The 41,521-nt window shown below is 58.8% G+C and carries 32 protein-coding genes; 4 read left to right on the forward strand and 28 right to left on the reverse strand.

Annotated elements, in window-relative coordinates; genetic code table 11:
• Positions 1–118 precede the first annotated feature (118 nt).
• The 25 genes from DWY51_RS08050 to uvrA form a co-directional block, all read right to left on the reverse strand.
• Positions 119–1,147, reverse strand: a complete 1,029-nt coding sequence (locus DWY51_RS08050; RefSeq protein ID WP_022094888.1) for an ABC transporter ATP-binding protein — start codon at positions 1,145–1,147, stop codon at positions 119–121.
• Positions 1,147–2,238, reverse strand: coding sequence for an ABC transporter ATP-binding protein (locus DWY51_RS08055; protein ID WP_022094887.1), 1,092 nt, complete (start codon positions 2,236–2,238; stop codon positions 1,147–1,149). Before DWY51_RS08055 ends, DWY51_RS08050 begins: the two co-directional genes overlap by 1 nt.
• Before the next feature lie 2 nt (positions 2,239–2,240).
• The gene (locus DWY51_RS08060) at positions 2,241–3,176 is read right to left on the reverse strand and encodes an ABC transporter permease (protein WP_117770484.1); all 936 of its coding nucleotides are present in this window, start codon (positions 3,174–3,176) and stop codon (positions 2,241–2,243) included.
• Positions 3,177–3,190: 14 nt separating this feature from the next.
• Complete coding sequence (locus DWY51_RS08065) at positions 3,191–4,228, reverse strand: ABC transporter permease (RefSeq protein ID WP_022094885.1); 1,038 nt, start codon at positions 4,226–4,228, stop codon at positions 3,191–3,193.
• A gap of 156 nt (positions 4,229–4,384) precedes the next feature.
• Positions 4,385–6,061: an ABC transporter substrate-binding protein gene (locus tag DWY51_RS08070; RefSeq protein ID WP_117770485.1), complete on the reverse strand. Its 1,677-nt coding sequence runs from the start codon at positions 6,059–6,061 to the stop codon at positions 4,385–4,387.
• A 291-nt stretch (positions 6,062–6,352) separates the two neighbouring features.
• Positions 6,353–6,607, reverse strand: coding sequence for a preprotein translocase subunit SecG (gene secG / locus DWY51_RS08075; RefSeq protein ID WP_006236144.1), 255 nt, complete (start codon positions 6,605–6,607; stop codon positions 6,353–6,355).
• A 164-nt stretch (positions 6,608–6,771) separates the two neighbouring features.
• Positions 6,772–8,325: a 2,3-bisphosphoglycerate-independent phosphoglycerate mutase gene (gpmI, locus tag DWY51_RS08080; RefSeq protein ID WP_055310511.1), complete on the reverse strand. Its 1,554-nt coding sequence runs from the start codon at positions 8,323–8,325 to the stop codon at positions 6,772–6,774.
• 5 nt (positions 8,326–8,330) lie between these two features.
• Positions 8,331–9,098 (reverse strand): triose-phosphate isomerase, encoded by a 768-nt coding sequence (gene tpiA, locus DWY51_RS08085; RefSeq protein ID WP_022094882.1) that lies wholly within the window; start codon positions 9,096–9,098, stop codon positions 8,331–8,333.
• The gene (pgk, locus tag DWY51_RS08090) at positions 9,091–10,281 is read right to left on the reverse strand and encodes a phosphoglycerate kinase (protein ID WP_022094881.1); all 1,191 of its coding nucleotides are present in this window, start codon (positions 10,279–10,281) and stop codon (positions 9,091–9,093) included. The genes tpiA and pgk overlap by 8 nt, the downstream gene beginning before the upstream one ends.
• Positions 10,282–10,421: 140 nt before the next feature.
• On the reverse strand, positions 10,422–11,447 hold the full coding sequence (gene gap / locus DWY51_RS08095; protein ID WP_099431436.1) for a type I glyceraldehyde-3-phosphate dehydrogenase: 1,026 nt from the start codon (positions 11,445–11,447) through the stop codon (positions 10,422–10,424).
• Positions 11,448–11,640: 193 nt separating this feature from the next.
• Complete coding sequence (whiA, locus tag DWY51_RS08100) at positions 11,641–12,570, reverse strand: DNA-binding protein WhiA (protein ID WP_117770486.1); 930 nt, start codon at positions 12,568–12,570, stop codon at positions 11,641–11,643.
• A 6-nt stretch (positions 12,571–12,576) separates the two neighbouring features.
• Positions 12,577–13,497 carry an RNase adapter RapZ gene (rapZ, locus tag DWY51_RS08105; RefSeq protein WP_117770487.1) on the reverse strand — a complete coding sequence of 307 codons (921 nt, stop codon included), beginning with the start codon at positions 13,495–13,497 and terminating at the stop codon, positions 12,577–12,579.
• A 101-nt stretch (positions 13,498–13,598) separates the two neighbouring features.
• Entirely contained in the window at positions 13,599–14,285 is a 687-nt protein-coding gene (locus DWY51_RS08110; RefSeq protein ID WP_022094877.1) for an N-acetylmannosamine-6-phosphate 2-epimerase, read from the reverse strand.
• Positions 14,286–14,355: 70 nt separating this feature from the next.
• Positions 14,356–15,321, reverse strand: coding sequence for an ROK family protein (locus DWY51_RS08115; RefSeq protein WP_022094876.1), 966 nt, complete (start codon positions 15,319–15,321; stop codon positions 14,356–14,358).
• A gap of 172 nt (positions 15,322–15,493) precedes the next feature.
• The gene (locus tag DWY51_RS08120; protein ID WP_089573615.1) at positions 15,494–16,414 is read right to left on the reverse strand and encodes a dihydrodipicolinate synthase family protein; all 921 of its coding nucleotides are present in this window, start codon (positions 16,412–16,414) and stop codon (positions 15,494–15,496) included.
• Positions 16,415–16,482: 68 nt separating this feature from the next.
• Positions 16,483–17,334 (reverse strand): acetylxylan esterase, encoded by an 852-nt coding sequence (locus tag DWY51_RS08125; RefSeq protein WP_117770488.1) that lies wholly within the window; start codon positions 17,332–17,334, stop codon positions 16,483–16,485.
• Positions 17,327–18,304: an acetylxylan esterase gene (locus DWY51_RS08130; protein WP_117564875.1), complete on the reverse strand. Its 978-nt coding sequence runs from the start codon at positions 18,302–18,304 to the stop codon at positions 17,327–17,329. The genes DWY51_RS08125 and DWY51_RS08130 overlap by 8 nt, the downstream gene beginning before the upstream one ends.
• An 80-nt stretch (positions 18,305–18,384) precedes the next feature.
• A complete protein-coding gene (locus tag DWY51_RS08135; protein WP_089573612.1) occupies positions 18,385–19,212 on the reverse strand; it encodes an ABC transporter ATP-binding protein in 828 nt (275 codons plus the stop codon).
• Positions 19,213–21,228: a dipeptide/oligopeptide/nickel ABC transporter permease/ATP-binding protein gene (locus DWY51_RS08140; protein WP_035138893.1), complete on the reverse strand. Its 2,016-nt coding sequence runs from the start codon at positions 21,226–21,228 to the stop codon at positions 19,213–19,215.
• 3 nt (positions 21,229–21,231) lie between these two features.
• Positions 21,232–22,188 (reverse strand): ABC transporter permease, encoded by a 957-nt coding sequence (locus DWY51_RS08145; RefSeq protein ID WP_055251823.1) that lies wholly within the window; start codon positions 22,186–22,188, stop codon positions 21,232–21,234.
• A 157-nt stretch (positions 22,189–22,345) separates the two neighbouring features.
• A complete protein-coding gene (locus DWY51_RS08150) occupies positions 22,346–23,959 on the reverse strand; it encodes an ABC transporter substrate-binding protein (protein ID WP_117647497.1) in 1,614 nt (537 codons plus the stop codon).
• 365 nt (positions 23,960–24,324) lie between these two features.
• Positions 24,325–26,265, reverse strand: coding sequence for an excinuclease ABC subunit UvrC (gene uvrC / locus DWY51_RS08155; protein WP_369832597.1), 1,941 nt, complete (start codon positions 26,263–26,265; stop codon positions 24,325–24,327).
• Positions 26,266–26,271: 6 nt separating this feature from the next.
• Positions 26,272–27,852 carry a murein biosynthesis integral membrane protein MurJ gene (gene murJ / locus DWY51_RS08160; RefSeq protein ID WP_117655647.1) on the reverse strand — a complete coding sequence of 527 codons (1,581 nt, stop codon included), beginning with the start codon at positions 27,850–27,852 and terminating at the stop codon, positions 26,272–26,274.
• Between the two features lie 105 nt (positions 27,853–27,957).
• Positions 27,958–28,458 (reverse strand): Cys-tRNA(Pro) deacylase, encoded by a 501-nt coding sequence (gene ybaK / locus DWY51_RS08165; RefSeq protein WP_089573609.1) that lies wholly within the window; start codon positions 28,456–28,458, stop codon positions 27,958–27,960.
• 132 nt (positions 28,459–28,590) lie between these two features.
• Positions 28,591–31,470 carry an excinuclease ABC subunit UvrA gene (gene uvrA / locus DWY51_RS08170; RefSeq protein ID WP_117770489.1) on the reverse strand — a complete coding sequence of 960 codons (2,880 nt, stop codon included), beginning with the start codon at positions 31,468–31,470 and terminating at the stop codon, positions 28,591–28,593.
• A gap of 118 nt (positions 31,471–31,588) precedes the next feature.
• Here uvrA and DWY51_RS08175 point away from each other — a divergent pair, with 118 nt between their 5' ends.
• The 4 genes from DWY51_RS08175 to DWY51_RS08190 all read left to right on the forward strand — a co-directional run bounded on the left by DWY51_RS08175 (position 31,589) and on the right by DWY51_RS08190 (position 37,786).
• Entirely contained in the window at positions 31,589–33,817 is a 2,229-nt protein-coding gene (locus tag DWY51_RS08175; RefSeq protein WP_117770490.1) for an LTA synthase family protein, read from the forward strand.
• Positions 33,818–33,962: 145 nt separating this feature from the next.
• Complete coding sequence (locus tag DWY51_RS08180) at positions 33,963–34,793, forward strand: Mrp/NBP35 family ATP-binding protein (protein WP_022094864.1); 831 nt, start codon at positions 33,963–33,965, stop codon at positions 34,791–34,793.
• Positions 34,794–36,065, forward strand: a complete 1,272-nt coding sequence (locus DWY51_RS08185; protein WP_117770491.1) for an NAD(P)/FAD-dependent oxidoreductase — start codon at positions 34,794–34,796, stop codon at positions 36,063–36,065.
• Between the two features lie 80 nt (positions 36,066–36,145).
• A complete protein-coding gene (locus DWY51_RS08190; RefSeq protein ID WP_117770492.1) occupies positions 36,146–37,786 on the forward strand; it encodes an NAD(P)/FAD-dependent oxidoreductase in 1,641 nt (546 codons plus the stop codon).
• 65 nt (positions 37,787–37,851) lie between these two features.
• Here the strand turns inward: DWY51_RS08190 and uvrB are convergent, their stop codons facing one another.
• The 3 genes from uvrB to coaE are packed head-to-tail and all read right to left on the reverse strand — an operon-like array spanning position 37,852 to position 41,359.
• Positions 37,852–40,092, reverse strand: coding sequence for an excinuclease ABC subunit UvrB (gene uvrB / locus DWY51_RS08195; RefSeq protein ID WP_035138903.1), 2,241 nt, complete (start codon positions 40,090–40,092; stop codon positions 37,852–37,854).
• Between the two features lie 51 nt (positions 40,093–40,143).
• The gene (locus tag DWY51_RS08200) at positions 40,144–40,725 is read right to left on the reverse strand and encodes a lytic transglycosylase domain-containing protein (RefSeq protein ID WP_022093787.1); all 582 of its coding nucleotides are present in this window, start codon (positions 40,723–40,725) and stop codon (positions 40,144–40,146) included.
• Positions 40,718–41,359 (reverse strand): dephospho-CoA kinase, encoded by a 642-nt coding sequence (coaE, locus tag DWY51_RS08205; RefSeq protein WP_117770493.1) that lies wholly within the window; start codon positions 41,357–41,359, stop codon positions 40,718–40,720. The genes DWY51_RS08200 and coaE overlap by 8 nt, the downstream gene beginning before the upstream one ends.
• Between the last annotated feature and the right edge of the window lie 162 nt (positions 41,360–41,521).

Raw genomic sequence — 41,521 nt, forward strand, 5'->3', positions numbered from 1 at the left:
GCCGCTTATTAGCCCGTCCAAGAATTGGGGCGCAGTTCAAAGTGCGCAGCGGGGGTTTCTTGCATGTCCGAGGACGTTCTGAAAAGTAACACCAGGGCGGGCCCGGACAAACAACCGACTACAGGTCGATGTGCGATTCCTTGATCGGGAACGGCTCCGCGAAGTGGCACGCGCAGCAGTGGCCCGGTGCGACTTCCTTAAACTCGGGAAGCTTCTCAGAGCAGATACCCTGAGCGATTGGGCAGCGAGTGTGGAAACGGCAACCGGTCGGCGGATCCAGCGGTGACGGCGGATCGCCGGCGAGGATGATGCGCTTGCGGGTCTTCTGGATATCAGGATCGGGCACCGGCACGGCAGACAGCAGCGACTGCGTGTACGGATGGTGAGGCTCGCTGTAGAGCGTCTTCCAGTCCGAAACCTCGACCATCTTGCCCAGATACATAACGGCAACGCGATCAGAAATGTGCTGCACGACGGAGAGGTCGTGAGCAATGAAGAGATAAGCAGTACCGAACTTATCCTGAAGCTCCTTCAGCAGGTTCAAAACCTGGGCCTGAATGGAAACGTCAAGTGCAGAGACAGGCTCGTCGCAGATGATCAGCTTGGGCTTCAGAGCGAACGCGCGGGCAATGCCGACACGCTGACGCTGACCGCCGGAGAACTCGTGCGGATAGCGGTTGATGTGCTCGGGGTTCAGACCGACGACGTCCAGCAGCTCGCGGACACGCTCAATACGCTCCTCCTTGGTGCCCACGCCGTGAATGGTCATGGGCTCGGAGACGATCTCGCCAATGGTCATACGAGGGTTCAGCGAAGCATAGGGATCCTGGAAGATAAACTGCATCTCGCGACGCATGTCCTTGATCTCATGCTTGCTCATCTCGGCAACATCTTTGCCCTGGAAGAACACCTTACCGGCGGTCGGCTTGGTCAAGCGCATGATGGTGCGACCCGTCGTGGACTTACCGCAACCAGACTCACCAACCAGACCAAAGGTCTCGCCAGGATAAATCTCAAAAGAGATGTCATTTACAGCAGAGACGACACGCTTGGAGAAGCGCTTGGCGAACATACCGGACTCAGCGGGAAACTCCTTAGAGAGGTGCTCGACCTTCAGGAGCGGAGTGCGCTCGTTGGTATCTGCCATTACGCCTCGCCTCCCTTCTTGGAATCCTTGCGCGTACGGGACGTCTCAGGAGCGTTCTTGAGGAACTCGGGGTCACCGGAGTAGTGGCACGCAGAGTAATGACCAGACTCGGTGACAACGCGCTCGGGGCGCTGCTTGCGGCACTTGTCCGTCGCATAGGGGCAGCGAGGAGAGAAGACGCAGCCCTCAGGCAGGTTCATGAGCGAAGGCGGGTTGCCGTGAATCGGCGTAAGAGGCTTCTTCTCTTCGATGGCCTGCTCCGGGATGGAGCGGATAAGGCCCCAGGTGTAGGGGTGGCGGCTCTCGTAGAAGATTTCCTCAGCAGTACCGAACTCGACGGGACGGCCGGCGTACATAACCATGATCTTGTCAGCCATATCGGCGACAACGCCCAGGTCATGGGTGATCATGATGATGGCGTTGCCGTTCTTCTCCTGCATTTCCTGCATAAGCTCAATAATCTGAGCCTGAATGGTAACGTCCAAGGCAGTCGTGGGCTCGTCGGCAATCAGAATATCGGGGTCGCAGGCAAGAGCCATAGCGATCATGACGCGCTGACGCATACCGCCAGAGAACTGGTGCGGATACTCATTGACGCGCTTCTCGGGCTCGGGAATGCCAACGAGGTCCAAAAGCTCGGTGGCGCGCTTGAGCGCCTCCTGCTTGGAGTAGCCACGGTGCAGACGAAGACCCTCGCCTACCTGCTTGCCGATCTTATAGACCGGGTTCAAGGAGGTCATAGGATCCTGGAAGATCATCGCGATATCGTTACCGCGAATGTGCTGCATCTCTTCCTCGGTCATCTCGAGGATAGAACGACCGCGATAGCGAACGTCGCCACCCTCAATCTTTCCCGGAGGCATCGAGATAAGGCCCATGATGGTCATGGCGGTCACGGACTTACCGGAGCCGGACTCACCGACGACACCCAGGGTCTCGCCGCGATCGAGCGTGTAGGACACACCGTCGACAGCGCGAACGACGCCGTCCTCGGTATGGAAATACATCTTAAGGTCATCGACCTCGAGCAGATGCTGGCCCTCGGGAACCGGCTGGTCCTTCAGGTCCACATAGTTCTTGTTCTTCTTCATCCTTATGCGTCCTTCATCTTGACGTCGAGGGCGTCGCGCAAACCGTCACCCAGCAGGGTGAAGGCGAGCACCGTCGAGAGAATTGCCAGACCGGGCATGATCATCATCCAGGGAGCAGTCAGCAGATACTGCTGACCGTCCTGAATCATGGAGCCCCACGAAGGCGTAGGCGGAATAACGCCCATGCCGAGGAAGGACAGAGCAGACTCGGTCAGGATGGCGCCACCAATGTTCATGGTCGCGTAGACCACGATGGAGGCGACGGAGTTCGGGAAGATGTGACGCACGACGATACGAGCATCAGATGCACCCATCGCGCGCGCAGCATCAACATAGTCGTTTTCCTTGACGGTCAAGATCGCAGAGCGGAAGACGCGCGCAATCGAAGGCCAGCCGAGAATACCGATGGCGATAAAGACGTTCTGAAGACCGCGGCCGATAACGGCGATCATGGCGACAACGAACAGCACGTACGGGAACGCCAGGAAGATGTCCGCACAGCGCATGATGATCGTATCCCAGATGCCGCCGTAGAAACCGGCCAGAGCACCCATGACCAGACCGATCAGCGTGGAAATCGCGGTGGCCATAATTCCGACAGACAGCGAAACGCGCGCACCGTAGATAACGCGGACGAGAATGTCGCGACCAAGGGCGTCGGTGCCAAACGGGTGCTCTGCACACGGAGCCAACAGCGACGTCTCGGCCATGGTGGTCGAGTCGGAAGCCGTCGGCGAACCGAGCCAGGGCTTAGCCCACAGATCTGCGGTCAGGGCAACCAAAACGACGATGATGATCCAGCAGACACCGATAACGGCGAGCTTGTTCTTGCGAAGACGCTTAAAAGCGTCGCCCCACAGCGTGCGGGACTTGGCGGGAGCAGATGCGGCCTTGGTGGCGGTAGCCTGCTCCTGAGACTGAGAATCAGTTTCCTGCATGAGACGTACCTCCCTTAGGCCTTATCCGACGGACCGCCAAGGCGGATGCGCGGGTCGAGGAATGCATAGCTAATGTCGACGAGCAGGTTGATCACCATGACGACGACAACGATGAGCGTAACGCCGCCCATAACGATGGGCCAGTCACGCATGCTAATGGCGCGATAGACCTCATAGCCGATACCGGGCCAGTTAAAGACCGTCTCGGTCAGGATGGCGCCCGAAAGCATGCCACCAAAGTCGACACCAATATAGGTAACGACGGGGATGAGTGCATTCTTAAGCGCATGCTTGACGATGATCGCGCGATTGGAGAGACCCTTGGCCTTTGCCGTACGGATGTAATCCTGGTTCATGACGTCAAGCAGCTGCGAGCGCATAATGCGGGCGGCATAAGCGGTCGAAACCGAAGCCAGCGTAATGGTCGGAAGCACATAGTGCATCCAATCCTGATACTGAGAGCTGGAACCGCCGGCACCCGAGATCGGCATGGAGATTGCACCGCCCGTAGCGTCCTTGAGGATGACGCCAAAGAACAGCTGCAGCAACATACCGAGCCAGAAGGCCGGGACCGCAACGAGGATCGACGTGGTGAGCGTTACCAAAATATCCCAGAAGGAATAACGCTTTACCGCCGAAATGATACCCGCACCGATACCCATAATTGCCTCGAGCACGATGGCGCACGCGGCAAGTTTGACCGTATACGGATACTTCTGGGCAAAGATTTCCGTAACCGGCAGCTTGCGCTGATACGAATTGCCCAGATCGCCATGAAGCAGGCCGTTCATGTAATACAAGTAACGGTCCACGAGCGACGTTTGAACGGGGTCGCCGTTCTCGTCAAGGATCGCGTTGCCGTCCTCGTCCGACTGGACCAGGTGATAGCGGACGCGAAGCTGAAGCTCCACCTCGGGGGACAGAGCCTTGTCTCCACCGATCAGCTTGATCGGATCTCCCGGCACGATATTCTGAAGGGCGAACAGAATCAGCGTAACGCCCAAAAATACCGGGATGAACTGAAGCACACGTTTAACGATGTACTTACCCATACCACTCCCCTATCTAGGGATTAACCTAAATGGGATGCCGATCGCCAGACCGGCATCCCAAAATTACCATCAGCCAGTTTACCCCAGGTTAGGGAGAACTGTATGTTTCCCATGAGGTCTACGTAAATACTTGACCCTCACGGAAGCTGCAAACTCTTAGGCGAGCTCAGCGGTGCCCAGCTCGGCGTGCTTCTGCGGATCGACATAGAGGTGCTTGATGCGATCGGAGCCGACGATGGTGTGCGTGTAGAACATCACCGGGATGACCGGGCAGTCGGCAGCGACCATTGCATCGGCCTCCTGCATCTTAGCGACGCGCTCCTCGTCGTCAACAATAGTACGAGCCTCGTCGACCTTGGCGTCGAACTCGGGGTTGTTGTAACCGGAGCGGTTGTCGCCACCGAGGGAATCAGAGTGGAACAGCGGATACAGGAAGTTGTCCATAATCGGGTAGTCGGCAATCCAACCCAGACGACCGAACTGATAGTTAAAGTTCTGGTACTGCTCGAGCAAGGCAGACCACTCAGGGGTATCGGAGACAGCGGTAACGCCAACCTTGGCGAGGTCACCGATGATGGACTCCATGATCTCCTTGTGACCGCCGTCCTGGTTGTAGGAAAGGGTCACGCTAATGCCACGATCCCCGTTAGCGCCAGCGGGAGCAACCTTGTCGAGGTACTCGTTAGCCTTGTCGACATCGTAGGCGCAGAACTCCCATGCGCCCTCCTTGTAGCCATCGATGCCCGGAGGAACAATGCCGTCGGCAGGGGTACGGGTACCCTTGAAGATGGTCTTGCAGATGGCCTCACGGTTGATGGCCAGGGAGATGCCCCTACGCAGGTCGGCGTTGTTGAACGGCTCGGCCGTGGTGTTGCAGGTCAGATAGTACGTGGAAGGCTCGGCGCCGAGCAGCATGCGCTCGCCGTCACCCATGGTGTAGCCGTCCTTGGACACGCCGCGATCCTTCTTGGCGGCATCGATCTGAGCAACGGGAACGTCGCAGACATCGAGGTTACCGGCCTGGAACTCCTTGTAAGCAGTCTCCATGTCCTTGATGACCTGGAAGTGGATGCCATCGATCTTGGCCTTGTCGCCATAGTAATCGTCGAACTTCTTGAGGTTGATCTCCTGACCATCCTCCCACTTGCCGTCCATCATGAACGGGCCGTTACCGACCGGTGCAAGATAGAAGCTCTTGACATCGGACTCGGCGCACTCGGGAACCGGGGCCAGAGCCGGGTGAGAGGCGACGAAGGGGAAGTCGGCGTAAGCGGAAGACAGCTTGACGACGAGGGTCTCATCGTCGGGGCAAGTAACACCGCTGAGCTCGGTAGCGTTACCGGCAAGCAGGTCGTCATAGCCCTCGACCATAGAAAGGTGATAGGAGACCTCGGAAGGGCCGTACTCGGTAGCGATGGCCGACTTGGTGTTGACCAGACGCTCCCAACCGAGCTTGAAGGACTTGGAGGTAACGTCGTCACCGTTGTGGAACTTGGCCTTCTTGATCTTGAAGGTGAACTCGGTGGCGTCGTCGTTGGCCTCAAAGGACTCGCAAGCCAGCGGAACGATCTCGCCCTTCTCGGCGTCATAAGAGGTCAGAGCATCAAAGAGCTGGTACTCGACCTGAGTGCCCTGGTCCTCCTGGACGTTATAGGGGTCGATGCAGACCGGGTTGTTGATGTAGAAGTTCAGCGTCGAACCGGACTCAGAACCGGAAGCGTCGCCGCCCTTCTTGCCGCATGCGGCAAGAAAAGCCATGGAGCTCGCAGCAAGGGTACCGCCGACAAAGGCGCGACGACCCATAACGGGCTGGTGGAACATAGAATCAGCCATGCCATCCTCCTTATGAGATAGGACAAAGTAAGTTCGGTCGGGCAACGTCAAGACAGCCCAATCGAACCATTCAAACGCGGTCCGCCGTTTTGGCTGGTTATACAAAGCGGACCAACGTATTGCAATACAGTAGCGCATTTTATGCACGATTTGGGGCTAATTCCGGTTAACGGTCGAGATTTTCTTTAGTTGGGCGAAGTATATGAGGATATTTTGACTCTGTTACAAATATGTAAACAAAAAGGGTCCCGCACTTGCGGGACCCTTTTCAAGTATTTATGCGGTTCGTGATTAGTAGCCCACGATGCCCTGCGGGAAGAAGAACATGCACAGCACGACGCACACGGCAAACACGACAGCCATGATGACGGTCAGGCGGTCAAGGTTCTGCTCCATAACGCCCGTGGCAGAGCTGGAGTTATACAGCGAGCTGGCAATCATATCCGAAACGCCGGTACCCTTACCGGAATGCATCAGGACGAGAATCGTCAGCGCCACGGCAGAAACAGCCCAAACGACAAACAGAAGAATCTGGAACGGACCCATAGATAAGCTCCTTAATAGAACAGTTCAAACTCCAGTACTGTACCACAATCCCCCGCTCTCCCCTACCTGCCACTCAAGGACGGGGTGGAAATGGCAGAAATACCAAAAAGGGGGTTGTCCGGTTGTGGACAACCCCCTTGCTAGAAAACGGTATTTGTTTTCTATTAGGCCTCGGTAGCGAGCACGCGGCCCGTCATCTCGGCGGAAGGCTCAATACCAGCCATGGTGAGCATGGTCGGAGCGATATCGGAAAGACGGCCGTCCTCGATACCGGTGAGCTTGGCCTTCTCATCAACGATGATGAACGGCACGCGGTTGGTGGTGTGAGCCGTAAACGGATGCTTGGAGCCGTCGGAAGCAACGTCAAACATGTGATCGGCGTTGCCGTGGTCGGCGGTAATCAGTGCAAAGCCGCCCTTGGCGAGAATCGCCGGGACAACCTTGGACAGGGCATCGTCAACAGCCTCAACGGCCTTAACGGCAGCGTCGAAGACACCGGTGTGACCAACCATGTCGCAGTTCGCGAAGTTCACGATGTAGAAATCAGCGCGATCCTCGTTGATGGCGGCGACGAGCTTCTCGGTAACCTCGGGAGCGCTCATCTCGGGCTGCAGATCGTAGGTAGCAACCTTGGGGGAAGCGACGAGCACGCGCTCCTCGCCCTCCTTGGGCTCCTCGATGCCACCGTTGAGGAAGAACGTCACGTGGGCGTACTTCTCGGTCTCGGCAGTGTGCAGCTGCTTCAGGCCATTGGCGGCGATAACGTCGGCCAGGACGTTCTCGGGGAACGTCTTGGGGAAGGCGACCTCGACGTCAAACGTCGGATCATACTCGGTCATCGTCACAAAGTGCGAAAGCTTGATCTGCTCGCGCTCAAAGCCGTCGAACTCCTTGTCCGTGAACACGCGGGTCATCTGACGAGCGCGGTCGGGACGGAAGTTGAAGAAGATGGCCGCGTCGCCCTCGTGAATGCCCTCGTTGTGGGCAGCGAAGGGCTCGACGAACTCGTCGCCGCGCGGGTCCTTCTCGTAGTAGGCCTTGATACCGGCAACGGGGTCGGTATCAGCATCGGACGCGTTGACCATGACGTCGTAGGCGCGCTGGATGCGCTCCCAACGATTATCGCGGTCCATGGCCCAATAACGGCCCGAGACGGTGGCAACGCGAGCGTCGCAACCGGTCTCCTCGGAGATCTTAGCCAGGAAGGCGCAGAACTCACTCATGTAACCGGCACCGGACTGCGGGTCAACGTCGCGACCATCCATGAAGGCGTGGACGCGAACGGTCTTGACACCGTGCTCGGCAGCCATCTTGACCAGAGCCTCGACGTGGTTCATGTGAGAATGAACACCGCCAGGGCTCATAAGGCCCATGAGGTGGAGAGTCTTACCGTCAGCCTTGACATCGTCCATAGCCTTGACGAAAACCTCGTTCTTGGCGATGGAGCCGTCCTTGATGGCATTGTTGATGCGCGAAAGCTCCTGGAACACGATGCGGCCGGCACCGATGTTGAGGTGACCCACCTCGGAGTTACCCATCTGGCCGTCGGGAAGGCCCACGTCCTCGCCCGAAGCACCGAGCGTGGTGTGGGGGTACTTCTCGTACAGGCCATCAAGGAAGGGCGTCTTGGCAGCGGCGACGGCGTTCTCGCCATCGGCCGGAGCAAGGCCGCAGCCGTCCATGATAATCAGGAGTGCAGGAAGATGACGTTGTGCCATATGTCCTACTCGCCTGCCTTGACGACCATAGAGGCGAAGTCGGCAGCCTTGAGCGAAGCGCCGCCCACGAGGGCGCCGTCAACGTCGGGCTTGGCGACGAGCTCGGCGATGTTACCGGGCTTGGCGGAACCACCGTAGAGAACGCGGATGCCGTTGGCGAGCTCCTCGCCGAACATCTCCTTGAGGGTCTCACGGATAGCGCCGCAGACCTCCTGAGCATCCTCGGCGGTAGCGGTCTTGCCGGTGCCGATGGCCCAGATGGGCTCATAGGCGACGACGACCTGCTTGGGGCAGGTGATCTCAAGGCCAGCAAGGCCAGCCTTGACCTGGTTCACGACGTGCTCGACATAGGTGCCGGCCTCGCGGACCTCAAGGGACTCGCCGCAGCAGAAGACGGGAACAAGGCCGGCGGCAACGAGAGCCTTGGCCTTCTTGTTCTGGTCCTCGTCGGTCTCGTGGAAGTAGTCGCGACGCTCGGAGTGACCGATGATGCAGTAGGTGCAGCCAGCGGACTTGAGCATGTCGCAAGAGGACTCACCCGTGAAGGCACCCTTGGCCTCCCAGTACACGTTCTGTGCACCGAGGGCGATGGGGGCAGCCTGAATACGGTCATGAACCGTGGTGATGTCGATGGTCGGAGGGCAGACGAGCACCTCGACGCCGGCCGGAACCTCGGGCAGAGCCTGAGCCAGCTCGTCGGCGAGCTTGGCGGCCTCGGCGACGTCGTTGTTCATCTTCCAGTTACCAGCGATAAGAAGGGTGCGATTAGGCATCGAGAAGCGCCTCCACTCCGGGCAGGGCCTTACCCTCGACGAGCTCCATGGAAGCGCCACCACCGGTGGAGATCCAGCTCATCTTGTCGGCCAGGTTGAACTTGTTGACAGCTGCGACAGAGTCGCCACCGCCGATGATCGAGGTGCAGTCGGCCTCGGCGACAGCCTCGGCGATAGCCTGGGTGCCGTGAGCGAAGTTGTCGAACTCGAAGACGCCCATGGGACCATTCCAGAACACAGTCTTGGCGCCCTTGACGGCCTCGGCGTAAAGCTCCTCGGTCTTGGGGCCGATGTCCATACCCTCACGATCGTCAGGGATAGCGTCGGAAGCGACAACCTCGGGGACAGCGTCCTCGCCAAAGTGATCGGCAACGCGGTTGTCGATGGGGAGCAGGATCTTGACGCCCTTCTCCTCGGCCTTCTTGAGCATCTCGCCAGCGCGCTCGACCCAGTCCTCTTCCTTGAGGGACTGACCGACGGACAGGCCCTGAGCCAGGAAGAAGGTGTAGGCCATACCGCCACCGATGATCAGGGTGTCAGCAGAGTCGATGAGGTGATCGAGAACGCCGATCTTGGAGGAAACCTTGGAACCGCCGACGATGGCGACGAAGGGGCGCTCGGGCTCGGCGAAGATGCCGGTCAGCGTGTCGACCTCCTTCTCGAGCAGGAAGCCGGCGACGGCAGGCAGGTAAGCGGCGGGGCCCACGACGGAACCCTGGGCGCGGTGAGCGGTGCCGAAGGCATCGAGAACGAAGACGTCACCATAGGAAGCGAGCTTCTTGGCGATCTCGGGATCGTTCTTCTTCTCACGCTTGTCAAAACGGACGTTCTCGAGAACGAGGACCTTGCCCGGCTCGACGGCGGCAACAGCCTCAGCAGCCTTCTCGCCGTAGGTGTCGGCGACAAAGGCAACATCGAGACCAGAGAGCTCAGCGAGCTTCTTGGCGACAGGCTCAAGGGAGAGCTCGGGCTGGAAGCCGGTGCCATCGGGACGGCCGAGGTGGCTCATGAGGATGACGCGAGCGTTGTGCTCAACGAGGTAGTTGATGGTGGGCAGGGCAGCCTTGATGCGGGTGGTGTCGCCAACGACGCCATCCTTGATAGGCACGTTGAAGTCAACGCGGACGAGAACGCGCTTGCCGTCGACATCGATGTCGCGGACGGTCTTCTTGGTAAAGGCCATGTTTGCTTCTACCTTTCGTACGTGTCTGCCTCCCATTACGGCAGACGATTTCCTATAAAAAGGGCGCGACCCTAGGGTGTAAGCCCTATGAGGCCGCGCCCTTCTTTAGACGCTCAACGAGCTATTCGCTAAAAGCTAAATTAAGCAACGAACTTCTCGAAGTACTTGATGGTGCGGACCATCTGAGAGGTGTAGGAGTTCTCGTTGTCGTACCAAGAGGTGACCTGAACGAGGGTCTGGCCGTTGCCGAGGTCAGAGCACATGGTCTGAGTGGCGTCGAAGATGGAGCCGTGGGTCTCGCCGATGATGTCGGTGGAGACGATATCGTCCTCGTTGTAACCGAAGGTCTCGGAGATGGTGGAAGCGTAGGCCTTCATAGCGGCGTTGACCTCGTCGACGGTGACCTTCTTGTCAACGACAGCGTAGAGGTTGGTGATGGAGCCGGTCGGCGTCGGGACGCGCTGGGCGGCACCGATGAGCTTACCGTTGAGCTCGGGGAGAACCAGGCCGATAGCCTTGGCAGCACCGGTGGTGTTGGGGACGATGTTGACGGCGCAGGCGCGGCTACGACGCTTGTTGCCCTTGCGCTGCGGGCCGTCGAGCGGCATCTGGTCGCCGGTCCAGGCGTGAATGGTGGTCATGATGCCGGACACGATGGGAGCGAAGTCGTTCAGACCCTTGGCCATCGGGGCGAGGCAGTTGGTGGTGCAGGAAGCAGCGGAGATGATGTTGTCCTCAGCGGTCAGCGTCTCGTGGTTGACGTTGTACACGATGGTGGGCAGATCGCTGCCGGCCGGAGCGGAGATGACGACCTTCTTGGCGCCAGCGTTGATGTGGGCCTGAGCCTTAGCCTTGCTGGTGTAGAAGCCGGTGCACTCGAGAACGACGTCGACGTCGAGGTCGCCCCAAGGCAGGTTGTTGGCGTCGGCCTCCTTGTAGATCTTGATCTCCTTGCCGTCAACGGTGATGGAATCCTCGCCAGCAACGACCTCGTGATCGCGAGCGTAGTTGCCCTGCGTGGAGTCGTACTTCAGCAGGTAAGCGAGCATATCGGGAGAGGTGAGGTCGTTGATAGCGACAATCTCGGAGCCCTCATGACCGAACATCTGACGGAAAGCCAGACGACCGATGCGACCGAAGCCGTTAATAGCAACCTTTACTGCCATTGTGTCTCCTTTCGTAAGGCCCCCGCAAGCTACAGCGCCCGCCGTTGAGGCCCACAAACTAACCACTCGCCTAATATACCTTTTTTTTGACTTGAATTTCACGAGAATGCTCGAAATTGAAAATCAAATTTACGTTAAAACGTTTTAAAGAATAAAATAGCAGCTAAATCCGTATATACGTCAATACTTTAAACTACTTGTTTGCTTCAATGAGCTTTTCAAGACGTAAAACACGATGGTAGAGGGCCGACTTCGACAAGGGAGGGTCAGCCATCTCCCCTAAATCACGCAGCGACAGATCGGGATAGCGCTCGCGCAGGTCGCAAAAGACCGCCAAGGCATCCGGAAGCGCATCGCGAAGGCCGCGCTGCTCGAGCTCATCGATAAGCGCAAGCTGATGTTGGGCAGCACCGGCGCTTCTGGTCTGGTTGGCGAGCTCGGCGTTCACGCGACGGTTCACATCGTTCTTAACCAACTTGACCGCGCGCGCCTCCTCAATCTCGGCAACGCTGCGCTTGGCACCAATCAGCTTTAATAGATGCTCGATTTCCTCGGCGCTCTTAATGTACACGGCATATGACCCCCGCCGTGCATTAACACGAGCATGGACCCCAATCTGCCCCAACAGGTCGCAAAGCCCCTTAGCATATTGCTCGCCCTGCACCGCGATCTCCAAATGAAAATCGCCGCGCGGATCGGCCACGAAGCCACCCGCGATGAGCGCGCCGCGGATGTAGGCAAGCCTGCAGCAGGGACGGGCAACGATGTGTCGGGGAACACCAGCGACGAGCCCTCCCCTGCGGTCTAGAATGCCCAGCAGCACCAGAGCCTTGTCCAGGTCGGGTTGATCGGGCAGGGTAATGAGATAATTACGGACCTTATGCAAGACCGATTTACGAACGGTGAATTCCGTTTTGAGCTTAAGGATGCGATGTGTCAGCGTGATCATCGTGCGCGCGACGGCTCCCGTCTCAGTCGCAACCGTCAAACGATACCGCCCAGAGCCGGTAAGCGAGAGCGTACCACTCACGCGCGTGAGGGCGGCAAGTGTCGACAAGTCGCAGTATTCACATTCGGGTTCGCAGCGCGCAAGCTCGTCGCGCACCTCAGCGGTAAACGACATGCAGGCCTATGCCTTCGTGTTGGCGCGCGACAGATCGCGGTGGGAGATGCTCACGTGATACTGGGCGCCTTCCAGGTAACGGGCCGTGGCCTCGGCAATGGCGACGCTACGGTGCTGTCCGCCCGTGCAGCCGATGGCGATAGAAAGCTGCGGTTTACCCTCCGCGATATAGCCCGGCATCACCGTATCGAGTAGCCGTGTCCAAGCCTTCCAAAACTCCTGCGTCTTGGGATGGTCCAGAACAAAATCCGAGACCTTTTTATCGAGACCGGTCATCGTGCGCATCTCGGGATCGTAGAACGGATTGGGCAGGAAGCGGACGTCGATCATAATGTCCGCCTCGACGGGCATGCCGTGCTTAAAGCCAAACGAGAACACATGGACGTCCATGAGCTGTTGGTCGGACAGTTCGGAAAATGCCATACGTAGCTTGTTGCGCAGCGCAGAGGTGCGCAGACGGCTCGTGTCGATAATCATATCGGCTCGATCGCGCACGCCCTGCAGCTGAAGGCGCTCGCGCTGAATGGCATCGGCCGTAGTCTCCCCCGGTTTGGCAATGGGATGACGGCGGCGGTTTTCGCTATAACGACGGATCAGCACCTCGTCAGAAGCCTCTAGGAACACGATGTCGCAGCTCATCTCGCGTTCTTCGAGCGCGGCGACCGCATCGAGCAACTCGTCAAACAGTCCCTGGCTACGCAAATCGCAGGTGACGGCGAGATGCCTGCCCACGCCCGTATTGATGCCGACGAGCTCGGCAAGCTGGGCGATCAGACGCGGAGGCAGGTTATCGATGCAAAAATAGCCCATGTCCTCGAACACGTGCATGGCCTGCGTGCGGCCCGATCCGGACATTCCGGTGATGATGACGATATCGGGGATGCGCTCCGAGCGCTCCGCCGCATCCATGGCATCTCCCTTTTGCATGTGTTGCCTCCCGAAAACAAGCGCGGGACCCAGCGACCCGGATCCCGCGCGGTCAATTGCCTATATTGAGTATACCGCCCCGAGCGGATACGAGGCCTGTCTTACGCCTCAAGCGCAGCCTTGAACCAACTCGTAATACTCGTGGGATGCGTGATGGCAGTGCCGACGACAACGGCCCAAGCGCCAGCATCGATCGCGGCGCGAGCCTCCTCGGGCGTGTGCACACGGCCCTCGCAGATGATGGGAAGACCGGGGAATTCCTCGGTCGCCTGACGCAGAAGCGGAAGATCGGGGCCATCGGCCATGGTGCAGTCGATGGCGGCGACACCATGAGAAAGCGTGGTGGATACAAGGTCGAAGCCCATATCAACCGCACGGCGAATGTCCTCGATGGTGGCACAATCCGCCATCAGGAGCACACCCTCCTCGTGCAGCGGACGGAAGGTGTCCTCGACGGTCTTGCCATCGGGACGCGGACGATCGGTGGCATCGATCGCCACGATATCGGCACCCGCGGCAACGCAGGCGCGAGCGTGACGCAGCGTCGGCGTGATGTAAACGCCCTCGTGCCCATCCTTCCACAGGCCGATAACAGGAACCTCACAGCGACCCTTAATGGCGGCAATGTCGGCAAGGCCCTGACAGCGAATGGCGGCGGCGCCGCCAAGCTCGCAAGCGCGAGACATTTGAGCCATGGTCTCGGGCGTACGAAGCGGCTCGCCCATATACGCCTGAACGCTCACGACGAGCTTGCCCTTCAGGGATTGAATCAAAGGATCGACGGTCATAAGGCTGCAACCTTTCTCAGAACAGCCTCCCGAGGCGTGTTGTCTCGGGAGGCTCCTACAGCAGATACGTTTACTTCAACGAGGCAAGAAGATGCTCAGCGGCACCGATGAGCGGAGCATCGCCCTCCAGAGAACCGATGAGGATCGGCGTGTCCTGAAGCGGATCGAGCGCCTGGCTGGCATAGCCCTCGTGCACCGAATCCTTCCACGTCTGCGAACGCCAATCGGGACCTTGGTGAATCACGCCGCCCGAAAGCACGATGACCTCAGGGTCCAGGATGTTAGCGAGCGAGCCCAAGCTGGCACCCAACGCAAAGCCGGCATCATGGATGACCTCGGTCGCCTTTGCGTCGCCTGCACGGCACAGGTCGTTCACATCGCGACCGACCGAAGGACGGCTGGGGTCGACACGGCCAAAGCGCTCATCGTACATACGACCAATGGAAGTGCCCGAAGCAACCGACTCCAGATGGCCGGAACGCCCGCAGGCGCAGGGAATGCCGGCGGCAGCCGAGCACTCGATGTGGCCCATATGGCCAGCAGCACCATGGAAGCCCTGCATCACGCGGCCGTTCTCGACATATGCGCCGCCGATGCCCGTACCGATGCCAAGACACAAGACGGAGAACTTGCCCTTGCCGACGCCCCAGTGGGCCTCGCCTAGAGCATGAGCTTGCACGTCGCCTACAACGGCAACGGGAAGACCGAGATCCTCGCGCAGACGCGGCCCCAACTGAACGCCGGACCAGCCGGGCATGATCTCATTGGCATACGCGATGGCGCCCGTCTTGGGATCGACGACGCCGGCGGCACCGATACCGACGCCAAGGACCTCGACATCGGGATTCGCCTCGAGAGCAGCCTTGATGGACGCCTCGATACGCTGGAAGACGGCCTCGCCGCCCTCTTGGGCCTCGGTGGGAACCTCGGCCTCAAAAACGGGATGGGGCACACTACCGTCAGCCGGGTACTCCATGATGGCAGTCGCGATCTTAGTTCCGCCGATATCGACAGAACAGACGTACTTGTTCTCCATGTCGCTCTCCTTCGGAGATAAAAAACAACTATAGGAAATGCGCCGTCAGGCTAGCCGTCACAGCGCAGTAAAGGTTTTCCTGGTGCCCAAGATCGCCGAGAAACCGTGTGGCCATTGACCTAATAGTCATGGCCACACGGTTGAACGGCGAGGTCGGGTGCCTGGGAAAGCTTTACAGGAGGCCGTTGTCCTGGAGGACCTTCCTAATAGCCTCGACGTTCTCGCCGGTCATGGCCTTCACCGGGCGCGGCATGGTCGGGCTGTCGAAGATACCCATGAGGTTCATAGCGGTCTTGAAGGCGCCGACGCCACCGGCATAGCCCTGGACGCCCGAGGTGACATCCCAGATGTGCGAAATCTCATTGAGGCGATCCTGCTCGGCCTTGACGGTAGCCCAGTCACCAGCCTGAGCGGCCTTCCACTGACGAACGTAGCCCTCGGGCTCAACGTTGGCGAGACCCGGGACAGAGCCGTCGGCGCCACCGAGGTAAGCGCCGTCGACAACAACCTCGTGGCCGGTGAGGATGCTCATCGGATGGCCGTTCTTCTCGTTCTCCTGAACGAGGTAGCGGAACGAGATGTCATCACCCGAGGAATCCTTGACGCCAGCAAGGACGCCCTCGGCGCCGAGCTTGGCAAGGAGCTTCCAGGGGAGCTTGGTGTGAACGCAGACGGGGATATCATAGGCAAAGATGGGCAGGTCAAGCTCCTCGTGCAGGATGCGGAAGTGCTCCTCGACCTCGGTCATGCCCTGCAGGGCATAGAACGGGCAGGTGGCGACGAGCGCATCGGCGCCCAGCTCCTGAGCGACCTTACCGTGCTCGATCATGCGCTCGGTCTCGGTGTCGATGATGCCGACCAGAACGGGAACGCGGTGGTCGACGATGCGTACTGCCTCGGCGATGATCTGACGGCGACGCTCGTCGGTGGAGAAGACGACCTCACCCGAAGAGCCCAGGAAGAACAGACCATCGACGCCGGCATCGATCATGCGGTTGATGCTGCGCTCAAAGGAGGCAACGTCGAGCTGGTGATCTTCGGTGTCGGGAACAACGACGGGAGGGATAACGCCGGTGAATTTCTGAGTTGCCACAAGAATCTCCTTAGTTGTCTGGCGGGCAGCCTTATGCCGCCCACTCTTGTTGGCAGTGTCCAGGCCGTCTAGGCCAAAGAACACGAGTGGAACGTTTGGTTAAAAAAGTCTACGACTTCGTTTTCGAACGCATTGATGCGCTCGTGAGCGTATTTTGCATAGATGATATGCCTCCGGTCACACTCAAGACCGTTGAATACGGCAAACTGATCCTTGGGATCGCTCACGGTATCCATAAGCGATGTGCCCATGAGCACCGATCCGCGCACCCGAGACGACAGCACCTCGAGGCCGCCAGGAAGCGGATTGGCAACCGCCGTGCGGGCGAGGCCCCGCTCGTCCAGAGCAGAAACCGCCAGCGCGACTCCGCCGCCAAGACCCTCGCCCCATGCAAAGATGCGGTCGGGGTCCATGCCATCAAGATTGCGCGCGACCTCCGCCAACGCGCAGCCCCAACGGACGCGCCTGACAAAAGCAGGCGAGGTAATCCCCTGCCGCAGATCGCTGGGTCCAATCGCCTCATCGTCCAGCGCAAGCACGGCATATCCCATGGCCGCAAACCTCGTCATGTGATGCCATCCCCGCACGGGTCGGTCGATGTCGTGAAACATCAGACATAGCGGCACAAGCTCGGATGCTCGGGCGCGACCGGCAGGCTCGATCAAACGTGCGTGGACCACATCGCCACCAAGCTCAAAGGAAACCTCGGAGTAGCGGGCATACGGATTGGCGAAATCGATCGCCGTAATGGCCAGGCCTTGAATCTCAAGATTCATAGCACATGTCTCCAAATCAGAAACATCTGCCTGAACATCACCGTGCCAGTCCCGATATTCAGAGAGCCTTGACGAAACCGTCCCGGGAATCCCCACAAGGTCGGGGACAATCAGCTCGCCGACATTGCTCTCGCACTTAGACATGAGCCTCCCCTCCCTTGCAGAAAAACGGAATGATCAGATCGTCAAAATCCTGAATCTCCTCGTGGCCAAAGCCTTCAAAGAACTCATGACGCTTTTCACAGGTCAGGTTGTTATAGACCGCAAACTGCGTCGCTGGCGGACAGACGGTATCGGCTGTGCCGGTGCCAAACAGCACGGGGCATTTGACCATAGGGGCAAAGTTCTTGGAATCGAAGTACGCCAGCTTGGCATAGGCTTCGTCGATACGAGTCGAGTCCTCGTCAAACCAGCGAGACCAATAGCGCAGGCCCTCGTAGGCAATGTCGTCGGCATCCAAGTCCCAGACCAGGCGGAAATCCGACAGGAAGGGATAGAGGATGGCGGCGCGATTGATAAGCTCGCTGTTAAGTGCACAGGTCGCAATGCCCAAACCGCCGCCCTGCGACGCGCCGTTCACAAACACACGGGCAAGATTGATGCCCTCGAGCTCGCGAACGATGCGACACAGGATGCGAATATCTTGGTGCAAGCGGACATAGTAGAGGTTGGCCGGGTCGCCGTCGATACCGGCGACGATATGGCCCGCGACCGTTGTGCCCTCAAATCCACCAATGTCCTCGGAGGGACCTCCTTGACCGGGGCAGTCGAGGGCGATGAGTGCCATGCCCATGCCCGCAAACGACGCCTGCTCAAACCAGCTGCGGCTTGCACCCGGATATCCATGGAACTGAAGTACCAATGGCACGGGCTCGTCCGAGACGGGTTTAAGGTACTTGGCATGCAGGCGAGCGCCACACATGCCGGTATACCAGAGGTCGAAAAGCTGGCAGGTCACGGCATCTGTGACCGATGCCGTCTCGATCGCATAGTCAAGCCCGACCGCGTCGGCCTCGGCCATGCGATCCTTCCAAAAGAGATCGAAATCTGATGGACGGGGCATGGCGCCTCGATATTCACCAAATTGATGTTGTAGCTCCTGAGCACTTGGCATGGCTCGTGAACCCAACCTTTCGAAATCGCAACGGAGGTGCGCCCGGCAAGGGAACCGGGCGCACGGGAGGGAAAGCGAGGCTACTCGCCGAGCTTGGGATGCAGCAGCGACGGCGCAGCGCCGAGCAGCATCTTGGTGTAGGGGTCCTGGGGGTGCTGGAAGACCTGCTTGGCCTCGCCCTGCTCGACGATCTTGCCGCCATTCATAACGATGATGTCGTCAGAGATATAGCGGACCGTCTGGATGTCATGGCTGATGAACACCATGGCCAGGCCGAGCTCCTTCTTAAGGTCGGTCAGCAGGTTCAGAATCTGCGCGCGGACCGAAACGTCCAGAGCCGAGGTTGGCTCGTCGGCGATGATGGCATCGGGGTTCAGCGACAGGGCACGGGCAATTGCGACGCGCTGGCGCTGGCCGCCCGAAAGCTGGCCGGGAAGAACCTCGGCGGCGGAGCTGGGCAGACCGGTGAGCTCCAAGAGCTCCTTGACGCGCTTCTCCTGCTCGGCCTCGGTACCCAGGTTGTGGACGCGCATGGGGTCGAGCAGTTGCTCGCGAACGACCATGCGGGGGTTGAGTGCCGTGGCCGGGTTCTGGAACACGACCGAGATGACGCGACCCATGTGGCGACGGTCCTCGGCGGTACGTTTGGTAACGTCCTTGCCCTTAAAGTAGACCTTGCCGCTCGTGGGGGCCTGCAGGCCGCACATGACGTTGGCGGTGGTGGACTTACCGCAACCGGACTCGCCGACGATGCCGATCGTCTGACCGGGCATGAGCCTAATCGTTACACCCTGGACGGCGTGAACCAGGTTAGGGTGCAGAATCGAGCCGGTACGGGTCCTAAAGGTGACGTGGACGTCATCAAGGAAGATGATCGGCTCGACGCCGTTGACTGCGGTCTCGCTCATCTACATCACCTCCGCGTGAGGGGTCAAACCATTTGCCTTGAGCACCTCGTCGGGGAGCTCGGAATAGAAATGCTCGGTGCCGGGCACGCGCTTGAAGACCGGACGGGTGTCCAGGCCAATACGCGGATGGCTCGAGCGGGGCGCGAAGCGATCGCCCTTGGGGAAATCGCGCGGGCTCGGAACGGCGCCGGGCACCTGGTGCAGGCGGCCCGAACCGCTCTCGATGGACAGGACGGAACCCAGAAGACCGCGGGTGTACTCGTGGATCGGGTTGGTGAGCAGCTCCTTGGTGGGCGCCTGCTCGATAACCTGACCGGCGTACATCACCGTGATGTTATGGGCGACCTCGGCGACCAGCGCCAGGTCATGCGAGACGAAGATCATGGCAAAGCCGAGCTTGGCCTGAAGATCGTTGAGCAGCTTGATGACCTGCTTCTGGACGGTAACGTCCAGGGCGGTCGTGGGCTCGTCGCAGATGACCAGCTTGGGGTCGCGGGTAAGGGCCATAGCAATCAGAACGCGCTGACGCTGACCACCGGAAAGCTCGTGCGGATAGCTCTCGAGCGTACGCTTGGGGTCGAGGCCCACGAGCTCCAGGAGCTCCTCGGCGCTACGGGTGCCGCCACGCTTGGTGAGCTGCTTCATCTGGGCAGAGATGAGCATGGAGGGATTGAGCGAGGACAGGGCGTCCTGATAGACCATAGCGATATCGGTACCGCGCAGGCCGAACCACTCCTTCTTACTCATCTTGAGCAGGTCGCGGCCCTCCCAGAGGACCTCGCCGGAAAGGTGCTCATCGTCGTCGGTCAGGCCCATGATGGCCAGCGTGGTGATGGACTTACCGCAACCGGACTCGCCCACCAGGCCCATGGTCTGACCAGGACGGACGTCAAAGTTGACATGGTCGACGACGTTGATATCACCGTGATGCTCAAACTGAATGCAGAAGTCACGGACCGAGAGAATCGGTTCGACAGACTCGTCGGGCACATGGCGATCGTCACGCTTGAGCTCGACATCGCGCAGGGCGCCAAGGCGAGCGGAGAGGGACTGGGCCTGCTCCTTGTAGGCGCGAACGGGGTCGGAGACCAGCAGGTCGGCCTCGCGGCGCTTGGAGGAATCGGTCGGATCCAGGGCGGCGGAGGGAGCAGCGGCCATGGCGTCGGTAATGCCCTCGGAGAGGATGTTGAGCGCCAGGCAGGTGATCATGATGGCCAGGCCCGGGAACAACGCCTGCCACCAACGGCCGGCGAGCACGCCGCCGCGGGCGTCGGCGAGGATGTTGCCCCAGGTAGCGGTGGGCTCCTGGATACCAGCGCCGATGAAGGTCAGCGAAGCCTCGAAGATGATGGCGTCGGCGACTAGGGTAACGGTGAAGACCATGATCGGGGCGATGCAGTTACGCAGAACATGCTTGATTAAAATCCACGGAGCCTTGGCGCCGGAAACGATGACCGCGCGGACATAGTCCTCGCCGTACTCGGACACGATGTTGGCGCGCACGATACGGGCAATCTGCGGAGTGTACATAAAGCCGATGGCGAAGATGATCGACGGCACGGAGTTGCCCAGGATGGAGACGAAGACGGCCGCGAGGGCGATGCCCGGGATGGACATGATGATGTCCAAGATACGCATGATCGTCTCGGAGACGGCCTTGCGCGAAACCGCTGCAAGGGCGCCCACGACCGAGCCGCAGACCAGAGCCATGGCAGTGGCGCCAAAGCCGATAATCAGCGAGTAACGACCACCGTAGAGCATACGCGACAGAATATCGCGACCCTTATCGTCGGTACCGAAGATAAATCCGTTGCCGGGAGCCTGGCGAGCCGTAAAGATCTCGACCGGGCTATAGGGGGCAAGAAGGGGCGCCAGAATCGCAGTCAGGGCGACCAGCACCAGCACGACGGCGGCAATCTTAGAAGACAGCGTCATCTTCTTCCAGCCACCGAGCTTGAGCCCCTTGGAGGCAGCCTTCTCGAGCTGCTCGGTTTGCTTCTCTCGAATCTTTACCATAATCTACACCGTCCTGATGCGCGGGTTGATGAGCAGGTAGAGCATGTCAACCACGATGTTGATGATGATGAAGGCAAGAGCAACGACGATAACGACGCCCTGAACCAGGTTCGCCTCGTTGCCCTGAACGCCCTGCAGAATCGCGGTGCCCATGCCGGGGAGGTTGAAGATAACCTCGATGACGACGGCGCCGCCCATGAGGTAACCGATCTTAAGACCGAGGGTGGTGACCGGGGTGATCAGCGCATTGCGAAGAACGTTGATACCGACGACGACCTTCTCGGGAACGCCGGCACCGCGAGCCATACGGACATAGTCCTTGTCGAGCTCCTCGACCATGGCGGTACGCACGATACGAGTCATCTGGCCCGTCAGCGGAAATGCCAAGGCGATGGCGGGCATAATCATGCGGCCCAGATAACCAGCCGGATTCGTGGTGAAGTGAGGCAGAGCACCCGATGCCGGGAGCACCTTAAGGTAGGAAGAGAACAGCAGGATCAACAGAACGGCAAGCCAGAACGACGGGGTTGCCAAGCCGGCGATGGAAAAGACGCGGATCACTTGGTCCGGCCATTTGTCGCGATACAGTGCCGCGATGACGCCGAGCAAAAACGAAACGACCGCACCGATGGCAAGGCCGATGAAGGTCAGCTGCATCGTGACGGGCAGGGCCGTGGAGATGCGCTTGGCAACGGAGTTGCGAGCAGCACCATAGGTGCCCATGTCGCCATGGATCAAATCGCCCATATAGCGCACGTAGCGCACGGGCCAGGGGTCGTCCAGACCATACTTCTCATGGTACTCGGCAACCGCCTCGGGCGAGGCACCGTCACCCAACGCCGTGTAGGCGGGGTCGGTCTTGGAGAACGACATAAGGAAGAACACCAGGACGGTGACGCCCAATGCCATGATCGGCAGCGCCACAAGACGCCTTCCAATCAAACGTAGCAAGTTGTTCACGTTCTCTCCCCTTTCTTTTGTCGGTAGGACCAACTGGTATATGAGTACGGATACTCATTACAAGACCCGAGCGACATCGAGGTCGCCCGGGTCTTTGTTTCAACTATGAGGATACGGTCCCAACGACCGACATCCTGCATACAGACTCAAGCGAGTCTTACGCCTTGACGGTCGCAACGCCCCTGAAGGACATGCTCGTCGTGCCGATGCCCTTGAAGCCATCGAGGGCCTCGCCGTTGGGCGCAGTGGACGGATCGTCCCAGGAAGCGGAGACGGTCTTGACGTGGACAACGGGGTACAGAACGGCGTTGTCGGCAATGATGTCGAAGCACTCGTTCCACTTCTTCTGCTGCTCGTCGCCCTCGGCGGCAAGAGCCTCGTCCATGAGACTGTGGAGCTTCTGCCACTCAGCGGACTCCTTCCACGGGCAACGGGTCTGCATCCAGACGTTGTCGCCGTACCACCAGTTGAGCAGCAGGTCGGGGTCGGCGCCGAAGCAGGAAGGATCGCCAGGGGCAAGGAGGATATCGTAGGCCTCGCCGCCGTCGATGGCAGCGTAGGTGGCCGGCGAGGTATCGGTCTGGATGGTCACATCGAAGCCGAGAGCGTCGAGGTCGTTCTTGACCTGGGCGGCCATGCCCTTAATCTGCTCGTTGTCGGTGGTGCGCAGGGTGATGGCACCCGGGGTGATGCCAGACTCCTCGATGAGCTTCTTAGCCTTCTTGGCGTCGGTCTTGTACACCGTGGAAGCCTCATGATAGTTGGTGAAGCTCTTGGGCAGGTAGCAGCTGGCAGCGGTGGCAAGGCCGGCGAAGGTGTTGCTGACCATCTTCTCGGTGTCGAGCGCATACATGACAGCCTGACGGACCTTGACGTTGTTCCAAGGCTCCTTGGCGACGTTGAACATGATGAAGCGGGTGCCGAAACCCTGAACGTTATCGATCTTGCAGCCGGCGCTCTCGAGCTGGTCGACGGCGTCAGCGGTAACGAGCTCCATAACGAGCGTGGAGCCCTCCTGCTGAGCGGTAACGCGAGCGGTGGGGTCGGTCAGGATGCTGTACTGGATCTTCTTATCCTCGGCAGCATACTCACCGTTGTACTCGGGGTTGGGAACCAGGGTGATCTCGGTATCGGAGATAGAGTCGTACATCCAGGGGCCGGAGCCGATCGGCTGCTTGGCGCGATCCTCCTCGGTCTGGGTGGCCGGGGTAACGCGGACGATGGCCAGACGATCCTTGAGCAGGGAGAAGTTGGGGACCTTGGTCTTGACCGTCACGGTGCTGGCGTCCTTGGCCTCGATGGACTCGAAGGGCTGGAAGAACGGAGCATAGGTAGCGGAAGCGGCGCAAGCGGTGTAGGAGGCAACGACATCGTCAGCGGTGACCTCGGTGCCATCGGAAAACTTGGCGCCCTTGCGGATGGTGACCTCGAAAGTGGTGTCGTCCACAGACTTGGGATCGTCGGTGGCGAGCTCGTTGAAGGTGCTGTAGTCGTGGTAATCGATGCCGTAGAGGCCCTCGACGACGTGCCAGTTAGCACCCAGGCCCACAGCGGAGCCGGTGCTGGCGGGATCGAAGCTGGACGGAGCGTAAGCGGAACCAGCGGTGATCACGCCGCCGCCACGGTTGGCGGAATCGGTGGAACCGGAAGCGGAACCCTCGTCGCTAGAGCTGCCACCGCAGCCGGTGAGACCAAGCCCTGCGACAGCAGCGACGCTGCCGGTGAGGCCGAGGAACGAACGCCTGGACATACCCTTGTTGATGATGGCCATGTCTTCTCCTATCAATAGAGAATCTTACCCGGGAGCGCCTAGACGTGCCCCCGCGCAACTTGCGGACGATATATACCTTACCTACCGACGAACCCAACTGAGGTGCCGCGCTCGGCGACCGATACATACATACGCTTGAACGGTATTTGCTACCGTTCACCGAATTCATTGACAAACGATTCGCCAGACAGTATGTATCGACGAGGTGAGATATCAGTCTTCGTCAACCCGCAGGATAGCAGGGTTGTTCACCATGGCTAGTCAAACGTTTTAGCGTTAATTAAACCCGAAATCGGCTGGTAATCGCCATGAAATAAATGATTGAAAATCACGCAATCATGTATATCAGTTGTTTAGAGGCGTGTTTAGTTTTCGGATTGCTTTGCCGCCGCCTCGGCGCGCTCGGCATTCCATGCAACGAGCGCCTCGTGAACCGCTTTGGCGACATCGGCAGGAATGCCTCGAACTTCCGCGATCTCTTGCTCGCTCGCCGCGCGCAAACGCTTCATCGAGCCAAAATGGCGCATAAGGGCACGTTTTCTGGTGGGTCCCACGCCTGGAACGTCATCGAGTACCGAAACCGTCATGGCTTTATCGCGCAATTCGCGATGGAACGTGATGGCAAAACGGTGCGATTCATCGCGCACCTGTTTAATTAGATAGAGCGACGCGGACCCGGTCGGCAGCACGACGGGAGTCTCGTCCCAAGGCACGAAAACCTCCTCATCGGCCTTTGCCAAGCCACAAACTGGTATATCGAGCCCAAGAGCCTCAAGTTGCTTGATCGCAGCGGTCAATTGCGGCTTACCGCCATCGACAACGAGCAAATCGGGGCGCGAGCCAAAGCGCTCGTCGGCCATGCGCTCGGGAGCATAACGTCGTCCCAAAACCTCGGACATCGACACGAAGTCGTTTGCCTCGTCCAATTCGGCCTGAATTTTAAAACGACGATACTGACTCTTGTCGGCGCGCCCGTTGGTAAACACCACCATCGAGGCGACCGTAAAGGTGCCATGCAGTGTAGAGATATCGAAGCACTCGATACGCAACGGCGGCGATGGCAGCGCCAACGCACTTTCGAGCTCCAGGAGCGCTTGATTGGTGCGGTCGTCAGCGTACCCCGTTCGCATCATGTAGCGCATGAGGGCATGGCGCGCATTTTTGGATGCCATATCGAGCAGACGGTGCTTTTCGCCACGCTGCGGCCTATGGAGATGGCAGGAACGCTCACGCTTGCCCGCAAGCCACTCCCCCAGCGCTTCCGCATCCTCAAGATCGACGGAAAGGTTGACCTCAGCTGGAATATCAGCCGTCTCGTCGTAATAGCGCTTAAGAAAGCCCGACTGGAGCTCTTCCTCGTCAACATCAAGACCCTTGTCGAGAATGAACTCGCAGGTGCGAACTGTTCGGCCCTCGCGAACGACGAAGACGCAAGCGGCGGAGATGGTCTCCTCGCGATAGAAACCGATGACATCTATATCGACACTGGAGGGAAAAACGACTTGCTGACGATCGTCCAGACCCCTGATGACCTCCAAACGACGTTTGACGCGTGCCGCGCGCTCAAAGTCGAGCGCCTCAGCGGCATCCGTCATCTCGGAGGTCAGCTCATCGACGACATCCTTGCGATGGCCCGACAAAAAGCGCTCGACACGCTTGACGTTCTTGGCATAGTCTGCCGGGGAAATCACGCCGACACACGCACCCGGGCCGCGCCCGACATGGTAGTCAAAGCAGGGGCGCCCGTTTTGCGCGCAAATCATATTGACGATGTCTTCCTCGCCCTTGTGGGACTCGACGATACGGCGACAACGACGCCACTCCGCACAGGATGCGGAGCAGATGGGGATAACCTTGCGCAGCGTATCTATCGTCTCACGTGCCGCGCGGCTATCGGTATAAGGTCCAAAATAGCGCGTTCCCGGCTTATGACGCTCACGCGTGTATTTGATAGCGGGATACAGGTCGCCCTTTGTAATGGCGATAAAGGGGTAGCTCTTGTCATCCTTGAGGTCGACGTTAAAGTACGGATGGTACTGACCAATCAAATTGCGCTCGAGCACCAACGCCTCGTGCTCGGTCTCCACCACGATATAGTCAAAGCTCGCCACCAGCTGCATCATCAGCGGGATCTTCTGGCGCTCGTCCTGCAGCGTCACGTACTGACGCATACGGGCGCGCAGGTTTTTCGCCTTGCCCACGTAGATGACATCGCCCTTGGCGTCTTTCCAAAGGTAGCAGCCGGGCTGCGTGGGAACGCGCGAAACCTGCTCGGCAAGCGTTGGAATGTTGTCGTGACCGGCCACGCGCACCTACTTGCGACGAATCAGCGCCGAGACCTCGGGCATCTTAAGGACGACGGCAAGGCCAAAGGTAACAGCAAGCGAGACGACACCCGCAACGCAAACGTAGCCAAGAGTAATCAGAATCGAGCCGCCAAGTGCCCCGACAAAGTGCTCAAGCGCCCACATGACGCCGGCGCCTGCGGCAGCACCCAGGCCACCGAGCAAAAGGCCAAAGAAACCGCCATGCAGGATAGATTTAACCTGAAGACCACGCAGACGACGACGCAGCCACCACAGCGAGCAACCGACCAAGATCACGTAGTCGACGACATACGAAAGCGCGATTGCCGGCATACCGAAGCCCAGCACAACGCCAAACAGCAGAACCGAGCCGGCCTGGCCGATGGCGGAATACAGGCAATAGCGGCTATAGGGCTTCATGTCGAGCAAGGCAGAGAAGCTCTTCTGCATCAGCACGACCACGCCGTAGAGCGGCAGCGAGAACGCCAGGTAGACAAGGAACTCGGACACCAGCGCCACGCCGGACTCATCGAACTTGCCAGCGCAGTAGATCATGTTGAGCGGACGCGCGAAGACAATCAGGTACAGCGCGAACGGAACCAGGAAGAACAGCATCTGGGCGACGCCACGCGAAATGCCCGTGCGAACGCTGTCGTAATCCTTCTCCTGTGCGTCGTGAGAGAGCTCGGTATAGAGCGCCGTCGAAAGCGAGGCGGCAATCAGCGCGTAGGGCAGCGTGTACCACAGGCGCGCATAGGCGATGACGGAAGGACCGGTCTCGGGCTGGACCACCAGCGCGGCAGCGTTCGTGATAGAAGTCGAGACAAACATGCACACCGTAGCGAGCAGCGTCGGGATACCGAGCGCAATCGTCTGGCGCAGTGCGGGGTCCTTAAAGTCGATATGGATATGGGGATGCACGCCGTGCTTGCCAAGCGCGGGGATCTGACAAGCCATCTGAACAAAGACACCGAGGGTCGTACCGGCCGCAATCAAGATGATGCCGGCACGTTCGCCAAACTGTGCGGACACGGGCGCAAAGCCCATAAAGCTCGCAATGACGATCACATTGTTGAGGACCGGGGCAAACGTCGACCAGAAGTAGTCGCGGTGTGCGTTGAGAACGCCCGAGAACACCGAGCCCAAACCATAAAACAGAATCTGGATGGCGAAGAAACGGAACATGAACGCAGCGGTATCCATGCTGCCGCCGTCACCAGAAAGGAACGATTGCGTCCAAATAAAGCCCGGAGCGAACACGGTCCCCAGCAACGAAATGCCACCCAGCACCAATAGCAGAATACCGAGCAGGTTGCCCACGTACTCGTTCGAGGCCTCGCGACCCTGCTCACGCCTCACGCCCATGTACACGGGCAAAAACGCCGTCACGAGCATGCCGCCCATCACGAGTTCGTAGAGCATATTGGGCAGGTTGTTGGCGACCTGATAGGAGGACGAGAGCAGCGACATGCCGATAGCGGCCGCCATTGCCCATGTGCGGATAAAGCCGGTGACGCGAGACACGATGGTCAGGATGGTCATAAGCCCGGCGGAACGACCAACCGTGGAGTAGTCCGACGAGCCCATATCATCAGTGCCATCTCGCGACGAAGAAGCTTCGGATGAGGGTGTCTGAGGCGCAGATTCTTTTGCAAAATGAGCTCCGCACTTCAATTCTTCCTGCGGCATCGCTCAGTCCTCTCTCGTAATCGGGGCGACCGTCGCCCCGCAAAATGCAATTAAATCATCGGGTGCAAGCTCGAGCTGATAACCACGCTTGCCTCCCGAAATAAAAATGGTATCCCAAAGGACACATGTCTCATCAATGAGCGTCCGGTAGCGTTTTTTCATACCGACCGGACTGCAGCCGCCGCGAACGTAGCCAGTCGCCGCAAGCAAATCCTTCACATGCATCATGGCCAAGGACTTCTCCCCCGCGGCACGCGCGGCGGACTTTAGATCGAGCTCGTCGGCAACAGGGATGCAGCACACGACATGGTCGTTGGACGGCGTCACGCAGACCAAGGTCTTAAATCCTTGTCCGGGCTCCTCGCCAAGCTGCTCCGAAATCGCGACCCCCAGGCCCGCCGACTCATCACCATCGTCTTCGTACGTATGTAGAACATAGGAAATGCCGGCGCTTTCCAGCTCGCGCATCGCATTGGTTTTTGGCGTCTTTACAGCCTTTGCCATGGCATATCCTTTCCCTCGCATTCGGACGCAAGGATTAAGTATATGTCCAATTCGGCTGCATACGTCACTTCGACACAGCAAGCGCCATCGAATCACAAGGAGTCGATGGCGCCCATAAACTGAATCGCCTATTTATTGAGCATCAAGTTGAGCCTGACGCTCCCGGTCACGCCTGAGCAACGGCGCCAAAAACTTGCCCGTATAACTTTGCGGACAGTCCGCAACCTGCTCCGGTGTGCCCGAAACCACGACGGTTCCGCCGCCGTTACCGCCCTCGGGGCCCATATCGATCAGGCGGTCGGCAACCTTGATGACATCAAGGTTGTGTTCAATCACCAGCACCGTGTTGCCCGCATCGACCAAGCGCTGCAGCACATCAAGCAGCTGGCGGACGTCCTCAAAATGAAGGCCGGTCGTCGGCTCATCCAAAATATAGAACGTCTTGCCCGTCTGGCGTCGATGAAGCTCCTTGGCGAGCTTCACACGCTGCGCCTCGCCGCCCGAGAGCGTCGTGGCGGGCTGGCCCAGGCTCACGTAGCCCAAGCCTACATCGTACAGCGTCTGGAGCTTGCGCTTAATCTGCGGGATATTCCCAAAGAAGGCCAGTGCCTCGGTGACGCTCATGTCGAGCACGTCCGAGATGGTCTTACCACGGTAGGTGACCTCAAGCGTCTCGCGGTTATAGCGTTTGCCGCCGCAGACCTCACAGGGGACATAGATATCGGGAAGGAAGTGCATCTCGATCTTAATTTGTCCGTCGCCCTTGCATGCTTCGCAGCGACCGCCGCTCACGTTAAAGGAGAAACGTCCCGGCGAGTAGCCACGCGCCTTCGACTCCGGCGTACTCGCAAACAGCGCGCGAAGATCATCCCACAGGCCAATGTACGTAGCAGGGTTGGAACGCGGCGTGCGACCAATCGGCGACTGGTCGATATCGATAACCTTATCGATACACTCGATGCCCTCGATTTTCTTATACGGACCCACAGGGCGCGTCGAACGGTGAATGGCATTCGTAAGGGCAGGTGCGATGGTGTCGGTAACCAGGGAGCTCTTACCCGATCCCGACACGCCGGTAACGACCGTAAGCGTACCAAACTCGATCTTGGCGGTAACGTTTTTGAGGTTGTTGGCGCGGGCGCCCGTGATCTTAAGGCAGCCGCGACCGGGCTTGCGGCGTTCATCGGGAACCCGAATCATTCGCTTGCCGGTCAGGTAGGCACCCGTCATCGAATCGGGGCACGCCATGATATCGGCAGGCGTTCCCGCGGCGACCACGTGTCCGCCGTTCACGCCCGCACCGGGGCCCATGTCGATCACATAGTCGGCAGCACGAATCGTATCCTCATCATGCTCGACGACGATGACGGTATTGCCGATATCGCGTAGGCGCTCAAGCGTCTTGATCAGGCGCTCGTTATCACGCTGATGGAGGCCAATCGATGGCTCGTCCAAAATGTACAGGACACCCATGAGGCCGGCGCCGATCTGCGTTGCCAGGCGAATGCGCTGGGCCTCGCCTCCGGAAAGCGTCGCCGAGGCACGATCGAGGGTCAGATAGTCGAGTCCGACATCGACCAGAAAACGCAAGCGCTCCAGGATTTCCTTGACGATGCGCCCACCGATAAATTGTTGGCGCTCGGTAAGCTCCAAGCCCTCAAAAAACTCGAGCGACTCGCGGCACGATAGGCAGCAGACCTCGTAAATGGACTTACCGCCTACGGTAACGGCGAGCATCTCGGGGCGCAGACGAGCACCATGGCAACTCGAGCACGGCTCCTCGCGGATGTACTTCTCCAAGCGCGCCTTGGTGTTCTCATTCGTCGTCTCGGTATAGCGCTCGTACAGGATATTGCGCACGCCCGAGAACTTGGTGTCCCACTGGCTGCGGCGCCCATCGAGCTTTTGATAGTCGACCGAAATCTTCTGGTCGCCCATGCCGTCTAAAAACGCGCGACGCACCCGCGGAGGCAGATCCTCCCACGGCGTATCGACGCTCACCTTAAAGTGTTTGCAGACCGCAGCGAAAATCTGCGGATAGTAGTTAGAGTTGCCAAACAGGCTGCCAAAAACCCCGTCGGCGATCGACTTCGAGGGGTCTTCGATTAGGGCCTCGGCATCGACCGTCTTCTTAAAGCCCAGGCCATCGCACTCTGGGCACGCGCCATAGGGCGCGTTGAACGAGAAATCACGCGGCTGCAGGTCATCGATGGAGTGTCCATGCTCCGGGCACGCTAACGCCAGCGAATACTCCAGCAACTCGCCTTCGGTCCCCTCGGGAGCGTCGCGGTCGGGCAGCAAGTATACGTTCACATTGCCGTGCGCCAGCGCAGTCGCCTGTTCAACGGACTCGGCAATACGGCCCAGCGAGTTCTCACGGATCACGATGCGGTCGACCACGACCTCGATATCGTGCTTGAATTTCTTATCCAAATCGATAGGGTCATCAAGCGAGCGAACCTCGCCGTCGACACGCACGCGGCTAAAGCCCTCGGCGCGAAGGTCCTCAAACAGCTTGGCGTACTCGCCTTTTCGCCCGCGCACTACCGGTGCCAGCACAAACGCGCGGCGGCCCTCCCCCGCCGCCAAGACCTTGTCGGCAACCTGGTCGGTCGTCTGGCGCTCAATGACACGGCCGCATTCGGGACAGTGCGGGGTGCCCACACGGGCGAACAGCAGGCGCAGATAGTCATAAATCTCGGTTACGGTGCCAACCGTCGAGCGAGGGTTTTTAGACGTCGTCTTTTGGTCGATCGACACCGCCGGCGAAAGGCCGTCGATTGAATCCAAGTCGGGTTTGTCCATCTGGCCCAAGAACTGGCGCGCATAGCTCGAAAGACTCTCGACGTATCGACGCTGGCCCTCGGCATAGATAGTGTCAAATGCCAGCGAACTCTTGCCCGAGCCAGAAAGACCGGTAATGACCACGAGTTGGTCACGCGGAATGGAAACATCGATATCACGGAGGTTGTGCTCACGAGCGCCGCGAATAACGATAGAAGAATCAGACATGGAAGCTCCTTGCCTCCTATTGCATCGAATCATACTGTCGATGAGTTTAGCGCACTCGACGCGCACAGATGTTCGTAATACAAGATTCGCAGACCTTTAGCTTTGCGTATCGGGTGCTTTGTTTCTCGAAATGCCGTGGAAAGGTTACAGTAATCTACTACTGAACTTAATTTGCTGTAACAGAGGAACGTCCATGACCGAAGATATCCCCCTTGAAATCACTTCGAGCGACATGGCCAATCTGCCCATATTCATCGCCGTCCTTATCGTGGCCACCGTCGTCGTGCGCGTGTATTTTTCAATCAAACACAATGAAAAGCCGCCCATTGCCCGCGTCTTTTGGTGCGCGACGCTCCTCATCCCGCTCGGCGTGGTAGCTGCACGGATTACGAATCAATTGCTCGTAAATGAGGACAGTTCCCTATGGGTCCTTTCTTATTCGGCGCTCGGTGCTGCCGCCGTCATACTTCTTGTCGAGCCCTTGGTTTCGGGACTTATTGACCAAACCGATCTTGAGACGGGAACGGTTGCCTGTATTTGCCGTGACATCCTTGTCATCGCCGCTGTTTCAGCGCTCTCGTTCGTTTCACTCGAAATTGCCTGCAACGAAACGTTCTATCACATTCCCGCCAACTCATTCGGGTTTTCCGTCGGGCTGCTCGCGACGGTTCTGCTCTCCCTTTATCTGCTGGGACAGCGTCATGGGGGCGTCATGGCCCTCGTGCCCGTCGTCTGTTGCATCCTTGGCATTGCCGAGCACTTCGTCATAACGTTTAAAGGCGAAGCCATCCTGCCAAGCGATATCTTGGCCCTTGGCACTGCAATGGAAGTGAGCGAGGGATACGAGTTTACCTTTACCGCCGGAATCGTAACCTCTCTCGCCCTGCTGGAGATTTCCCTGGGGCTTCTTTCGCTTATCCGACCGCGAAAGCTCCGTACGCCCACCCATGTCTTCCCCGCAATCGCCGCTAACCTCTGCGCTTTTCTGCTAGTGACCGTTGTGGGGCTCTCGGGCTTTTCCAGCATCGACTTGGAGCAGGCGCTGAATTTTGGATTTGACCGTTGGCAGCCCATCACCACGTATGCGTCTCAGGGTTTTATCACTTCGTTCACCGAAATGGTCAACGAGTTGCCTATTGAGAGGCCCGAAGACTATACGCCCGATGAGGCGCAGAGCATCGAGCAGGAGCTCGCCGCCACCTACGACAGCACGTATGGCTCGAGCGAGCAGCGCGCGGCGGCCGTTGCCCAGTTCAATGAAATCAAGCCGACGATTGTTGCCGTCATGAACGAGAGTTTTAGCGACCTTTCGTGCTTTGAGCAGCTCCAGGCGGCCGGGTACACCGGCCCCGCATTCTACAACTCGCTTCCCGACACACTTGTTCGCGGCACCATGCTCGCTTCGGTCGCCGGTGGCGGAACGGCGAACTCCGAATTCGAATTTTTGACCGGAGCGACAACGGCCTTTGTCGGATTAGGCAAAATCCCCTATCAGCTATATCAGATGAATGGTGTCAACAGCCTGGCAAAGGACCTTAAGGAGCTTGGGTATACCGCTACCGCTATGCACCCGCAAAACCCCGTCAACTACCATCGAGATAAAATCTATCAGCAGCTGGGCTTTGGAGACTTTCTTTCGATCGGCGATTTCGAAGGTGCGCCCTGTTACCATGCCGGCGTATGCGACTACGCCACCTACGACAAGATACTCGACCTGCTTAGAACCGACGAAGCCCCACAGTTCATCTTTGACGTCACGATGCAAAATCACGGCGGCTACGACTATGGCACCGTTCCCGCCGAGGAGCTGACAAACTATTGGGTCGAGGGAGCCAGCGAGGGCGCCAATAGCGCGCTCAACACCTATCTTACCTGCATCAACGCATCCGACCGGGACCTCGAGTACTTTATCAACGAGCTCCGCAATATCGGCAGACCGGTTGTCCTTGTCTTTTTTGGCGACCATCAGCCGAGCGCCGCAACGACTCTCAACGACGAGCTGTACCCTCAGGAAGATACGGCAAGCCACGCTTTCCGTATCTATCAGTCGACATATTTCGTCTGGGCTAACTATGAAATCGCCGGCAATACCGAGCTCAACGTCTACGACACCGTCGGGGCAAACGAGATTGCAGCCATTACCCTTAATAAGATCGGCGCCCCGCTCACCGACTATCAAAAGGCTCTGCTTGCAACAAGGTCAGATGTGCCCACCATCAATGTCGCCGGCTACCTTGGTGCCGACGGGCTGCGCTACGACTTGGAATCTGAAGACAGCCCATACGCCTCAACGATCGACAAGCTGCAGCGCATGCAATACCTCGAGTTCGCCAGCAAAGTTCAGTAAGCCCGCCCATTCGCTTGGACCCATCGTATTGCAAGCACGCTCGGCCCAAATGCATCGCAAATGACTCCCGCTCGCAAACGAGGGTACAATGACGCTCGTGTCACATCACGGGGCTCCGGCCCCAACATATACAAAGGAGTCATACATGGGTTGCGAGCACGCACAGGCCGCCGGCGGACAAACGTCGCCGTCGCAATTTGAGGAGAACACACTGTCCGAGGTCAAACGCGTCATCGCCGTGCTTTCCGGCAAGGGCGGTGTCGGCAAGTCGTTTGTCACCGGTGCCATCGCCACCGAGCTTGCCCGTCACGGCCACAAGGTCGGCGTCCTCGATGCCGACATCACCGGTCCCTCTATCCCCAAAATGTTCGGTATGAGCGGACGCCACGTCCATGCCCTTGGCAACCTCATGCTGCCCGAAATCTCCGAGCACGGCGTCAAGGTCATGAGCTCCAACCTTCTGCTCCAAAACGAGACCGACCCCGTCCTTTGGCGCGGTCCGGTCATCGCAGGCGCCATTAGGCAGTTCTGGAGCGAGACCTCGTGGGGCCCCATCGACTACCTGCTGGTCGACATGCCTCCGGGAACAGGCGACGTCGCGCTCACCGTCTTCCAGTCGCTGCCCGTCGACGGCATCGTCATCGTCACGAGCCCGCAGGATCTGGTCTCGATGATCGTCGCCAAGGCGGTCAACATGGCCGAGAAGATGAACGTCCCCATTCTGGGCATTGTCGAGAACATGAGCTATATTGAGTGTCCCGACTGCGGCAAGAAGATCGAGGTCTTTGGCAAGAGCAAGCTCCCCGAGGTCGCAGAGCGCTATAACCTCGACATCTTGGGCCAGCTTCCCATTAATCCGGCACTCGCCGAGGCCTGCGATAAGGGCGAGGTCGAGACCGCACTGCCCGATGGCATGTTGCCCAAGGCAGTCTCTGCCGTCGAGGCCATTACCCCGCACGAGACCGACGAGGCCTAAGTGAACACGAGCGCCTTCTATGACGTCCTGGTAATCGGCGGCGGGGCTTCAGGCCTCGCCGCCGCCATTACGGCCGCACGCGCTGGCAAAAGCGTCTGCATCGTTGAGCGCGATGTCGCCTGCGGCCTTAAGCTCCTTGCGACCGGCAACGGCCGCTGCAACCTCTCCAACGAATCGATTGATCCACAGCGGTATAACCACCCCGCATTCGTTGAATCCGTTATGGGCCCCCGGCCCGAACAAGAGCTTATGGGTTTCTTCTCCTCGCTGGGCATCATGACAACCTCCGAGGAAGGCCGGCTGTACCCGCGCTCCCTTCGCGCCGAATCGGTGCGCGACGCGCTTCTCAATGTTTGCGACCGCCTGGGTATCACCTTAATCTGCGGAGCCAACGTTGCCTCGGCACACAAAACTTCCGAAGGCTGGGCACTCCAAATAGACCGTCCGGCGCGGGCGCTCAAGGCAAAAAAGCACGACGACCGAAAATCGGAGCTCCGCTCGCTTCGGAAAGCGCTCGCCGATGTCCCTCGCAAGAACGAGGCCCTGCAGGCACATGCCGTAATTATCGCCACGGGCGGCAACCCCACCGGTATCGCCGATACGTTTCGCCTCCCCCTCACTTCGCTGCACCCCATCCTCTGCCCCGTATCGGCAACGGTCGTCGGCGATCGGGCGGCACTCAAGACGTTGGATGGCCTGCGCGTCCGCGCCCGCTTGACGCTCGCCCGCAATCATAATGAGCTCTGGCACGAAGACGGTGAAGTCCTGTTTCGAGCCTTCGGTATCTCGGGCGTCGCTGTCTTCAACCTCTCCCGTCGTATCCAGCGCGGCGATACGATCCTGCTCGACGTTTTCCCCGACCTCTCCAAAGACGAGCTGCTCGATATGCTCAACCGGCGCGTTGAGCTGCTCGGCGGCTTTTCGCCCCGCAATCCCCGTTGGCTCGACGGCATGCTCGCCCCGCAACTCTCCCGCGTCGTCTGCACGACGTTCGAGCAGTGCCATCCAGGCTCCAACGATGTCATCCACCTGGTCTCAATCCTCAAACACTTTAAGTTGCTCGTCGAGGGAACAGCCGAGGAGCGCTCGGCGCAGGTCACGCGTGGTGGCGTATCTGTCGAGAGCATCTCAATACCCAGTCTACGCGCGCGCAGCGCTGTCGACGCCCCGCTTTACGTCTGCGGCGAAGCGCTCGACATCGACGCCGATTGCGGAGGCTTTAACCTTGCGTGGGCCTGGCTCTCGGGCATTCGCGCTGCAAGCAGCCTGTAGCCGCGCAGTCTATAATCAAAAACGCATTCGGGCCGTCTGGGATACCGGACGGCCTCTTTCTTGCCTCTAAGGAGACCTCGATGATCGAAATCACCCAAGTCAACGCGTCGCTCGATGAAGCCGGCGATGAAAATGCCTGCCTCATTGTTGGTAAGCGAGTCGCCAAGCGCGTCCTACGTTGCAAGGACTCCGAGATCAAGTCCATCGAGCTCCACCGCAAGTCAATCGACGCTCGCAAAAAACGAGACGTCCATTTTATCCTGAGCTTTCGTGTTGAGCTGACTAGTCCCCACCTCGAGCGAGAAGCGGTCGACAGCGTCGCCGAGCGTGACCGCTCACGCGTACGCGCGATAGAAGACGATGGGTCTTCATTCCCCACCCCCGTCTCCGACGCACCTCAAGAACGCCCTGTCGTTGTCGGCGCCGGATGCGCCGGCCTTTTCGCTGCGCTTACGCTCGCCGAAGCAGGTCTTAAGCCCTTGCTCATCGAGCGCGGCGACCCGGCATTTCGCCGCTCGCATGCGATCGACCTCTTTCTAAAGGAGCGCATCCTCGACCCCGAGAGCAATATCCAGTTTGGTCTGGGCGGCGCGGGGACCTTCTCGGACGGCAAGCTCAATACGGGAACCAAAAATCCCGCCCATCGCCTTATCCTCGAAACCTTCGTCGAGGCGGGTGCGCCCCGCGATATTCTGTGGGATGCCAAGCCGCACATTGGCTCCGACATCCTTCCCACGGTTGTCACCGCTATATCCCAGCGCATCGAGCAGCTCGGAGGTGTCGTCCGTTATCGAACAAAGCTCGTCGACATTCGCATCGACGCGTCTGGCGCCATCACCGGTATTGATGTCCAATCGTCCCAAGACGCCGCTTACGAGTCAATCGAGACAAAGCACCTCATCCTCGCCTGCGGGCATTCTGCTCGCGATATTTTTGAGCTCCTTAAGGACCACAACGTGACCCTCGCACAAAAGACCTTTGCCATGGGCGTTCGCATCGAGCATCCGCAGCGCGACATCGATCGAGCCCAATATGGAGCCTCGGCGGGACATCCAGCGATCGGGGCGGCCCCTTACAAACTTGTTGCCCATCTTCCCAACGGCCGCAGCGTGTTCTCGTTTTGCATGTGCCCCGGCGGACAGGTTGTCGCCGCCTCTTCCGAGCAGGGCCACCTGTGCGTCAACGGCGCTAGCCTCAATGCCCGCGACGGACGCAACGCAAATGCCGCCTTGCTCGTTAACGTCACGCCTGAGGACCTTCCCAACGATGACCCGCTCGCCGGCATCGAGCTCCAGCGTGCCTGCGAGGCGGCCGCCTATCGCCTGGGCGGTTCCAACTGGAACGCACCGGCACAACTCGTCGGAGATTTCCTCGCAGGACGCGCCAGCAAGGCGCCCGGAAAGGTAAAGCCCACCTATCCGCTCGGTGTGACCTGGACGGCAATTGACGAAGCCCTGCCGCAGCATATCGTCGAGTCGCTCCGCCTGGGACTTCCCCTACTCGGAAAAAAGCTACGAGGCTACGACCGTCCCGATGCCGTTCTTACCGGCGTGGAGACTCGTTCGAGCTCACCTGTCACTGTCACCCGAGACCGAACGTGCCATGCCGTGTCGACCCCGGGCCTCTACCCTTGTGGTGAGGGAGCTGGATATGCTGGCGGCATCATGAGCGCGGCCACCGACGGCATCCGTTGCGCCGAAGCCCTGATCGCAGACCTCTAGCGCACGAATTCCAGCGCGCAAAAGACACAGGCCCCGAGCTCCACAGGGAACTCGGGGCCTGTTCGCTATTTCTTAAACCGTGCACCCTGGCGTTTTCTGCCCGATGCGAACGTGGAACCCTTGCGGGCCTGCGAACGTAAGCGCTCGATCGTCTCGTCCTCAGACGCACCCTCGAGCATCGCCCGAATCTGAACGACAGCATCGCGCAGGCGCGCCGCCTCCTCAAAGTCCATGGCGGCAGAAGCGTTGCGCATATCCTCTTCCATGGTTTCGACGATCCGCACAAGCTCGTCATGCGGCAGTTCTTCCAACTGCTCCGCAAGTGTCTGCTCGGGCGCCACCGTTTCCGGCACGCCGCCCTCGCCCGACTCATCGGGCGTATAGAATGCGCCATGACCAAGAGAATCGCCCTTCGAGCGCCCCTTGGAACCCACGGTTTTTTCGGCCTCGGCAATAAAACTTGAGATGTCGTTGATGGCCTTGCGCACTGTCTTGGGCACAATGCCATGCTCTTCGTTATATGCCATCTGAATCTCGCGACGGCGCTGCGTCTCCTCGATGGCCTCTTTCATCGAATCGGTCACAACGTCCGCATACATGATGACTTCGCCATCGGCGTTACGGGCCGCGCGGCCAATCGTCTGAATCAGCGAACGGCGGTTGCGCAAGAAGCCTTCCTTATCGGCATCGAGAATTGCCACCAGTGAGACCTCGGGAAGATCCAAGCCCTCGCGAAGCAGGTTGATGCCAACGAGAACATCGATCTTGCCCTCGCGCAGCGTTCGCAGGATCTCGACACGGTCCATTGTCGCCGTATCAGAGTGCATGTAATTGACCTTAATGCCCGCATCAAGTAGATGGTCGGTCAGGTCCTCGGCCATGCGCTTGGTCAACGTGGTCACCAGCACGCGCTCCTTGCGGGCAACGCGCTCGCGAATCTCGTCTTCAAGATCGTCAATCTGACCGCGAACCGGACGCACATCGATCTTGGGATCGAGCAGACCGGTCGGACGAATAATCTGCTCCACGTCGTTTTGGCTCACCCGCAGCTCGTAATCGCCCGGCGTGGCCGAAACATAGATAAACTGGGGGATCCTTGCCTCAAACTCATCGAAACGAAGCGGGCGGTTATCGAGCGCCGAGGGCAGGCGAAAACCGTGTTCCACCAGCGTCACCTTACGCGAGCGGTCACCTTCGTGCATGCCGCGAATCTGCGGCACCGTCACATGGCTCTCATCGATGATGCAGAGCATATCCTTGGGAAAGTAATCGATTAGGGTAAACGGCGGCTCACCCGGCTTGCGACCGTCCAGATGACGCGAGTAGTTCTCGATGCCGTTGCAAAAGCCCATCGTCTCGAGCATCTCAAGATCATAATCGGTGCGCTGCTGCAGACGCTGCGCCTCGAGCAACTTGTCGGTCGCCTTGAGCTCCGCCACGCGCTTCTCGCACTCTTCGCTGATCGATTTCAGAGCCGCCTTGACCTTCGGCTTCTCGGTCACGTAGTGCGATGCCGGCCATACGGGGATGGCCTCGTACTCACGAAGCATCTCACCGGTGACCTCATCGATCTCGGCAATCAGCTCGACCTCGTCGCCAAAGAACTCAAACCGCAACGGATGCTCGGCATAAGGCGGATACACGTCGACAACATCGCCGCGCACGCGGAACGTGCCGCGTGCCAGGTCATAGTCATTGCGATCATATTGAATGTCGATAAGTGCATGGATAAAGTCATCGCGCTCGAGCGGCACCTTCTTGTCGACGTTTGGAGCCAGACCCGCATAGTCCTCAGGAGAGCCAATGCCATAGATACACGAGACCGATGCGACAACGATCACATCACGTCGAGAGAGTAGCGATGCGGTCGCCTGATGTCGCAGCATCTCAACCTCTTCGTTAATCGAGGAGTCTTTCTCGATATATGTATCGCTTTGCGGCACATACGCCTCGGGCTGATAGTAGTCGTAGTACGAGACGAAGTAGACCACAGCGTTGTTGGGAAAGAACTCTTTGAGCTCGCTCGCAAGCTGAGCGGCGAGCGTTTTATTCGGAGCCATGACCAGCGTCGGCTTTCCCAGGGCCTCAATAGTCTTTGCCATCGTGAAGGTCTTGCCCGAACCAGTCACGCCCAGCAAAACCTGATAGCGGTCTCCGTCCCTCACGCCCTGCACAAGCGACTCAATGGCCTTAGGCTGGGAACCGGCAGGCTCATAGGGAGACACGACCTTAAACGGCACGTCAGAGCCTTCAACGCCAAAGCGCTTAAGTTCACCACCAACGCGTTCTACTTCAAATTCCGCCATGGATACTCCTAACTCATATATCTGCAGTATACGCAGGCGGCAGGCATAGTCCTATACGAACCGATCGGGATAGAGGGTCTTGTAGCGAACCCAGGCATTATTGACACGAATCAGATACGCCTGCGTCTCGGGAAAGGTGATTGCATTATGAAGCGACGTACTCTGCTGCGCCCATCCGTCGACATTGCCCATGCCGGCGTTATAGGCGGCAATGGCACTGTCAGTCGACCCGTTAAAATACGCTAGAAGATACGAGAGATACGCACAGCCAAACTCGATATTCGTAGCCGGATCGTTAAGGTTGTCGGCCGAATACTCGCCACCGTCGACAAGGCCCTTGGCGATCATATCCTGGGCAGTCTCGGGCATCAGCTGCATCAATCCCTGAGCACCCTGATTCGACTCGGCCTCGGGATCCCAATTCGATTCAGACTTAATGACAGCGCACACCAGATACGGATCCAGATTATGCGAAATACTGGATTGCTTTACATACGCCTCGTAGTCAATCGGATACAGCGGCTTAAAGAAAGCGGCAGGAGCATACGAGTAAACGAATGAGATAAGGCCGAAGGCAAAAACGGCAGCCAGCGGTATAAGGCGATACCACGTAAGGAAACGTGTCTTAGGCATCGGCCTCCTCCTTATCCACTACATCCCCGAACCCATGGCGCGAAAGCCATGCGTCCAGTTGTTCAAAGAGCGAGTTATCGTCTGCCGCATTGTCAATCACAGTTGTAGCGAGATTGCACAGCACAGACTCTTCGGGCTGGCAAGCAGAACGGGCATCGAAATCAGATGGCTCCATGCCACGTTGAATAGCGCGCTCGCGACGAACTGACAAAGGGGCGCTGATGACCAAAATTTCATCAGCCAAGCCAAATGCATCCTCAAAACCAGTCGGAGCAGAAACCTCGACCACCGCAAAAGGATAACGGGGAGATGAAACAGTACAACAAACCGGATCGAGAATCCTAAGCGAAAGCTGTTCAATCAGAATGGGATGCACGATGTCATTGAGCCGTGCGACCGAATCAGGAGAAGCGAAAGCTCGAGAAGCGAGGATGCCGCGGCGAATGCCGCCTTCCTCATCCAAAATGTCCCAACCGAATTCATCCGCAAGTGTATTGACGATATCAGAGCCCGGCACATACAGCGATTTTGCAAGCTCATCCAGATCGATAAGCATAGCGCCACGAGATTCGAAATAGCGGCAGGCAGTCGACTTACCCGAAGCAATATTGCCCAAGACAAATACGGTAAACATCAAGCCCTCCCTAACGCCAATGCGAGTAATTATCGCTCAAATACACTAGATGGACTCAAAATACAGCCAAACAGTAAGAGCACATACGGGGGAGCTAGGTCCCAAAGTACAACGTGTATACAATCAGAACCACCCTTAAAAAGGGTGGTTTGCTCTTAGGGT

The sequence above is a fragment of the Collinsella sp. AF25-2LB genome (assembly GCF_003458415.1).
In the GTDB taxonomy this organism is placed as follows: domain Bacteria; phylum Actinomycetota; class Coriobacteriia; order Coriobacteriales; family Coriobacteriaceae; genus Collinsella.

Bases quoted from the DNA above. Each gene is read 5' to 3' on its own strand.
- DWY51_RS08050 (WP_022094888.1), bottom strand. From the start codon at position 1,147: ATGGCAGATACCAACGAGCGCACTCCGCTCCTGAAGGTCGAGCACCTC.
- DWY51_RS08055 (WP_022094887.1), bottom strand. From the start codon at position 2,238: ATGAAGAAGAACAAGAACTATGTGGACCTGAAGGACCAGCCGGTTCCC.
- DWY51_RS08060 (WP_117770484.1), bottom strand. From the start codon at position 3,176: ATGCAGGAAACTGATTCTCAGTCTCAGGAGCAGGCTACCGCCACCAAG.
- DWY51_RS08065 (WP_022094885.1), bottom strand. From the start codon at position 4,228: ATGGGTAAGTACATCGTTAAACGTGTGCTTCAGTTCATCCCGGTATTT.
- DWY51_RS08070 (WP_117770485.1), bottom strand. From the start codon at position 6,061: ATGGCTGATTCTATGTTCCACCAGCCCGTTATGGGTCGTCGCGCCTTT.
- secG (WP_006236144.1), bottom strand. From the start codon at position 6,607: ATGGGTCCGTTCCAGATTCTTCTGTTTGTCGTTTGGGCTGTTTCTGCC.
- gpmI (WP_055310511.1), bottom strand. From the start codon at position 8,325: ATGGCACAACGTCATCTTCCTGCACTCCTGATTATCATGGACGGCTGC.
- tpiA (WP_022094882.1), bottom strand. From the start codon at position 9,098: ATGCCTAATCGCACCCTTCTTATCGCTGGTAACTGGAAGATGAACAAC.
- pgk (WP_022094881.1), bottom strand. From the start codon at position 10,281: ATGGCCTTTACCAAGAAGACCGTCCGCGACATCGATGTCGACGGCAAG.
- gap (WP_099431436.1), bottom strand. From the start codon at position 11,447: ATGGCAGTAAAGGTTGCTATTAACGGCTTCGGTCGCATCGGTCGTCTG.
- whiA (WP_117770486.1), bottom strand. From the start codon at position 12,570: ATGTCGTTTACCGCTGAGGTGCGCGACGAGCTTGCGCGCTGCGAACCC.
- rapZ (WP_117770487.1), bottom strand. From the start codon at position 13,497: ATGCAAAAGGGAGATGCCATGGATGCGGCGGAGCGCTCGGAGCGCATC.
- DWY51_RS08110 (WP_022094877.1), bottom strand. From the start codon at position 14,285: ATGACCGTCGATCCTTTGATTCAATCCCTGAAGGGCAAGCTCGTCGTG.
- DWY51_RS08115 (WP_022094876.1), bottom strand. From the start codon at position 15,321: ATGGAGAACAAGTACGTCTGTTCTGTCGATATCGGCGGAACTAAGATC.
- DWY51_RS08125 (WP_117770488.1), bottom strand. From the start codon at position 17,334: ATGTCTAAGTGCGAGAGCAATGTCGGCGAGCTGATTGTCCCCGACCTT.
- DWY51_RS08130 (WP_117564875.1), bottom strand. From the start codon at position 18,304: ATGCCAAGTGCTCAGGAGCTACAACATCAATTTGGTGAATATCGAGGC.
- DWY51_RS08135 (WP_089573612.1), bottom strand. From the start codon at position 19,212: ATGAGCGAGACCGCAGTCAACGGCGTCGAGCCGATCATCTTCCTTGAT.
- DWY51_RS08140 (WP_035138893.1), bottom strand. From the start codon at position 21,228: ATGGTAAAGATTCGAGAGAAGCAAACCGAGCAGCTCGAGAAGGCTGCC.
- DWY51_RS08150 (WP_117647497.1), bottom strand. From the start codon at position 23,959: ATGGCCATCATCAACAAGGGTATGTCCAGGCGTTCGTTCCTCGGCCTC.
- murJ (WP_117655647.1), bottom strand. From the start codon at position 27,852: ATGGGCTCGTCGGACTACTCCACGGTTGGTCGTTCCGCCGGGCTTATG.
- ybaK (WP_089573609.1), bottom strand. From the start codon at position 28,458: ATGGCAAAGGCTGTAAAGACGCCAAAAACCAATGCGATGCGCGAGCTG.
- uvrA (WP_117770489.1), bottom strand. From the start codon at position 31,470: ATGTCTGATTCTTCTATCGTTATTCGCGGCGCTCGTGAGCACAACCTC.
- DWY51_RS08180 (WP_022094864.1), top strand. From the start codon at position 33,963: ATGGGTTGCGAGCACGCACAGGCCGCCGGCGGACAAACGTCGCCGTCG.
- DWY51_RS08190 (WP_117770492.1), top strand. From the start codon at position 36,146: ATGATCGAAATCACCCAAGTCAACGCGTCGCTCGATGAAGCCGGCGAT.
- uvrB (WP_035138903.1), bottom strand. From the start codon at position 40,092: ATGGCGGAATTTGAAGTAGAACGCGTTGGTGGTGAACTTAAGCGCTTT.
- DWY51_RS08200 (WP_022093787.1), bottom strand. From the start codon at position 40,725: ATGCCTAAGACACGTTTCCTTACGTGGTATCGCCTTATACCGCTGGCT.
- coaE (WP_117770493.1), bottom strand. From the start codon at position 41,359: ATGTTTACCGTATTTGTCTTGGGCAATATTGCTTCGGGTAAGTCGACT.